We start from the raw sequence: 57,671 nt of genomic DNA, 5'->3' as shown, positions 1-57,671 counted from the left end.
CTGGGATTATCTGGACCTGGAAGATCAGGATCTCCCTATTGCGGCTGCTTTCGATCTGATCAAGAATTCTAATCCCGAATCGGAGAATCCTCCGAGAGTCTTGTTTACTACCCTGACCCCTAATCTCACTTTGGGGAAAGAGGGTTCGGTACGAATTATCTCCAATCCCGCCCCGGTAGTGGCTATGGCCCGGGAAGGGAAATCCGGGTCTTTAATAGCCAATTATAATCCTACCATGATCCAAACTGCAATTTATAGTGAGGAATTAGCTCGCCAGGGATTGAGTGATGTTCTGGACATTACGCTGCGAACTCCCAGAATTAAACATACCGTTTTTTTGGCTGTCGTTGATGGCCGGGCTGACGAACTGCTTAAAACGAAGGTAACGGAAGATGTTGATAATACGGGGATGTACCTGCTTTACCTGTTAAAGACTGGTGCAAAAAGGGGGTTCATTGTCACAACTACCTTGCATCAGTTTGCAGTCAACTATATTACGGATGGTAAAAATCCTATCTTGCCAGTAATAAAGGTCAGCCAAGATAATATAGCGATTACCGGCACCGCCATATTTAACAAGACAAAAATGATAGCCAAGATCGGCAAACCGGAAACCCGCAGCCTCATCCTCCTGCGGGGCGTGAAATCAGGTGGGTATATTCCGTTTAATATACAGCTGGGTGAATATACCGAGCAGGGAACCGTGTACGTAAAAAACCAGCGTTCAATAAAAGTAGAACGGGAAGGAGCTAACTATTCTTTTCTGATTGTCATCAAGCTTAACGGTACTGTGGTAGAGAAAACTGGCAGCCGTTCATTTATTGATGATAAAAAAGGACTAGAAACCGTAGAGAAAACAATTGCTGCTATGGTGGAAAAGGATTGTCAACGTTTTATTGATAAAATGCAGAACGAATATCAGGTGGATTGTATAGATATCAGCAAATATGCGTTGGCCAAATGGCGCGGTGAACTCCATGGCATAACCGATCAACATCTTATTAGCAACTCTTCCATCCGGGTTAAGGTGCAGGTTAATCTGGAGAATTTCGGGGAACGCACATAGGGGGGCTTAATGAGTCAGAAGGTGCGCTTTTTCCCCGAGATGTTTTTGAACGATTAAGGAAAGAAGCCGAGGATATGTGGAAAAACGGGAAACCGAAGAAGTGGGGGTTGTCTCTGCACCAGAAAAGGTCCCCAACAGGCTGACAGTCTTTCTATTGGCTTTTTTAGTGGATTTAAATATAATGATAAACAAGCCTAATTTTGGTTCCACAAGAGACAAATTAAGGGCCAGGTCAAAGTGGCGTTTATTATTACGCCCCTCTATTGGCTATGATGATTCCAGATCATAAGGGGAGCAGCAATATAATGCCGAAGAAGTATTATAAGAATCAGTTCACCCCCTCCGGTAAGAGACTTGAGGTAGTAGAAAATTACGGGCATCCGGGAACCACCGCTTATAAGATACAATTCTTCCGAACCATGGGACGAGGCATTTTACGCAGGCATCGCGTTGTTTTCAAACATCCACGCTATGGCCGTGACGTTAAATTTAAGTTATATAAACAATCTCAACGCAAGTGGTACAAGCTGTTCCAAGTACCCGATGACGTTATAGTACCGTTTACGTATTTTGACTACTCTCGTGCCCTGGGGTTTATGAAGGTCATATCCGGATTAGGAGTTAACTTCACAAATATTTTGCATTTGAAAAGTGAAATGTGGTTTTACAAACCCCTGGTTGCCGGAGAAAGATATGTCATCGATTATGTTTTTGAAGATGTAGTCAAAGTCAAAAGAGACAAAGCCGCTATTGTAAGTTACTCAGCGATTAACCGTAATGGCGAGTTGTATCAGGAGGTTAGGGATCATTTCATTATTAAGAACGTTGAGGAAAAATATCTGTCCCGGCTGCACACCGACGAGATGAACCAGTTCAAAGGTATTACCCGTTTACCGGCAGAGCCGATAGAAGATGTCAAAATTAAGGAGATATATATTCCTTTAGATTTGCCGGTCAAGTACACGTCGACCTCCGGCGACTACAGCTTTATTCATATTACACCCCGAGCCGCCAGATTTTTTGGTTTTGGCAAACCGTTCCTGCAGGGGCTTTGTACGGCTAACCTGTTGTTAAAGGAACTGGTTATGGCCGGTATAAAACTGGAATATTTTTCAATTGTTTTTTGCCTGCCGGTGTATCTTGATAATACCGTTTATCTGCATTACAACGATCGCGAATACAGGCTTCAGGATGCTGAAGGCCGTGTCCTGGCGTTTGGATTATTGCATAATGACCACAAGCCCAGATTAAACAGTTCATTTTAAATATTTTATTGCAAATATTCGGAATTAAACGGCTGATTAAGGCTTTTACCCATTGAAAAAACCAAAACAGAGTTGAAATTAAATTAAAAAATTGCCTGACAAAAAGTGGCCCATATATAAAACAGATTACCTGGGCAAACTATGAATGGATTTCAATGGGAGGTGGTGATTTTCGGTGAAAAGTGATAAATTCAAGAACAGAATGATGCCGGATGCGAGTGTGCTGGATGGCATCCCTGCTCATAATCCTCATGAGGAATTCATGAAAATGGATACCGAATTCAAAAGGAGCAGAGGAGCCCAAAGATAGTCGGTTTAACGGGGGCAGTAAAGCCCTCGTTGCTGTTTGCGTCTGGGCAGAAGTGTCCCTATTAAAAATGGGTAAGAGCGTTAATTAAAACAAACCCAGCCGCTATACATATTTAAATTAACGGCCCCCTAAAATGCTTAGGGGGTCATATTTATATTTAGAATGCTGTATTAATCTCATGTGAGATCTGTTTAATTTTCTGACAATTAACTATAATAAGTTTTGAAACGGAGGTTGTAATGATGATAGTCACACCAGAGCAATTAATTAAGCAGTATTTTCCCGAACCGATTGCGACGACCAGAGAGCTTTATAAACATTTAAACCTGGAACAATACGGATATTCCTACTTAGACTGGTTAAAAGGGGCGGAAGAACACTGCCTATCCCAATTTGTAAATGAATTAGATTACAAACTGCTGCCTGAAGCCGATAAAAATTATTGGATTAGTGAAAAGGTATTTTTTACGCTTATACAGGCTAGTCCTTCCAAAATATGCGATGAGATCAGGGCCGGGTTATTAGAAATAACCAATAAAATTGCCACAGACCGGGATTTCGCCAGGCGATACCGGGATCAACTTGACCAGGAGTACGGTATCGCCAAAGTAACTCCCAAAGTATCCAAGAAATTAAAAGCAAAGTTCAATGAATTGGGGCGGGATGCCTTTGAATTCTCAGTGCAAGCAGACACCAGGTTATATTTGGACATAATTACCAACTATAATTTCAAACCGGGACAAAAGCTCAAGAATGTATTTATCTTTTTCAAACTCGAAATAGATGAGGGTGTTCCTTATCATATAATTGATATTACATTATCTCTAACCAATGATGATATTCTTAAATACCGGACTATTTGGTGCTGCAGCCAGGAACGGCTGCGCTACGGCGCCATACTGGGCAATAAAGTTATCAGGATTAATCTCTTTGAAGAAAATAGGAAACTGGTAGATAGTTATGAATATTCGTTGGGCCCGTCAGATATAAAAACCCTGGTAAGTGAAATGGAAAAGGTAATAGGAATGATTACAGATTTAGATTTAAGCAATATTGACCTTGACCGGCTAGGACAAAAAATACTGCATCGTTATACTCTTAACGAAGAATTATATACCAGGGCTGTTAAGGCAATCATTTTCACAATAACCGCGTATACAGATAGTACCGAATCAATGGAGACTGCCTTTCTTAACGCTGTAGATAAGTATTGGGAATATTACGTTTTGCAGCCTGACCCTACAAAGAATTATGCAGATGACGTGGAACAGATGATTAATGAACGTATACCCAGGGTTACACTGGGGTTAATAGCTGGAAACATGCTGGGTAATGAAGAGCTATGTGATAAATACTTTAAACGTCGTTACAGCAAAAAACAGAGGCAGGCGCTTCTGAATGATGGCAATGTAGGGTTGATATATGCTTTGTCGGCTGCAGATTTTGACCCTGATGCTGTTTCTGACCAGCGCACGACAGATATATGTGTTTGCATTACCAACTATCTTGATTTGATGAAAAACGTATTTATTGAACTGGGTCAATGGCCTGCCACGCAGTGTTAAAAGTGTACAAAATGGAACGCCGCAGCATTATTGGCTCTAATTGCCAGATTAAATTCTTTGTCCCTGATAATGCTAAACATATATAACAATATTATCAGGAGGTGAAGTCTGTGGCTGAAAATAAAGATATGAACCATAAGAAACAAGAAGTATCGCCAACGTGGGGTGTGCCCAGCGAAGAATGGGCTGAAAAAGGCGGGAAAAACGACATGAAAGTTTCCGCTGTTGATAAAAAAAAGAAGAAAAAATAAGATGGCTTGAAAACATTCTTTTAAGGAAACTATTAGAACCCCCTGATTTTAAGGGGGTTCTAATTTTACCTATCATTTTCAACTATCTTGATTTTGATTGATTTTGAAAGATAAAATAAATGGCTGATATGGCTGATGGGATGGGACCCTTGTCTCTATATAAATAAATGATATATTCTAGTTTTGAGAGAAATTGATGCTGGGATTTATTAATTGACCAATAAAAAAAATCGTGGTAAATTAAAACTAACAACCGGTTGTTAGTTTTTTCCGCGGAAAGAGGCAACAACAACTATGAAATTAAACACCAAAGAAAGGATCAGAGAGGCCGCCCTTTCTATCTTTGCAAACAAAGGTTACGAAGGGGCCACCATGCAGGAAATAGCTGAAGCAGTCGGAATCAATAAAGCATCTATCTACAACCATTATAAGGGGAAGGAGGATCTGTTTTTTGCCGTTTATCAGGATGTGGCCGATGATTATGTAAAGCTTATGGAACGGGTCATTGGTGATTCAAAGGACATGAAGCTGGCTGAAAGGCTGTTTTATATCTTTGAAGAAGAAATCCTGTATTTCTACAGAAATCCTGAGAGCCAGGCGTTTTGGAACCAGATTACCCTCTTTACTCCCGATGTGTTACGCGAAGAGTTCTGGAAAGACCTTGCTCAACGTGAACTTTTTTTCAGAACCCAGATGGAAGCGTTATTTTTTCAGGGCATGGAAGAGGGAATCATCCGCAGGGATGATCCTGCCAAACTGATGTTTACCTTTCGAGCCATGAAAGAAGGACTTTTAAACTGGATGATTGCCACCCCCAAATCCGAAGAGGAATGGATTCGAGCAGTTTGGAAAGATTTTTGGCTCGGATTTAGGGCCAGATCAGACTTTGAGGAAAACGATGAATGGCTGAATAGGAAAACAAAACCCAGATCTTCAAAGTCTAGCCCCTATCAGGAAGGGCTGGATGAATATAAAGCTGAATGCCTGATCTGCAAAAAGGATTTCCAAATCCCCTTTACAGATTTCCGTTACAAAGACATAAAATACAACCGCGGAGCTTTTCACGTCTGCGATGATTGCGGTAAAACGATTCAAGATGAAGCTCAACTGATCACCGGACTTACCCCAGAACTGATCGACATTTGGGAGAGACTGTTCCCAGGACAAAAGACGGCTCAAAGTAAAAAACTAACTAAAAAGAAATAACGCGGGTTCAACTTTACAGATAGGGATAAACCCAGGGTAATTGCGGCAGGCCACGGAGGAGCGGTTTGCAACGCACAGATATTTTGCGCCCTAAATTCCTGGAATAAAATAACAAAAACGCCAGTAAGGGGTGAACTAAAAGCCCGTAAACGTTGGGAGTGATGAGCATATACACAACCATATGTTCAATCTGCAAAAAGCAATTCGGGATTCCATTTTCCGATTTCCGTTACAAAGACATTAAATACAATCGTTGTGCAAATCATGTCTGTGATAAGTGTAGCAAAATGGTACAGGATGAATGCCAAAAGGTTACCGGGCTAACCCCGGAAGCAATTGACTTCTTTGATAAGATTCTCAGTGCCAGGAGCAGGTAGATTGTATTTTGAGGAATTTAAAATATGGGAACGAGGAGTGTTTTTCTGATGAAGATAACCAAAGAATTTAAACTGGTGGAGTGCTGTGGCACCGCCTATGAAATCGGATTGCAATGGGGCGAAGGCTGCCGGGAGAGTTTTTATCAGACTACCGCAAACAATTTTAATAATATGGAGTTAATGTACCAGGTTAAAAAAGAACAAGTTATGGCTATGGCAACGAAGTTCCTGCCATTAATCCAGCAATTTGACCCTTATTTGGTCGACATCATGAAAGGCCAGGCGGATGCAACTGGGTTAAGTTTTGCGGAAATCTTGACTAATCGCTGTATTTTTGAACTGCTTTTTTATTACCAGGCCATCATTAGCTTGTGTACTGGTTTTGCAGCTGCCGGAAACGCCACGGTTGGCGGTAGGACCATCCTAGGCCAGAATATCGACTGGGCACCTAGTGCAACGATTGACTTCTTAAAAGTCCACCATGAAGGTGGTCCAGATCAGTATATTCTCAGCTTCGCAAATTCTTCCGAGTATATCATTTCTTCTGCTGGTTACGGCATTTGCGCCATGGCTACTTTGGGTAAAAATTATGCCTTTAATCTTCCTTTGGCCTGTTATATGCCCCGGGTGATGCGGCAACAAAATATTCATGATGCTATGAAACTTCTAAGTCAAGTGGCCCGCGGCCTGGGCTATTATCATCTGGCTGATTCTAATGGTGTTATTATCGGTATTGAAAGCACCTATAATGATTATGAAATCATTTATCCGGATAACGACCTTATACTGCACTCCAACCATTATCTGACCGAACGTTTTAAAGATGACGATATGATGGCATATCTGGCGGAGATGGGATACATGCCCCCGATAATGGCCACGGAGAGCTTTGACCGTTACAAAAATATCAGCAGACTGATGCATAATGACTACGGCCGGATTACCCCTCAAACTGCCATGGAGATACTGGCAAACCACGAAAACTTTCCGCTTTCCATCTGCCGTCATGATGATTCCAGCACTACCCCGTCAGTGACCCTGGCATCATTTGTTATGGTTCCCGAGGAAGGAGCTATATATGTCACCTGCGGCCATCCCTGCGAGAATGAATATATCCGCTATAGCTTTTAGGTATGCGAATAAAATAAAACGCAGATGACAAGTGTGACGATAAAAAGAAAGAGTAATCTGTTTTGAAGGGAAACAGCGACAAGACATGCGTTGGCCTGGCAATTGCAAGGCTCTTCTTTTTTTAAATATAAATATCACGTTTTTGATAAGTGATATAGGTTAACACTGTGCAAGCAGTTATTATTGCTGCAGTTAAAAATATGAAGATGAAGCTGAAGGAACCTTTCATAACCTCGATAACTGGAAAGTATTTGAAAGGGGTTAGATATTTCAGAAAATCAATTTTATTATAGAGATCAATGGCCGCTGATAGAAAAAAGGTGGTTAAAAATAAGGCTGTGGACAAAGAGGCCGCTCTCTTAGCGTTATTCGCCAGGCCCGATATAGTCAGGCCAATGGATGCATAAATAAATTGCTGCATGAATAAGGAAATCATCAGGTAGCCTATCTGATTGTTAATAGGTTCGCCCCGGTTATATTTAGCCGCGAAGAACAACGACGCCAAATAGGTTACTAAATTAAATACCGCCAAATTTATAATAACCGCAGCTAACTTGGCGGTAATAATTTTACTGCGGGTAACAGGTTTTACAAATAAAAAATCGGCGCTTTTGTCCCGTTCCTCTTTGGAAATGATGTCCGCTCCCAGCATAACGGCATGCGTGCCGCCCAGCAGTGAGAAATACAGAAAAAAGATTCCGTAAAAACCGGATATAGAAGTTAAATCCAAATAATTAATGCCTAAAATACCTTTTATAACCGGCGGCAGCTGATTCAGGAATTCGTGGGCGCTTTGCCCTGCCGCTTCAAGGCCTGCAAATTTGACCATACCAATAGCAATCAGAATAATCATGGCCAAACACCATATAACCAGCGATGTTAAGTTGGAGCGCAGCTCTCTTAATACTATATTCATGGTGTACCTGCTTTCAGGTTTTTTTTAGTAAACTATAACGATGGAATATCCTTATGCTGGTAGATGATGAATGTTAGCAAAATAAAAAATACAGATAAAACTGCATCACTTAATACATAAGCAGTTTCATAGGCCTTGGCGTGATAATCCTGGCAATATCGAAATAGGCAAAGGGCGTGAAATATGCCAGCACCGGATCAGTCAGGGATTGATTCAACATTTGTAAAACGGCAAAACCGAAAACTATACCCAGCGCAAGCGGCAGTACGTTCTTAATCTTTCTAATCACGACTGAAAGAAAGAGTCCCAAGCCGGCAAAAAAAAGTCCTACCAGGAATAGACTAAGATTTATCAATACAAAGACAGATTTATTAAAAGGTTGAGCAGCTATTACCTGCACAATAATTAGTGCGCCAAAAAAATATAGGACGGTTTGCAGCCCTAAAAGCGTTAATACACTCAACCCTTTGGCAGTTACTATGGCATTGCGAGAAACGGGCTTGGATAATAAAAAATCGGCGGTTTTGACGCGGATTTCCTCTGATAAGGCTGACATGCCGGACTTCAGAGCGTAGACCGAAGAGACCAGCAGGATAAACATGAATATATAACCGTAAAAACCAATACGGTAGTCAAGTCCAGGGTGGTCAATCCCATGGCCCGTACTACCTCGGGCGGAAATTGGCTGGCGATTTTACTGATTAAAGCAGCGTCTTGTGATACGGCGGAAAACATCATCATGAAGAACCACAATCCCAGGATCATTCCCAGGGTCCAATAGAGCATGGAACGTATTGACATCTTCAGCTCGTGACAGTAAATATTCATAAGATTAGGCTTCCTTTTCATAATAGTGCATGAATATCTCCTCCAATGAAGGTTCTTCTACAATAAGGTTGTTTATTTTTCTCGTATATAGTTTGGCAATGATTTTATTGATATCACCGTTATAAAGGAAGCTTACCGTCTTTTCATGCACAGATAAACTTTCAATTCCCGCCAGATCAAAATAATCCGCCATAACCGGTTCCGCCATTTCAACCTTGAATCGCTTGTAATTTTTTTGTCCCAGTTCATTAATATCTTCGATTTTAACCATGGATCCTTCTTTAATTATGCCTACCCGTGTACATATTTTCTGTACCTCGCTCAAAATATGCGATGAGAAAAGAACGGTAACTCCGTTTTGGTTTTCTTCACGAATCAGTTCAAAGAACCTGTGTTGCATGAGGGGGTCCAGCCCCCCGGTCGGTTCGTCCAAAATGATGAGTTTGGGGCGGTGCAGCAGGCCTTGTACTATTCCGACTTTCTTTTTACTGCCATAGGAGAGATCGTCAATCTTTTTGTTTACATCCAAATCCATTATTTTAGCTAATTCATAAATACGTTTGCTGTTTGTATGGGGATAAAAACTGGCGGAATACTTTAACAGGTCGATAACCTTCATATTGTCATAATAGTACACCTCGGAAGGTAGATAGCCTATTTGCCGTCTGATTTCCGGTCCTTCTTTGATGCAATCCCTGCCGAATATTTTTGCTGATCCGCTGGTTGGATATATTAGTCCCAGAAGGGTTCTGATGGTAGTGGATTTACCAGCCCCGTTGGGCCCGATGAACCCGAATATTTCTCCTTCCTGCACCTCAAAGCTGACCTCAATAATCCCCCGGGCCTGTCCATAATATTTGGTCAGTTTGTTAGTTTCTATCACATGCATGCTGTATTCTCCGCGTCTATTATAAACCTGTTTTTATCTTAACCGGCCTGGGCGGGAAATATGCCGCGGACGCTGGCCTTCAAATATGTGTGGTTTCGGACAGGCTTCTAGCGTTTTAACGTGATAAACAAGGAAATAGTAAATATTAAAAGAATATTTGCCAGCGATGAATCGTAAATTACCTGCTCCCTCCCTGAGAAATCAACAAGTATACAACTCAAATTGACAAATCCTATGTTAAAATGCGATATAACAATGTTACTTTGGAGGTAAATCATGAAGAAGATATTCGTTGAATTAGATCAATTAAGGGATATTGTCAAAGAGTATCCCACTCCGTTTCATCTTTATGATGAGAAGGGCATTAGGGAAAATGCGCGCCGTTTGTACGAGGCCTTTTCTTGGAATCCCGGTTTCAAGGAGTTTTTTGCGGTCAAAGCCACGCCTAATCCCACCCTGCTTAAGATATTGAAAGAAGAGGGATGCGGGGTAGATTGTTCATCTTATACGGAACTTATGTTAAGTGACGCTTGTGGTTTTGAAGGAAGCGACATCATGTTTTCATCAAATGTTACGCCTCGCGAAGATTTCATACTGGCCCGGCGGCTGAACGCTACTATCAACCTGGATGACATTACCCACATAGACTTTTTGGAGAAGGTTGCGGGGATACCGGAAACCATTAGTTGCCGTTACAATCCCGGCGGTGATTTTGTTATAAACAATCAGATTATGGATACGCCCGGTGAGGCCAAATACGGTTTTACACGCCGGCAGCTGACTGACGGGTTCAAAATTCTGCAGGGCAAAGGTGTCAAGCATTTTGGCCTGCATGCATTCCTGGCCAGCAACAATACTGATAATAACTACTACCCGACATTGGCTCGCATATTGTTCCAAACGGCGGTAGAACTGAAACGGGAAACAGGGGCGCATATAGCCTTTATAAATTTCTCAGGGGGTATTGGCATACCTTATCGTCCGGAACAGGAGGCTGCCGATATTTTTGCAATCGCCGACGGGGTGCGTCAGGTTTATGAGGAAATCCTGGTTCCTGCGGGTATGGAGGACATTGCTATCTATACTGAATTGGGACGTTATATGACTGGTCCCTATGGCTGCCTCGTAACTACGGCCATTCATCATAAGAACATCCATAAAAATTACGTGGGTCTGGACGCCTGCGCCGCCAACCTCATGAGACCGGCCATGTATAAGGCCTATCACCATATAACTGTTATGGGTAAGGAAGACCTGCCTGCTGATCATATGTACGATGTTACTGGCGGACTATGCGAAAACAATGATAAATTCGCTATTGACCGTATGCTGCCTAAAGTTGATATTGGAGATCTGGTCGTAATTCATGATACCGGCGCGCACGGCTATGCAATGGGATACAATTATAATGGGAAGTTACGCTCAGCTGAAGTGCTGCTGAGAGAGGACGGAACGGCGCAACTTATAAGGCGCGCCGAGACTCCGGCCGACTATTTTGCGACTTTTGATTTTGATGAGTCGGTTAACGCCAAGCTAATCGGAAAAAGATTTCGCTAAACACAAATCATATGGCAGTTTTTCGATTAAATATGGAATAAAGCGGGACAAGGTTGTCAGTATTGGCTTTAGTCAAGCATGCACACAGAACAAACGTTTGCCTCATCGCTGTAATAATGCTATACTAAAGTAATCTATACAGCTTTGAGGTGAGTTTTGTGGATACAATGACGAAGCTTTCGGTTTTAACCGGAGCGGCTAAATATGATGTGTCCTGCGCCTCCAGCGGGATTTCGCGGGGTAATGCGGGAGGAATGGGCAGCACCGTATCATGCGGGATATGCCATGCCTGGTCAGAGGATGGACGCTGCATATCGTTGCTCAAGGTACTATTGAGCAACGATTGTATTTATGATTGCCGCTATTGCGTCAACCGGCGTTCTAATGACGTACCCCGCGCGAGTTTTACCGCCCGGGAGATTGCTGATCTGACTATGCAATTCTACCGGCGTAATTATATCGAAGGATTGTTTCTTAGTTCCGCTGTGGAAAAATCTCCTAACTACACCATGGAGAAGGTCATTCAGGTTCTGACCGAGCTTCGCCAAAGATATGAGTTTTTCGGATATATACATATTAAAATCATCCCGGGCGCTGACCCGAATTTGGTTTATCAGGCCGGGCTGCTGGCCGATAGGATGAGTGTAAACATTGAACAGCCCAGTGAAGAGAGCCTGCGCTTAATGGCGCCGCAGAAATCCCTCCCTATGGTTTATTCACCTATGAAACAGGTGAAAGAACAGATTATCATAAATAGGGAAGACCGCAGACATTTCCGCCATACTCCCAAATTTGCACCTGCCGGCCAGTCCACCCAGATGATCATCGGAGCCAGCCAGGATTCAGATTTGACCATCCTGCAGACCACCCAGAACCTGTACCAGAATTATAAATTGAAACGTGTTTATTATTCGGCCTATGTTCCGGTTAATGAAGATTCTAATCTTCCGTCACTTGCTACCGCTCCGCCTCTTTTACGGGAGCATCGTTTATACCAATCTGACTGGCTCCTGCGTTACTACCATTTTACAGTAGATGAAATAGTCGACCCATCTCATGCCTACCTGGAAACAGATGTTGATCCCAAGATGTCATGGGCTTTGCGTCATCCGGAGTATTTCCCGCTGGAGATTAACCGGGCCAGTTATGAAGAGCTGCTAAGGGTTCCGGGGATCGGGGTAAAATCAGCCCGGCGCATTATGTCCCAGCGCCGGCTGGCCTATATCTCTGCTGATGATTTAAAAAAGCTGGGGGTAGCTTATAAAAGAGCCCAGTATTTTATCACCTGCAAAGGCGTTTATTCCGGAAATAAACCCTTTGACCCCTTGACGGTGCGCAGGATTTTAGCCCCGCCGCAGCCTCAAGCGGTGCAGCTGTCTTTGTTCTGAGGTGTAAGGTGTTGTCTGACTAATGTGTTGGTGATAATCAGGAAAGGAAAAACATGGATTATTTATACGATGGCAGCTTTGACGGGCTATTAACCTGTGTTTACTATAATTATTACCGGGAAAAAGCCAACGGCATCTATTACCGGGAAGGCTACCAGCCTTCGCTGGCAGATAGCAGTTGTGATGTGGTCACCAACCCCGATTATGCTCATAGGGTATATAAGGCCATCGAGGAAAAACTGTCCGGCAATTCACTGCATAACATCTATCATACTTTTTTATCGTCATGTCCGGACAAAGAGAACCTTATTTTAAACTATCTGCGTTTGGGATTTCGCCTTGGCGCGAAACTTGATTCATACCATACTCACCCTGATGTTCAGCCTTTGCACAAAACTGCCCGCAAGGTGACTCTAGAGGTGCATCGCCTTTTGGGGTTGCTGCGCTTTAGCGATAACGGCAAATTCTTACATGCAAAAATTACACCCGATCACAATATTCTGCCTTTATTAGCCGATCATTTTGCCGAGCGTCTTAAGAATGAACGCTGGCTGATTGAAGACTGTAAAAGATACCTGGCCGTCATTTATGATGGACAGAACAAAAACAACCGTCCCAACACCCAGCGGCCCTGGTACCTGCTTAACCTGGAGCAACCTCTGGACAGTGCCATACTTGAACAAGACCCTTATGAGGAACTATGGAAGCTTTATTTTTATAAAATTTGTATAGATTCAAGACGCAATCCGCGCCTGCAAGCGCAATTTGTTCCATATCGTTACCGTAAACATCTGGTCGAATTCCAGCCTTATTTTAATGATAACGATTCATAAGGAGACGCCTTTGAATTACGCGGCAGCTAAAAAGCAAGCGGCAGAAAATAGAATCTCTGATAGCGGCAGAGCAGGAAAGGCTTATTAAAATAGATATCGCCATCTGGGATATGGCGGAAGCATTTGCTCAGGGCGAAGGGTGCTTTTTTTGACTTAAATTAGGTATGGATTGGATACTGTTATCTCTCTATGGTTGTGATAGAATATATATTGGTGCTCCGGCAGGAGTATAAATTATATTTATATAATATTCTAATTTAATCAGAGGTGTTAAATTTGAGTGGATTCTTTGGAGTTGTTTCAAAGGGTGACTGTGTTACTGATGTTTTTTTCGGTACCGATTATCATTCCCACCTGGGGACAAGCCGGGGGGGTATAGCTGTTTGGGATGGAAACAATTTTAATAATTCCATACACAACATAGAAAATACGCAGTTTAGAAGCAAATTTGAATCCGAACTGCCCAAAATGAAAGGCAATATGGGAATAGGATGTATTAGTGACATAGAACCACAGCCTTTGATAGTACGTTCACACCATGGTCAATATGCCATCAGTACAGTAGGAAGAATAAATAATTTAGATGAAATATCCAGCCGGGTTTTTACCAAAAACATGCATTTTCTGGAAACAAACAAAGGCACAATTAATCCAACTGAACTGGTATCTGTGATAATTGATCAGGAAAGTTCCTTTAAAGACGGGTTGTTAAGAGCCCAGGAATTAATCGAAGGATCATGTTCAATTTTGCTGTTAACCCCTGAAGGGTTATTTGCGTCCAGGGATAGATTGGGCAGAACTCCTATAATTGTGGGCAGGAAAGAAGGTTCATACTGCGTTTCATTTGAATCCTGCGCTTTCCCCAACCTGGGATACATGTTTTATTATGAATTGGGTCCGGGAGAAATTGTATTTCTAAACCCGGATGGGATTGAGAAAGTATCTCCTTCTCGGGATAAAATGAAAATTTGCGCTTTCTTGTGGGTTTATTATGGCTACCCGTCTTCAACCTATGAAGGTATGAACGTAGAGGTAATGCGGTATAGAAACGGCGCCCTTTTGGCGAGAAACGACAATGTGGAAATAGATATGGTGGCCGGCATACCTGATTCCGGGGTTGGCCATGCTATAGGTTACTCTAACGAATCCAAAGTTCCATTTGGACGCCCGTTTATTAAATATACCCCTACATGGTCCCGCAGTTTTATGCCACAAGATCAGGATATCAGAAACCTGGTGGCCAAAATGAAACTGATGCCGGTTCCGGAACTTGTATATAATAAAAGTTTGCTTTTTTGCGATGATTCCATTGTTCGCGGCACACAGCTGCGGGAAACTGTAGATTTACTCTATAAGTGCAAAGCCCGTGAAGTGCATATCAGACCGGCCTGCCCGCCGCTGGTATTTGGCTGCAAATACTTGAACTTTTCAACTTCTCGATCGGAAATGGATTTGGCGGCCCGACAGGCCATTATAGAACTGGAGGGAAAAGAGCCCGAGTCACTGGATAATTATTGTGATCCGGCCAATGAAAAATACCATTGCATGGTGGACTGCATATGCAAAAGACTCGATTTTTCTTCATTAAAGTACCAAAACCTGCACGATATGATCGAAGCCATCGGTATAGAACCGGATAAAATATGCACCTATTGCTGGAACGGCAAGGAATAAAATAAGGTTTTGAAAAACCAACGAAAGACCTCCGTTGAAATACGGAGGTCTTTTTTATTATAAGACGCATCGTGAAACAGCTAATAGTAAAAACTAATATAGCCAGCGCATCATAAATGGATTATAAAGGAGAAAGACATATGGCAGACAAGCAGGCAAATGAAGAAAAGCACCTGAATATTCTTCTATTCAGTGCGGATTATGATAAATGTTTGGCGGCTTTCATCCTGGCCAACGGGGCCAGGGATATGGGGATGCAGGTAACCATATTTTGCGCCTTCTGGGGGTTGCTGATACTAAGAGAAGAACATAAGGTCAGCCCTAAAAACAAGGATCTTTATAAAAAAATATTTGCGGCTATGACCCCTGCCAATGTCGAAGATTTGCCGTTATCCAAAATGAATTTTGCCGGTGTAGGCAAGTCTATGCTGGTCAGCATGATGGATAATCAGGATGCCCCGCATCTTTCTGATTTTCTTAGAGGCGCCAGAAATAAAGGCGTTCGCTTTTGTGCTTGTAAACTGTCTATGGAAATCATGGGTTTTACCGAAGAAGAACTGATATCCGATATAGAAGTCGCTGATGTGAAAATATACCTGGAAGATGCTGCCAAGGCCGATATCAGCTTATTTATTTAAAATTTAAACCAACTTGGCCTGAAATGGTTTGCTGTTTGATCTCATTAAATCCAGGCAGTTCATCATTGCTGTTCAGGGCTTATCTGAACAACATCAATTCGGATCGTGATTGGGCTTAAACATTCAAAAAGAGACGCGATATAAACATTATTTATTTCCAGAAGGCTTATCGATATGATGCTTTTAATAGTCTGATTTCTTCAGCATAGCCGGATATTTCATTCGGGGTTTCCAAGTAGAATGGTAAATGACGCAAGAGGGGATGATTGATAGTATTTATAATGGCTTCCACACCTATTATACCTTCCCCGATGCGGGCATGGCGATCCTTCAAGCTGCCAAAAGGCTGCAGGCTGTCATTAAGGTGAACAGCCTGCAGCCTTTTTAAACCAATTATCTTATCAAATTGTTCTAACACTCCATCCAGGTCGTTGACAATGTCGTAACCCGCACAATAAATATGGCAGGTGTCCAGACAGACTCCCAGCTTATTATCTAATTCTACTCGGTCCAGGATCTGTTTGATTTCCTCAAAACTTTTACCTATTTCACTCCCTTTTCCGGCCATTGTTTCAATCAGCACGGTTGTGGCCTGTTCTGCGAACATAACGCTATTAAGAAGGTTAGCAACAAGCTCAATTGCGGTTTCAACTTTTTGCTGCATACGGTTTCCCGGGTGAAAAGCATATAAATTATTCGGTAGATATTCCATCCTGCCAGATCATCGGCCATTACAATATGTGCAAACTCTAGTACTCTCGCATCAGGGGAGCAGGGATTTAACGTATATGGGGCATGAGCCAGAATCGGCGCAAAATTATGTTCCTTTGCCAATACCATCAGCATAGCAGCATCGTTTGCATCCATTGGTTTGGCCTGGCTTCCGCGAGGATTGCGGGTAAAAAACTGAAATGTATTAGCGCCTATACTCAGCGCTTCTTCTCCCATATGTTTGAAGCCCTTGGAGGCAGATAGATGACAGCCGATATTTAACATATAGCTTTGAACCCCCTGATTCAATAATAAAAATAGCAGATATCAGATATGATGAAAGGACTGGTCAATGATATAACCAGCCCTCTTCAGTATTATACCAGCTTGTTTATTGATTTATAATGTCCGCGTGGTATTCCTGCAAAGATTTTAACCTGGTGAGTGAATGATCATCTTGGTTATAAGCGGCAATACCCTTGGCACTGGCCAAGGCTGCAGCCATAGTCGTCAGATAAGGTACTTTTGATTTAATGGCCGCTTTACGTATATATGAATCATCCTGTTTGCTGCGTTTTCCGGAAGGGGTATTGATGACCAGATTAATCTCTCCGTTAGTAATAGCGTCTACAATATTGGGACGACCTTCATAAAGCTTTTTGATTTCTTCGCAGTCTATGCCATTTTCCTGCAGGAACTTGCAGGTTCCTGCGGTGGCTTTTATTTTAAAGCCCATCTTGGCGAATTCGCGAGCCGTCTCCAGAGCTGCCGGTTTATCCTGATCATTTATACTAATCAAAACTGTCCCCGATAAGGGCAGTAAAGATTGGGTGGCTTCCTGAGCTTTATAATATGCCAGTCCAAACGAATCGGCGATGCCTAATACTTCTCCGGTAGACCGCATTTCCGGGCCCAGTATGGGGTCGACCTCCTGGAACATATTGAAGGGGAATACTGCTTCTTTGACTCCATAATGGGGAATGTTTCTAGATTTAAGGTTATTGACGGAGTATTTTTTACCGGAATGAGCGGCCATCATTATTTCAGTAGCTATCCTTGCCATAGAAATATTACAGACCTTAGATACCAGGGGAACAGTCCGCGAAGCTCTGGGATTGGCCTCTAGAACATAAACCCGGTCATCAGCTATAGCATATTGCATATTCATCAGGCCGATTACATTGAGTTCTTTGGCAATCTTTCTGGTATACTCCTCAATGGTAGCAACATGCTGCGCCGGGATGCTGATGGGCGGAATTACACAGGCAGAGTCTCCAGAGTGGATGCCGGCCAGTTCTATGTGCTCCATTACAGTTGGCACAAAAGCATCGTTTCCATCGGCAATGGCGTCAGCTTCAGCTTCTATAGCATTGCTGAGGAACCGGTCTATCAGAATCGGCCTCTCCGGTGTTACCCCGACAGCCGCAGAAACGTACTGGCGGAGCATTTCTTCATCGTGAACAACTTCCATACCTCGCCCACCCAAAACATAGGAAGGCCGCACCATCAAAGGATAGCCGATGCGTTTGGCGATGGCCAGGGCTTCCTCAATATTGACCGCCATGCCTGACTCGGGCATGGGAATATTCAGCTTATCCATGATCTTGCGGAAACGGTCACGGTCTTCGGCCAGGTCTATTGTTTCCGGGGTAGTACCCAGAATGGTTACACCTGCTTTAGCCAGTTCTGCGGCAATGTTCAAGGGGGTCTGACCGCCAAATTGAACGATTACCCCCAGGGGTTTTTCTTTTTCATAGATGCTGAGAACATCTTCCACAGTGAGCGGTTCAAAATACAATTTATCCGAAGTATCATAGTCGGTTGATACCGTTTCTGGATTGCAGTTGACGATAACCGTTTCATAACCCAGATCCCGCAGGGCAAAGGCGGTATGCACGCAGCAGTAGTCAAATTCAATACCCTGACCTATCCGGTTGGGGCCTCCGCCCAAAATCATAACCTTTTCGCGATTGCTGGACGTGGTTTTATCCGGAGCATTATAGGTAGAAAAATAATATGATGCGTTTTCCACGCCGCTTACCGGGACCGCTTCCCATCCTTCCACGACACCCAAAGCGGTTCTGCGTTCACGAATTTCGGTTTCGGACTTATCTAACAAGAAGGCTAAGTAGCGATCAGCAAAACCGTCCTTTTTAGCCTGAATAAGCAATTCGTCCGGCAGCTGCCGCTCTCTATATTTTAATATTTCTTCTTCAAGCTCAACCAGTTCTTTCATTTGCTGTATAAACCACGATTTTATATGGGTCAGGTGATAAAGATGTTCAACATCAGCGCCTTTGCGCAAGGCTTCATACATAATAAACTGGCGTTCACTGGACGGTTCTGCCAGCATTGAAAGCAGTTCATCTAGTGAACGTTGGTTAAAGTCTTTGGCGAAGCCTAAACCATATCGACCGATTTCCAGGGAGCGAATAGCTTTTTGAAAGGCTTCCTTATAGTTTTTGCCGATGCTCATTACTTCGCCGACAGCCCGCATCTGGGTTCCCAGCTTGTCGATGGAACCCGGAAATTTTTCAAAGGCCCAGCGGGCGAATTTAATTACTACATAATCGCCTGAAGGCGTGTATTTATCGAGGCTGCCATCCCTCCAATAAGGAATCTCATCCAGTGTCATACCTGCTGCGAGCATGGTGGAGACCATGGCAATGGGAAAGCCGGTAGCTTTGGAAGCCAATGCGGAGGAACGTGATGTGCGGGGATTAATTTCGATAATCACTACCCGCCCGGTTTTGGGGTCGTGGGCGAACTGAATGTTAGTTCCGCCAACGACTTCTATAGCATCCACAACATCGTAGGAATACTTTTGTAATCGCTGCTGGAGTTCAGGGCTGATGGTCAGCATAGGGGCCGCGCAAAAAGAGTCTCCGGTATGCACACCCATGGCATCGATATTTTCGATAAAACAGACTGTAATCTTCTGGTTCTTGGCGTCACGAACCACTTCCAGTTCGAGTTCTTCCCAGCCCAGAACCGATTCCTCGACCAGGATTTGCCCTACCAGACTGGCCGCTATTCCTCGGCTGGCCACGGTTCTTAATTCTTCAATATTATAAACCAGACCGCCGCCGGTACCCCCCATGGTATAGGCAGGACGAATAACCACGGGATACCCCAGTTCGCCGGCTATTTGTTCTGCTTCCTCAACACTGTAGGCTGGTTTGCTGAGAGGCATTTCTATACCCAATCGAGTCATGGTTTCTTTGAAGGCGATGCGGTCTTCACCCCGTTCGATAGCATCAACCTGCACGCCGATTACTTTGACCCCATATTGTTCCAAAACACCGGTTTTGTATAGTTCAGAACTCAAGTTTAAGGCTGATTGGCCCCCTAGATTAGGCAGCAAGGCATCAGGACGTTCTTTGGCAATTATGTCGGTGAGACTTCTAAGATTGAGCGGTTCAATATAAGTGGTATCCGCAATTCCCGGATCGGTCATAATAGTGGCAGGATTTGAATTGACTAATACAATCTCATAACCAAGTTTGCGCAGTGCTTTACAGGCCTGAGTACCCGAATAGTCAAATTCACAGGCCTGTCCAATCACAATCGGACCTGATCCAATAATCAATATCTTGTTAATGTCGTTTCGTTTCGGCATAGTATACCTCCTGTCTAACGATATTAAGCGGCTTTTAACCAGACATTATCAGTGTATTTCAAATCAAACTTACTAATTTTATCACAAAAATCAAATATGTCAAATGCGTTAGCAGCCTAAAACGGCGTGTATACTAGTATTCTTTTTCAAGAGAGAAGTGAATTGAGTGGGATTATCTGGCAGGTGTTTGCGCAATCATCGCCGCTGCTATTGCGGTACCGATACTGGAGCCGTCTTTACAAAGCCGCAGTGATATTTGGCCTGACGGAACATTAAGGATTTGGTAAAGGTTTTTTTGCAAGTTTTCGGCAAAACCGGGCATGTTTTCATATACTGAACCGTCAATGGCAATGGTATGTTCGTGCTGCAGAGCCGGATCAATGTAAACGAGGATACCGGCAAAGGAAGCAGCTATTAATTGAGCGGAACGGTTTACTACCAATTCACCAACATCTTTAATCAACCTTAGATCGTCATAACCTGGAGTGGTTATACCCCAGTTTTCCCTGAGAACCCCGGCTGTTTTTTCGAGTTCATAACTATTGTCATGCAAAATAGATGCTAAGTGGCGGGATTCTAATGAATAAGGTGTTTCCCATGAAGCTGTCTTAGTTATTTTTAACCAGAGACCTTTTTTGTATAAGTCTAAACAAATAACCCTGACCAGTTCACCCAGGTACTGGCCGGAAACCATTTTCTCATAAAGCTGTTCTCCAGGACCCTGGCTGTTAAGGTCTATTTGCTTATCCCAGCGGGTGCTCTTTATACCAGTGTAGTTTCCGCATTCCAGGTTAATTATTTTTCCTTTTCCATCCGGTAGTTTTTGCACGCAGCAGCTGTTATGACCTGTGGCAATAATGGAGCCAATATCGGTATTGGGATCTGAATAGGCTGATGTCAGCAAAGTAGCAACAGTATCGTTGATCGTGACCACCAGATTGATTTTATCTGCCAGTCCATTGCGTTGCAAAGCCAGATTTAGCAGCTTGACTACATCCTGACCTTCGACACCGGGAGTTTTTATTTCCTTGGCCCATTTCAATAATTGACAGTGGTTAAGATTATTTTGTTTACAGGGAAACGAAAAAGTATAGCCTAGATTTACGACATAATTACAGTTTTCTATAACTTCAGCAATGAGGTTGGCCTGAAAATCAAAGAGGTCAGCAGCCGATAATGTATAATCCCTTTGCGGATCACGAAAACCATATGTAACCTGTGACAGGATTTTATAACGACCCTGACCCTGAAGTTCAATAAGTGAAGCCCGGGCTCTGGTTCCGCCAATATCCAATACACAGAATAAACCGGTTTCTTCGCCATTTGGCAGATTTAAGGCATAAGAAACTATAGGCAGACTGGAAGGCTTTCCGCTGAGTGCGGTGTCAATTTCCTGTTTAAATCCCCGGGATATCTCCACAAGTTCCTGTATGCTCAATATAAATTCATTTTGCAGCTCCTGCAGGCAGTTTTTCATAAATATGCGGCAAGAAGTATAAACGCTCCCACCATATCCTCCTCAGTTGATTGATAGGGTTAGTATGGCAGAATTATATTTATAATTTCAAAATTATGTACGTCTATTTTTAAATAAATAATATTTGATTATACTTAGTATAACTGATATTATCCATATAAAGGTTCGGATAGGAGGTTTATTTGTGAAAGTAAAAATTGAAATACTTAATGGAACGAATGCCTCGGGGGGAGGGTGCAGCTGCTGCCCATCGGCTGGAAGCTGCGGGACCAATCCCTACGAAGAGTACGAGGCAGTAGTGGAAAAGGTATCTGAGGATTTGAAAGAAAAATTCGGTGAACAGGTGACGATACAGTATATCAATGCTGATCAGGAAGGATTGGGTAATTACCCGCTGGTAAGCAAGGTTCTGCAGATGGGTTATCCCTATCCAATTACAGTCATCGATGGAGAACCCAAATTTGCCGGAGGAATCATGGTGCCCGAATTAGTAAGCAGTATCGAGGGAATTCTGAAACAACAATAATTACAGCAATATTAGGAAAAACGAAGACGGTTCCAACCTTAATACAGGCTGGCGGGAACCGTCTTTTTATGTATAAAAATAGCTATATTATTGCATATCCTTAGGTTATAGATTGTTTCGGCTATGTCCGGTAAACACAGGCTTTGAGGAGGATGTGTTCAGAGGGAAGTGTTTGCAAATGCCGATAAAACCGTATTTTTCTCGCGGTTTTAGGTTAGAATATCATTGATTCTCCCTATTATAGCTGTTATTATCCATGTAACCGGGGAAATTATTTATATTGTTTTTAAGGAGGCATAGACATGTCAAATGAAACCATACTTGTGGAGATCCTAAACGGTACTAATATGTCCGGCGGCGGGTGAAGCTCATGCGGCTCAGCGGGAAGCTGCGGCACAAATCCTTATGAAGAATACCAGGGCATAGTGGAAAAAGTATCGGAAGACCTGAAAGAAAGCTTCGGCGATCAGGTTAGCCTGAAGTATATTGATGCGGATAAGGAAGGATTGGTTAATTACCCCTTGGTAAATAAGGTTTTACAAATGGGTTATCCATTCCCCATAACCGTGATAAACGGTGAGCCAAAATTTGCGGGCGGAATAATGGTTCCAGAATTAAAGAGCAGTATTGAAGAGCTTTTAAAACAATAAGTACAGTAATAAAATAAAAATGTTTTACGTGAAGCGGATTATATATCCGCTTTTCGTTTGTATTAGACAGTATATATTTAGTAAGCTATAAAATAAGTGATTGGATTTGGTATTTCCATATGAGAATGGAGCATGTCATATAATGAATATTAAAAACCCTGCGAATATTGGCCAAGGGAAGAAATATTACATTCTAACCTATGGCTGTCAGATGAATGTAAGGGATTCGGAAACCATGGCCGGATTATTGGATGCTATGGGTTATACGGAGAGTCCATCTCTTGAAGAATCTGATCTCATCGTTTTTAATACCTGCAGTGTGAGGCATTCGGCTGAAAATAAGGTATATGGGAAACTGGGAGAAGTAGCAGGTTTAAAAAGGCGCAAACCGGATTTGTTAGTAGCTTGGGGGGTTGCATGGCTCAGCTGCCGGAAGTAAGACAAAAGCTTCGTAAAAGCGGGGTTGACATCGTTTTCGGCACGCATAATTTACATGAATTGCCCTGGTTGATAGACGAAGCTGTGGAAAGCGGCGGCCCCGTTTATAGAATAACCGAGGACATGAGAGAGATTGTTGAAGGGCAGCCTGTGCGCCGCCATCAGGGGATCAGCGCCTTCGTTAATATAATGTATGGCTGCGATAATTTTTGCAGTTATTGCATAGTTCCATATACCAGGGGACGCGAGAGAAGCCGGGAACCAGCGGATATTATCACTGAACTGCGCCAAATTGCGTCTCAAGGGTACAAAGAAGTAACCCTTCTGGGTCAGAATGTTAATTCATATGGCCAAGGCCTGGAACATAATGTGGATTTTGCGGATCTTTTAAATCTCGCCAGTGAAGTTGAAGGCATTGACCGCATCCGTTTTACTACCTCTCATCCCAAGGATGTGAGTGACAAACTAATTCAGTGTATAGCTGCTAACCGTAAGGTATGCGAACATATACACATGCCGTTGCAGGCCGGGAGTAACGAGGTCCTGCGCCGCATGAACCGTAAATACTCTCGTGAACACTATCTCGAACTGGCAGGAAAGGTCAGGAGCGAGATACCCGGAGCAGCTATAACCAGCGATTTGATAGTGGGTTTCCCGGGTGAAACCTCCCGGGACTTTGAAGACACGATTGATATGGTGGAAAAGGTGCGGTTTGAAGCGGCGTTTACCTTTATGTACTCAATACGCTCCGGCACCAGGGCGGCGAATTTGCCCGACCAGGTTCCTTTAGAGGAGAAAAGGCGCCGATTGAAACACCTTAATGACGTGCAATATGCTATCGCCGACCAGATTAACCATGCTATGGAAGGGATGGCATATGAAGTGCTGGTGGAGGGGCATAGTAAAACTAATCTTGCCAAACTTACCGGGCGCACACGCAGCAATCACATCGTAATCTTTTCTGGTCCAGAATATTTAATTGGGCGGCAGATTAATGTTAAAATAACGAAAGCAACTACATTTTCATTATTCGGAGAATTAGTTGAGGAATAAGGAATGATTTCACGCGGATTGAGAAAGGTTTTTGCAGATTGGTTACAGTGTTATATATCCTATTAATCGGAACATCATTTTCAGCGTAAGTCATAGAAAGTCTGCGTCTAATTAGTATTTAAAGGAGGAGAAGCATTTGCACATAGAAGAGATTATTCGCATGGCGACAGAATTGGGTAATGCCATCGCCGAGTCCGAGCCTGCAGAGGAATTAAGGGATGTCCAGGCGCGGCTGCTCCAAGACGTTGAATCCTATCAACTCATAATTAAATATGAGGATATGAAAACCAAGATTGAACACAAAATAGAAGACGGTCTGCCCGTAAGCCGGGATGAAGAGGACCAATTAGAGGATTTTGAAAACCTGTTAAATATGAATCCGCTTATCAATGAATTAATTCAAGTGCAAGAACAGTTTAATGACCTCTTGCGGGCTGTTTTTCATGCTGTTAATCATGCCTTGTCTGGCGGCTGCGGGGACGATTGCGATTGTGACGGCATGTGTATGTAATTAAAAGACAGATTGAAACGAGATAGGCTTGCCGTCAGGACAAGTCTTTCTTTTTGGAGGATCAGGGATGAGCGGGTATACCCCGATGATTGAACAATACCTGCAGATAAAAAACCAGTACCAGGATGCCATTCTTTTTTTTCGCCTGGGCGATTTTTACGAAATGTTCTTTGAGGATGCAATAAAGGCTTCAAGAGAACTGGAGATAGTACTCACCTCACGTGATGGCGGACAGGAAAAGGTTCCTATGTGCGGTGTTCCATATCACGCTGTGGAGAACTACCTGGCTAAACTGGTGTCCAAGGGGCATAAGGTAGCAATATGTGAACAGGTGGAAGATCCGCGTGAAGCCCGAGGAGTAGTAAAACGGGAGGTTATACGGATTGTAACCCCGGGCAGCATCCTGGAAGACATAATGCTGGATGAAAAACGCAACAACTACCTGGCTGCGGTTATAGAAAGCCACATATGCGCTTTAGCCTGGGCGGATATCTCTACTGGTGAATTTCGCGTGGCAGAGTTCAGCGGTAAAGACGGCTGGCCCAAACTGCTTAGTGAGCTGCAGCGCCTTGCGCCCGCGGAATGTTTGGTTCCCGAATGGAGTTCCCTGACGCCATCAGGGGGCGATGATCAAAATTGGCTTGATGATATAACCATAACCATAGATCACGAACCCATATCCACTGATAATGCCCGGCGCTTGTTACTGCAGCACTTTGGCGTAAACTCTCTGGAAGGCTTTGGCTTAAAGGATTATTCCTCCGGTATTCAGGCTGCAGCCGTCATTATCCGATTTCTGCAGGACAAATGTAAAACCAGGATTGACCACCTGCGCAGTATCAGTACATACAGTAAAGGCGATTACCTGGAAATGGACTTCAGCACGCGCCGTAACCTGGAACTTACGGTAAGCCTACGTGAGAACCGCCGCGAAGGTTCACTGTTAGCCATTTTGGATGGCTGTCTCAGTGCTCCCGGCAAACGCACCCTGCGCCGTTGGATTGAACAGCCTTTGCTGGACCTGGAAGAAATAAGATTGCGCCAGGATGGAGTAGAAGAAATATTAACAGATATAGAACTGCGTGAAAGACTGAAAAAGCTTCTGGCGTCAGTAAATGACCTGGAGAGAATAGCCGCGCGCATAGCGCCGAAATGGCCAGTCCCCGCGATCTGGTAGCCATGAAAAATACGATTCAGGCTGTACAGAATCTGGCCGACCTTCTAACTGAAAGCCATAGCAGCATTCTTCAGCACATATCTGCTTTAGACCGCCTGGATGACATTTATAATCTTTTAGAACGGGCCATCATGATGATGCATCCATTAATATCCGGGAAGGCAATATCATCAAGACCGGCTACCATGAAGAAATTGACGAGCTGCGCCGCTATTCCCAGCAGGGTTCACAGTGGCTGCTGGAATTCGAAAACCGGGAAAAACAACGAACCGGCATCAAGTACTTGAAGGTAGGCTTTAACCGGGTATTCGGCTACTATATTGAAATAAGCAAATCCAACCTGAATATGGTTCCGGACAATTACCACCGCAAACAAACCCTGGCTAACACCGAACGCTTTATTTGTGAAGAACTTAAGGAATATGAGGAAAAAGCCCTGGGAGCGCGAGACCGGCTTTTTGCCCTGGAATACCAGGAATTTGTCAAGCTGCGTAATGAACTCATTAAGGATCTGACGCGCATCCAGGACAGCGCACACAGGATCGCCGTCCTGGATGTGCTTTACGCACTGGCTGACAGAGCCTATATGTATAATTATAACCGCCCGGTGCTGAATAACAGCCAGGGTATAGTCATAAAAAACGGACGTCACCCTGTGGTCGAACAGAGCCTGTCTGATGCGGGCTTTGTTCCCAATGATATCTGTATGGATACTGAGGAAAGGCAATTTGCCATTATTACCGGTCCCAATATGGGAGGCAAGAGCACTTTTATGCGCCAGGTAGCCTTGCTGGTAATCATGGCGCAGATGGGATCGTTCGTACCGGCAGAATCTGTGCAAATGGGGATAGTTGATCAGATATTTACGCGAGTCGGAGCAGCTGACGACCTCAGTGCCGGGCAGAGTACCTTTATGGTGGAAATGCTGGAAGTAGCCAATATACTGCATAATGCCGGCAGAAAAAGCCTTATAATATTGGATGAGATCGGCAGAGGCACCAGCACCTATGATGGCTTGAGCATCGCTCAGGCGGTGGCCGAGTATATTCATGACAAAATTAAAGCCAAAACGTTGTTTGCTACCCATTATCACGAATTAACCTCCTGGCGCAAAGCCATACGGGAATATACAACCTTACTGTAAGCGTCAGAGAAAGTGGTGAAAGGGTGGTATTTTTAAAGAAGGTTTTGCCAGGGAAGGCTGACAAGAGTTATGGACTGCACGTAGCGGCCCTGGCTGGAGTCCCCGATGAGGTAGTCAAACGCGGACAGGACATATTGCAGGAATTAGAGAAAAACCAACCCCCAAAAGGCGTTCCCGCTCTAATTCAGCCCATGCTGTTTGGTCATGATGACAATATAATACTGGAACTGCGGGAACTGGATGCTGATAAACTCAGCCCCCGCGAGGCCCTGAACCTGATATATCGTTGGAAAGAAAGCTTATGAACGTGGAAAGTAAGGTTTAAGGAGCATAACAACGGAGTGGCGCAAGTAAGACTGAATATTTACTGGAGGTGAAAGCGTTGTTAATCGGCATTGATGTAGGAGGTACTTATACCGATGGAGTGTTGTTCTCTGCGGGAAAAATAGCTGCCACCAGTAAACGGCCCACCAGCGAAGAGGATATCAGAGCTTGTGTGCTAGAGGTTCTGGATGATTTGCTTGATAAAGCCGGACCGGGAGAAATTGAGCGAATAGTATTGAGCACCACTCTGGTTACAAATATTCTGGCCACAGGACAGGGAGAGGATACCGCCCTGATTTTATTGCCCGGTTACGGACTGCCGCATGATGCCTACCAGATTTCCCCGGCTACTTATTACTTAAAGGGGGCCATAGATTTTCGCGGGCGCGAAATTGAGCCTCTGGAACCGGGAGAATTAAAAGCCGTATGCCGAGAAATTGCTGATTCCGGGGTCAAACGGGCGGCGGTGGCGGCCAAGTTTGCTAACCGTAACGACAGCCTGGAAAAACAGGTGCGTGATTATATTAACCGGCAATATCCAGACATTATCGTTTCCATAAGTTCGGAAGTATCAGCTAAGCTGAATTTCCCGCGTCGGGCGGCCAGTACTTACTATACAGCAATGACTATAAAAGAATGGAACCGTTTTGTGGATGATATAGAAAAAGCTCTGGCAGACAGAAAGTTATTCTGTGAGGCGCATGTTCTAAAAGCAGACGGAGGCACGGTTCCTCTGAATGTTGCGCGCAGGATGCCTTGTGAAACGGTTTTCTCGGGACCTGCTGCCAGCACCATGGGTGCTCTGGCTCTGAGCCGGGATGAATATAACTCGGTGGTCCTTGATATAGGAGGAACCACCACAGATATTGCCCTGATTATCGGCGGGGAACCCCTTTATGCATCAAAAGGAGCGCGCATCGAGGAACATTATACCCAGATCAATGCCTTTGCGGTTCGCTCCATTCCTCTGGGCGGGGACAGCGCGTTAACCGCGGGAGAGCAGGGGGTAAAACTTGAAAGTTTCCGGCGGGGACCGGCGGTTTGCTTTGGCGGTCAGACCCCCACCGTGACTGATGTATTTAATGTTTACAACCAACTTGCTATTGGGGATGAAGAACATTCCCGAAAAGCCTTGCAGGAACTAGCCGCAGCCAGTGGTCAGGATATGGAAGCGCTTTGCCGGGATGTTATTAATCAGGTCAAGGAAAGAGTATTGAAGTCTATACGGGAAATGTTTGAGGAATGGGAAAATGAACCGGCTTATAAGGTATGGGAGGTTATACACCGCCGCAGATTTGAACTGCAGCGTATGATTGGCATCGGGGCTGCAGCCCGGGCCATAGTCCCGTTGCTGGCAGATGAAATGAATGTACCCTGCTTTTTGCACCAGTACGCGGATGTGGCCAATGCGCTCGGAGCCAGTGTGGTCCGCCCCACTTTAAGCGTACAACTGCATATCGATACGCAGACTGATTCTTGTGCTATTGACCCAGGTGGAATTAAGACCGGTTTAAAACTGAACCGCAATTTTCAGCTGCAGGACGCCAAGGAAATGGCCCGGCAGCAGCTGGAGGAAATTGGCCGCGCCAGGGGGATGCAGGATTATACCTCGCAGTACAAGTTCTTTATGGAAGAACAGTTTAATATGATCCGGGGTTACAACAGTTCAGGCAAGCTTTTTGAAGTTGGCATCCAGGTTACACCTGGTTTTATTGAGGAATTTAAGGGGGTTGAAATATGAAGCCGACCGGTATTCTATTTTTTCCGGCTTTTGACTGGGCTATTACCCCGACTCATCCTGAAAGGGAAGAACGTCTATTATATACCAGAGACCAGATATTTGAGGAAGGCATCATGGATTTGCCGCAAATCAGGGAATATGAACCGGGAATTGCCAGTCATAAAGATATTGCCCGGGTTCATTTCTGCGTTCCTGATGTAGACGCGCAGATAACTGAGGCTCACCTGATATCGGCGGGCTCTGCTTTGCGCATCGCTGATGCCGTGATGCGGGGAGAAGTTCGCAATGGTTTTGCTATAGTGCGTCCCCCGGGACACCATTCCATGACCGTAAGCCATGGCAACCGCGGCTTTTGCAATATCAACAACGAAGCCATAATGGTCGAGTACCTGCGCCAAAAATACGGATTGAAAAAGATTGCCATTGTTGATACCGATGTTCACCATGGTGATGGTACGCAGGAAATATTCTGGGATGATCCCGATGTGCTGTTTATATCTTTCCACCAGGATGGACGTACCCTCTATCCCGGCAGCGGTTTCATAGATGAACTGGGAGGACCGTTGGCCTTCGGAACCACCATTAATATGCCCCTCAAGCCGCGCACTACCGATACTGGTATCCTCTATGCCCTGGATCAGCTGATTATGCCGCTCCTGGAAGAATTCAAACCTGATATAATAGTCAATTCAGCCGGCCAGGATAATCACTACAGCGACCCTTTAGCTGATATGGCCTTCAGCGCTCAGGGTTATGCGAAGCTGAATGCCAGGCTGGCACCCGATATAGCAGTTTTAGAGGGGGGCTATTCGGTGGAAACGGCCTTGCCCTATGTGAACATGGGCTTGATTATGGCTATGGCTGGGCTTGATTTCAGCCGTCTGCGGGAACCGGATTATAAACCGGAACGTTTTAAAGAGTCCTCTTCCAATCTGGAATATATCCAGAAGATAGCGGACCGGCAGCTAGAAATTTTCCGCCGCCGGGAGGATTTTATCGCCGCCAACCGGCAAAAGGGAGGAGAGTTCTTCCAAAATCACCGCAGCATTTTCTATGATACCGATTATATCCATGAGGAACAAAAGGTACAAATAAGGAATTGCAGCGACTGTGGAGGCTTCAGATGATAGAATCTTCAGCGCAGCATCATAATGGTCACTATTACAGGGTTCATTGCATTTCCATACCAATCAACAGCTGCACCCGCTGCCAGACTGAAGCCCGGTCCATATATAAAGAAAAATCAGGCTATGGCAAATTTGATTTGATTTACCTGCAAGACCGGGCCGCAGATGTTTATCGCTGCCTGGATGTGAAAACAGATAATGAAATGGTGCTCTAAATATGACTATTCAGCTGCTAAGCGACAGTTTAATAAACAAAATCGCCGCCGGTGAAGTTATAGAAAAACCTGCTTCGGTAATTAAAGAATTGGTGGAAAATTCACTTGATGCCGGTGCGACTGCCGTTAAGGTCAGCATTAAGAACGGCGGGCTTGACCTGATTGAAGTGGAAGATGACGGCCAGGGTATGAGCTTTGAAGAAATCCCGCTGGCTTTTTTGCGCCATGCCACCAGCAAGATTAATAAAGAAGAAGATTTATATAATATACATACCATGGGTTTTCGCGGTGAAGCTCTGCCCAGCATTGCATCGGTTTCCCGCGTGGAACTTTATACCAAAACTGTTAATCATGATGGAGTACACGCCCGGCTGGAAGGGGGGCGAATGGATGAACACGAATACCATGCTTGTCCAGAGGGGACCAGGTTGATTGTCCGTGAGCTGTTTTTTAATACCCCGGCCCGTAAGAAATTTATAAAATCGCCGGTTAGTGAGGGCAACCAGGTTTATGATCTCATCACCCGTTACGCTCTGGCCAGACCGGAAGTGTGCTTTAGTTTCAACAATGAGAAAAGGACTTATTTCAAAACCCCGGGCAATGGCAGTCTGCGTGACACGGTTATCTCTATTTATGGCAGTGATTTCGCATCTCATCTGCTGGACATAAGCTATATCAGCCCTTCGGCCAGCCTTACCGGGCTTATTGGCAGACCTGAACTGGTGCGGGCCAACCGCAGGCAGGAGATGCTCTTCGTAAACCAACGTCCGGTGCGCAGCGCCTTGCTGTACCGCGCGGTGGAGGCGGCTTATGCGGGGTTTCTTTTGGCCAGGGAGTTCCCGGTGGTTATTTTGACCCTGCAGCTCCCGCCTGATAGTGTGGATGTAAATGTTCACCCGCAAAAAAGTGAAGTGCGTTTTCAAGATGAGAAAGCTGTATTTCAAATCGTGCAGGGCGTTTTGAAAGATGCCCTGGTCAGTGCGGACAGCAGGCCAGGCGAATATATATTCAAGCAGCCGATTTCATATAATTATATGCCGTCCCCCCCATCAGCAGCCCCGCTGTTCAGGGAGCAAAATGTGTTTCAAAATTCGTCAGGCTTTGAACAGTCAAGGCCAACGGCTTTTAACAGTATAGATTATATTGGTTTGCCGCACAATGAAGCATTGGAGGTATTACCTGGGGATGAACTTAAAATAATCGGCCAGGTACTTAACAGCTACATTGTTATCGAACACCAGGATGCGCTGTGGCTGGTGGACCAGCATGCTGCTCATGAACGGATACTATATTCATATTTAATCGGTTCAGCCTCGGCTGGTGAGGAAGCGGCGCAGATACTGGCCATTCCCTTGAGCATTGAATTGTCCAGCCGTGAAATGGAAACGGTTGAACAGCATAGGGAAGTTTTTGCTGCGATGGGATTTCATCTGGAGTCACTGGGACCTAACACTCTGGTGATACGTTCGGTACCAACCGTGGTGGCAGGCAATGAAGAAGAGATTCTGCGTGAAGTCCTGGAAATGCTTACAACGAAACGTGATCCCGATATAAAACAGCGCGCTGTGACTATGATGGCCTGTAAAAAAGCCATTAAGGCCGGCGAGGTTTTACGTCATTATGAAATGGAAAAACTGCTTATAGATTTGTTAAGAGTCCCGGATTACAAGAACTGCCCGCATGGGCGGCCTACAATGGTGAAACTGGATCATCATGACTTAGACCGTATGTTTAAGAGGTAAAGATGCGTATTATAGCGACAGGAACCCGTTCCAGCCAGGAAATAGATCAGAAATTCCGAGATTTTTTAGCTGAGACCCACATCCCTTATTGTCCGCGCGAAAATAAATCCCTCGAATTAATAGCCCGGGAAAATGAGGCACAAGCGGTATTGGTGTGGGAATCAGGACGGCCGGTGCTGAATATGGGGGCGCAAAAACTCTTTTATCACCCCAGTATGGCCAAAAACCGACTGTCTGCTCTGCGTCACCAGCGGGGAACCGAACCGTTTCTGGAGGCCTGTGGTCTGAATAAGACGGATGAGTTTTTGGATTGCACCCTGGGAATGGGGGCTGATGCTGTAGTTGCTTCCTACATCTGCTCGGAGGGCCGAGTAGTAGGATTGGAATCGGTAAGGCTAATTGCCGGGCTTATAAAATGGGGAATGCAGGCTTATGAAAGCTCCATGCCCTGGCTGGATATGGCTATACATAGGTAGAAGTGATAAACAGCGACCATTATTATTACCTTTGCCATGTTCCCAGCAATTCCTTCGATGTGGTCTATTTTGACCCCATGTTTCGTCATCCTCAGCATCACAGCACAGCTATCAAACCTTTACGGCAGTTAGCCGATCATCGTCCGCTTGATGAACAGAGCATAACAGAAGCCTGCCGGGTAGCCCGCAAAAAAGTAGTAATAAAAGAAACCCGCTCCAGCAAAGAATTAGAACGATTAGGTGTGCAGTTCATAGTAGGCAGTCACCACAACCCCATTGCATATGGGGTTATAGAGCCATAGTGTCAAGAGAACCGTCCCTTTGACTCAAAACTTATTTCATCCTATTTTCTTTGGTTTTCTGTAATACCTCTTCAATGTCAATGCGGAAGCTCTTCATGACTTCGGGTTGGGAGAAATATATGCAGTTGTCTTTATAGACATGCTGCCAGATGGCCCAGCGGGCATTCCAATCAGCCGGATCAGCCCAATCAGGTACTTCGCGCACCGCACAATTCAAGGCTGCGGTGATCGAGTATTCCGCCAGTTCACCTACGTGCATGCAGCCGTTTTTCCCCATAACCCTTTGCCTAATAGTACGCAGAAATCCGCTGCCGGCTTTAATACCAACCAGTTCTTTTATGGCTTGAATACCCTGATGGCAGATTTCAAAGGGGACGGATATACCTTCGGCTTCTGCTTCAACTACTTCATAAGTTTGGTAATTGAATACAATACGGGTGCGTATATCATGAATATCGTCTTTCCACTGGCCCCGCACTTCATAGCCGACATTGGGAACAATATTTACTTCATATTTTTCTGTTTTTTCGTACAAAGCCCATCCTCCTGCAGTGAAAATTTCTCCGCTAATTATAGAATTGGTACAAAAATAAAATCAAGATAGACAATAAAAAGCGACAATATAATATATTGTGTCTTAATTAATAGTTTTAAAAAACATTTCAACCATAACTTGAGAGGGAATGGTTTAACGGATTTTGACTTTGGCTTATGTTATAATGCACTTATCCTGGACAGGAGTGTTGATAATAATGGATATAATTACTTCGCATAACGCTCTGGATTTTGACGGACTAGCCGCGATGGTGGCTGCAGGGAAATTATACCCGGCGGCGGTAAAAGTATTCTCCGGAACCCTATCACGCAATGTAAAAAAATTTATGGCGTTATATAAAGATCTTCTGGCTGTTAAAAGCCCCCGGGAAATCGAATTTAGCACGGTATCACGCATGATAGTTGTGGACACTGCCAGCGCTAATCGCCTGGGACAATTAAAAGAACTGGCTATGCGGCCTAATTTAGATTTTTACGTTTATGATCACCATCCTCCTGCTCCTGATGACCTTTCGGGAAGCATTTACCACGTAGAAGGAACGGGTGCCGCCACCACCATTCTGGTTGAGGAGATTATAGCTCGCAACCTGCCGGTTACGGCCTTTGATGCCACTATTTTTGCCCTGGGCATATACGAAGACACCGGGAGTTTGCTTTTTACCTCCACCACTCCGCGTGACGTGTCAGCAGTGGCCTTTTTACTTGCCAAGGGAGCTAACCTGGCGGTAGTCGCTAATTTTATGGAGACTCCTTTTTCAGGCGAACAGCGACAGCTTCTCCAGAGCTTGCTCAATTCCGCTCGCCATTATCAAATTAAGAACCTGGATGTGACCATAGCCGTTTGTGATAATGAACAGTTCATTCCCGGGCTGGATGCGGTTACATACAGCCTGTTTGAGATAGAAAACAGTGATGTGGTATTTGTTCTGGCGGTGATGCAAGGCAAAGTTAACATCGTTGGCCGCAGCCGCAGCAATAATATCAAGGTTAATGAAGTATTGCGTCCCCTGGGGGGCAAGGGGCACGATAAAGCCGCGTCTGCAGTTGCCAAAGGAAAAAATATTGAAGAGAGCATAGCCATTATTTTAGAGAATTTGGGTGAAAACATTAATCCGGGTTTATGTGCCGGAGATATTATGTCAACGCCGGTAAAAAGCATTCCTATGTTTATAAGCATGGAGGAAGCCGGGCGCATAATGCTGCGCTACGGGCATACGGGTATGCCGGTGGTTGACGGCGATACTATGGTGGGGGTTATTTCCCGCCGCGATGTGGACAAGGCCCGCATGCATGAATTGGGACATGCTCCGGTAAAGGGCTTTATGACCAGCAATGTTTTATCTATCGATACTAATACCCCGGTGACCGAAATACAACGAATTATGGTAGAACATGATATCGGTCGTCTGCCGGTGGTTGATGCTGATGGCCGCCTGGCAGGCATAGTATCACGTACCGATATTATCAGAACTCTGCACGGGGAAGACTACCCTGAGGATCATGCTGTTTTGTATCGGTCCGGCAGTGAAGAACAGAACTGCCTGGATCTGATGGAGGAGCGCCTGCCATCCAGAATTATGGCTAATTTGAGACTGGCAGGGCAAATCGCGGCCAGCTTGGGCAGCATGGTTTACTGTGTAGGGGGGTTCGTGAGAGACCTTTTTCTGCGGGTTCCCGATTTTGATGTGGATCTGGTGGTAGAAGGCAGCGGGGAGGAACTGGCCCAGAAACTGGCTGAAAGATTAGGGGGGAAAGTACGGATTCATGATCGCTTTCGTACCGCAGTAATTCAGCTTCCTGACGGCAGTAAAATCGATGTAGCCACAGCCCGGACCGAGTATTATGAATTTCCGGCGGCTCTGCCTAAAGTAGAGAAGTCTACCATAAAAGAGGACCTCTACCGCCGCGATTTTACCATTAACACCCTGGCGATTTGTTTGAATCCGGAACGTTTCGGAGATTTGATAGATCATTTCGGAGGACGCAGGGATTTGGAACAGGGTATCATTCGCATACTCTACAACCTTAGTTTTGTAGAAGATCCCACTCGTATATTACGGGCTATACGTTTTGAACAAAGATACAGTTTTACCATTGAAGAAGATACCTTACGGTTCGCCTGCGATGCCATTGAACGCAGACTTCTAGGTAAATTATCCTATAAGCGTATTTTGAGCGAACTCATCCTGATTCTTAACGAAAAAGACCCTGGACCCTCCTTAGACCGTATGAAGGAAATAGGGGTTTGGAATTATATATTACCTGAAGTGAAACTCGAACACCTGAACCGGGTAACCTTAAAAAGGATTCCTATCATGGCTGCCTGGCTGGAAGAGAGGTATTACCCTGTAAATATTAAAAGCTGGCTGGTCTATATTATCGTATTGTTGGCTCGTCTGGAACAGCAGGAAGTGGACAGTATTCTGGAACGATATCCTTTTGAAAATTATGCCGCGCAAACTATACAGGGCTCCCGCAAGGTACCGCAGATTGCGGAAGCTCTTATGGCTGATCCCAAACTTCCCGCACCTGAGATCGATCATATGGTAGCAGACCTGAGCCGGGAAAACATCGTATACTTGCTGCTTTTAGTCAGGGACGAAACCGCCTGGGAAAACCTGGTGCACTATCTGGATCTTAAAGAAACGGTCGAGGTGGAAATTGACGGCAATGATTTACAGGATCTAGGTTTGATTCCGGGACCAATTTTCCGTTTGATTTTGGATGAATTGTATGTTTTAAAACTGGCGGAGAAAATTAATACCCGGGAAGATGAAATCAATACTGTAAAGAGATGGATAGAGGAGGAAAGGTTTAAAGATGCAGTGGTTGATTAATACCTTGATCTGGCTGCCTGCCATAATTATCGGACTGACCTTTCATGAATACGCCCATGGCAGAGTGGCTTACTGGTTAGGGGATGACACGCCCTATTACCAGGGACGGCTGACCCTGAACCCCCTGCCCCATATCGATTGGGTAGGTTTTTTTATGCTGCTGTTTTTTAAGTTTGGCTGGGCCAAACCGGTCGAGGTTAATCCTTATAATTTCAGGAACAGCGGCGTAAAACAAGGTATGATGCTGGTATCTCTGGCTGGGCCGGCTATGAATCTTATGCTGGCTCTGACGGGTATGCTTATTTTAAAATTTTATGGTATAGATCCCGGAGCAGGTTTCAGTCTTTATACCAACAGTACAGTGTTGTTGCTGGTAGGACCGCTGGTCTACATTAATCTTATCCTGGCGGTGTTTAATCTTATTCCCTTGCCGCCTTTGGATGGGTCAAAGATTCTGGCCGGGCTCCTGCCTGATTCCGGAGCCCAGTTCATGTATTCGATTGAACAGTATGGGCCGTTGATATTGCTGCTTTTTATTATTACCGGGGCCTTTGGCAAAATACTTAATCCCTTGGTGAATATCATGTATAGCTTATTATATACAGCTGTATTCTAAAACTGGCAGGGGGTGTGATAGTGCCCTACGTGGTTGATTTGGAGGCCTTTCACGGACCGCTGGACCTATTATTATACCTGGTGGAAAAAAGCGAAATAGATATTTATGACATACCTATAGCGGCTATCGCGGAACAATACCTCGAATACCTGCGGAATACCGGTCATATTGATTTGGAGCAGCTGGGGGACTTTCTGCTTATGGCATCATATTTGTTAAATTTAAAATCTCGTTTAATACTGCCGAATCGAGTGACGGGCGATAATGCTGAGGACGGTGACGAAGCCGTCGATCCCAGAACAGAATTAGTGCAAAAGCTGCTGGATTATAAAAAGTTTAAAGCGGTATCTGATCATCTGGCTGCGTTATATGAAGGCGAATTGCCTCGCATTTATTACCGTAACAGTGAATCCGGAGATTTAATATACGAAGAACTGTCGGCAGATCTAAAAGCGTTGGTTAAGGCTTATCAGAACATGGTCCAGCAAATACCAGTTAAAAGCACTGACTTTAATCTGGCTTTGGAAGATATCAAGGTAGAAGATAAAATGGATGACATTGTGCGCATGCTCAAAAAAAGTCATAGAGTCATGGTTTTCCAAGAAATGTTTAGAGATATTAAAAGCCGGCGTGAAGCGTTGGCTTTATTTCTGGCACTTTTGGAGCTTTTGCGTTTACAACGGGTTAGAGCCGTACAGGAACAGGGATTTGGACAGATAGTAATCCAACTGAAAGGGGCGAAAAAGTCCAGTGTTAATTCGGGATGAGATTAAGGCTGCATTGGAGGCCATTCTCTTTATCAGGGCTGAACCGCTGGTTATAGAAGAACTGGTGGAAATACTAGACTTGCCGCTCATTGATCTTAAGAGCGTGTTGGACGAGTTGATTCTGGAGTATAATGAAAAACAGAGAGGTATACAAATTGTACGTATTGACAATTCGTACCTTATGTGTACTCATCCCCGCTGCGCGGATATAATTAACCGCCTGGAAAAACCGGTGCGGCGCAGGCTTTCCCAGGCTGCCCTGGAAACACTGGCGATAATCGCTTATCGTCAACCGGTGACAAAAGCGGAAATTGAAAATATACGCGGGGTGAAATCGGAAAAAATAGTTACGAATCTCTTGGAAAGAGGACTTATTGAGGAAGCGGGACATAAAGCTGTCCTGGGTAAACCGGTGTTATACAAAACCAGCCCTGAATTTTTGAAGGTTTTTGGCCTGGGCAGCCTCAAGGAATTGCCGGTTTTAGAGGAGGCTTAAAATCAAGTGGCGGATAAATCTATCGAGGAACAGGTAATAATTAAACTGCAGGAAGCCAGGAAACTGGCGCGCTATATGAGCAGCACTGAGGATTTGGTGGAGGAACAGATAAACAAAGCCCGAGAACGGGGCGATTTCGATAATTTAGAGGGTGCAGGCAAACCGCTGAGCTTTGAGGAAAATCCCTTTGAACCTCCTGAATTACGTATGGTGCTAAAAATCCTTAAAGATAACGATTTCGTTCCCTACTGGATAGACCTGGGCAAGGAAGTTGATGCCGACCTTAAGAAATTTTGGGATGAAGTGGAGTATTTTAAAAAATACACTCGATTGTTTTACCGGGAAAAACACGGTAAGATGGCCCTGGAAAGATTCAATAAGAAAAAGGCGCATTTTTATTATGAACAGCGTTTATTAATGGAGAATATCAACAGAAAGATAACCGATTTTAATCTGCACTGTCCTACATTTCGCCTGGGCCGGGCCAATATTAAGGTTGATGATGAGATGTACAAGGTGATTTCACAGGTGGAACAGATTATTGAGGAAGCTTTGCAGGGTAAAAAAACCGAATAAATGTTAAGACCTGCGGGACAATATGGAAAAAACAGGAGAATCCTATAATGAAGGCTGGAATTATCATCGCCTTGCTGGTAATGGTATTGTTGTTAATTAATGCAATCTATCTGAGACTTCGGTTAAGATTTGAACTGGTGTTAAACCAGCAGGCCAAATCGGTAAAGATTGACGTTTTACCTGTATGGAAACGGTTTGAATGGCATAAACACATGGAACTGCCAATTGGCTGGGCGCAGATAATTAATGATTTGATTGAAAAAAGAAAACATAAAGCCCTGCATCCCACATCTAAAAAACGTAACACTCCAATCAATCCCTTTAAGGATATCCATGCAGTATTAAACTTGGGACGACTATTTTTTAAATATATGGCAGTGGAAAAACTAGACTGGAGGACACGTTTGGGCCTTGATGATATTATGTATACCGCCGTGGCCTGTGGAGGAATCTGGACAGCGAAAGGCACTATTACAGGTATGATTGGCAGTTTTAGCCGTTTACATGACCTCAACCTGGAGGTTGAGCCTGATTACCTTCATAAAGAAATATCCAGCAGCTTGTTTTGTATATTAAAAATGCGTATCGTATATATTATGTTTATAATATGCTATATATTGTTTTTGTACGTAAGGGGGTACTGGCATGGATTCACAACAAGAAAAACAGAGCCATCCTATTGAGGGACTGATGAAAACCGCAATGCAAGCCATCAAGGAGATGGTAGATGTCAATACTGTAGTAGGTGATGCGGTCGAAACCAATGATGGAACAGTGATAATTCCGGTTTCCCAGGTAGCCTGTGGTTTTGCTGCCGGAGGCGGGGAATACGAGATGTTTAATAACCAGCGCGCACAGGAACTGCCTTTTGCAGGAGGCAGCGGCGCCGGTGTTTCTGTAAAACCGGTGGGCTTTTTAGTGGTTAGAATGAATGATGTACGCCTTATATCTGTAACCGGTAACCAGTTGGCTGAACGTATCGTGGATACTGTTCCTCAAGTAATGGATAAGGTTGATCATATTATTGATAAAAGACGCAAAAGAAATGGCGAAGGCAAAGACGATATAGAGTTTTAAAAAGAATACGCACACAGCGAATCTAAAGAGTCATTGCATGCGCAGCGAAGCAATCAATAAATCGTTTGGTCTAAAAACAAGGAACCGTTCAGTAGATTACGAACGGTTCTATTTTTTTTGCCTATACATACCCTTCAAAAAGGGTTTAAAAAGGGGACTGTTGCGGTATGTTGAACGTGGTCTGGCTGGTTCTATTAGGCTCTGGGATAATTGTGGCAGGTCTGACGGGCAATATTGAAACAGTGACAGAAGCTGCTCTGGGATCGGCGCGGGGCGCGGTTCAGGTTTGCATTGATTTGATTGGCATCATGCCTTATGGCTGGGAATCATGAGAATTGCGGAAAAGGCAGGTATGATACAGGGGCTGGCTCGTTTACTCAGACCGCTGATGATTCGTCTGTTTCCTTCAGTTCCACCCACCATCCGGCCATGGGAGCCATTATTCTAAATCTCAGCGCCAATATGTTAGGTCTGGGAAATGCCGCTACCCCCTTTGGCATGAAAGCCATGCGCGAGTTGCAGAATCTCAATCAAGGCTCAGATAATCCTTCCGAGGCCATGTGCACATTTTTGGCTCTGAATACTTCCTGTATTACATTACTGCCGGCCACCATTATTGGGGTGCGTTTATCATATCATTCGGCACATCCTGCGGAAATTGTCGGCCCTTGTATATTTGCTACTGCTATAGCCATGTGCATTGGCATTACTTTAGATTACTGGTTTCGTACATTTAGTCCCTGGAGGGACAGGTAGATGCTGTTATCTGTACTGACACTGGTTTCAAAATGGACTATTCCTTTCTTATTACTGGTTATTCCCGTCTATGGTTATTATAAAAAAGTACCGGTTTACGAAAGCTTTGTGGAAGGAGCGGAAGAAGGATTCACCACCGCTTTGAAACTCATTCCTTTTTTAGTGGGAATGATGGTGGCAATTTCGGTTTTTCGCGCTTCCGGGGCAATGGAGTATTTAGGCCGGGCGTTGAGTCCGTTCACCAATTTGATGAACATACCCTCAGAGATACTGCCCCTGGCCATTATGCGTCCGTTATCGGGCAGCGCCGTCCTGGGCATGGCTACTGAACTTATGAAAGTTCATGGGCCTGATTCTTTTATTGGTCGTTTGGCTTCTACCATGCAAGGAACTACAGATACAACCTTTTTTGTACTCACTATATATTTCGGTTCGGTAGGAATAAAGAGATTCCGTTATGCCATTGTAACCGGACTCACCGCTGACCTCACCGGATTTCTCGCCTCGGTCTACATTTGCCATTTGTTATTTAAGTAGTTAACTCAATTTTTGCACTTGACTTAGGGTAAACATAACGCTTTGTCCAAGCCATAAAGGCAAGGCGGTAAAAGAAATCTTCCTGGTTAGAAATGTGAAAAGTATCGTTATTATGTTAAGGATGAAATAACAAGGCCTTAACATATTTCTAACAGTACCTGTGGTAAAATAAGACTGTAAAATCGCCTATGCAAATAATTATTAAACGAATCAATGAAAATTGTTAGTCAACGGCTAATTATAAAACAGGGGGTCAAAGGATGAAAAGCGACATTGAAATAGCCCAGTCAGCTAAAATGCTGCCCATTGGAGAAATTGCCGCCAAAATTGGTTTGAGTGAAGACGATATCGAGTATTACGGTAGATACAAGGCCAAGCTTTCCATGGATTTGTGGCCCCGGCTGCAGGACAAACCTTCAGGAAAGCTGATTCTTGTGACCGCTATTAATCCCACACCGGCAGGGGAAGGGAAAACCACTACCACGGTAGGGTTGGGACAGGCGTTAAACATGATTGGCAAGAAGGCGGTTATCGCACTGCGCGAACCTTCATTGGGACCGAGTTTTGGAATCAAAGGCGGGGCTGCCGGCGGGGGTTACTCTCAAGTGCTCCCTATGGACGATATTAACCTGCATTTTACTGGCGATATCCATGCAGTTACTGCCGCTCATAATTTGCTGGCCGCCATGTTGGACAATCATCTCCATCACGGTAACGAACTGGGGATAGATCCCCGGCAGGTTGTTTGGAGACGAGCTATGGATCTGAATGAAAGGGCTTTAAGAAATGTTATTATCGGGCTGGGCGGGAAGATTAATGGGGTACCAAGAGAATCAGGTTTTGATATCAGCGTAGCCTCTGAAGTAATGGCTTCGCTTTGTTTAGCCACTGATTTGATGGATTTGAAGGAAAGATGCCGTCGCATGGTGGTTGCATATACATTTGACGGCAACCCTGTTACTGCAGGACAGTTAAAGGCTCATGGCTCCATGGCTTTACTCCTGAAAGACGCTATTAAACCCAATTTGGTGCAAACTACGGAGAACACCCCGGCTTTTGTGCATGGGGGGCCGTTTGCCAATATTGCTCATGGGGCTAACAGTATTGTGGCTACCCGCCTTGGTTTGAAACTGGCTGATTATATGGTAACCGAAGCCGGATTCGGCGCCGATCTGGGTGCGGAAAAATTCTTTGATATCGTATGTCGTTATGGGGGCTTTAAACCGGATGCAGTTGTACTGGTAGCTACTGTAAGGGCATTGAAGCATCATGGCGGAGTTGATAAGGATAGATATGCAGAACCCGATCTAAATGCCTTGCAAAAAGGTCTGGAGAACCTGGAAAAACAGGTTGAAAATATAGGGAAATACGGGCTTCCAGTCGTAGTGGCCGTGAATAGATTCCCGTCTGATTCAGATGAGGAGATCAATATGGTTATTAATAGATGTGAAAGCATAGGCGCTGATGCCGCACTTTCCAGGGTGTTTACCGACGGAGGCGCCGGGGGCAGGGAACTAGCAATTAAGGTTGTCGCCGCCACTGAAAAAAACAGTAAATTTAATTTCTTATATGAGTTGGAACAGCCCATCAAAGATAAGATTGAGGTTATTTGCCGTGAAATTTACGGAGCTGACGGTGTTGAATATACCAGTGAGGCTGAAAAGATGATGCAGCGTTTGGAAAGCATGGGTTATGGGGATCTGCCCATCTGTATCGCTAAAACGCAGTATTCTCTATCTGATAATGCTGAAAAAAGAGGGCGGCCTAGAGGCTTTAAAATTACAGCCCGCGAAGTTAAGCTGTGTGCCGGGGCAGGATTTATCGTAGTTTTAGCCGGTAATATAATGACTATGCCGGGTCTTAGCAAAAGACCTGCAGCCGAAAAAATAGATATTTTACCTGATGGCGAAATAGTAGGGTTATTTTAATTACGAGTTATTAACTCAATTTAGCTTCGCTTTCTATACTTTATAAAAAATAATAGAAGCCAGACGGCAGAGGATATCCTGTGCTGCCTGGCTTCTTATTTTTTTGATATCACTATAATTCGTTGGGTTATATTTTGACGCTTGTCGAAAGAAAATGTTCCCTATTTATGAAGAAAATTTTGCAGAAAAGAAGGAATTCCAATTTTACTGGAGAAATAACTAAAGGTCTGATTACAAAATTGTTTGAATACTTGCAAATTTATCTATAAGTCTTGGGATTGACGACAAAAACAAAACTTTGAAAGGCGGATTATATGAGGAGATACTTAAGCGCTTTGATATTGAGTCTGTTATTGGTCGTACTTATTGCTCCGCTGGCTTTAGCTGATACATATCATACTGCTCGAGAAGGGGACAACCTATGGACCATAGCCCGCAAATATAATACAACAGTCGATAAGATCAAACAACTCAATAATATGAGCGGCGATTTTTTAAGCCTGGGTAAAAAACTGCTGGTCGTCAGGTCTGGATCTGCACCAGTCGCAACCAGGTCAGTTCAAAGTCCAACAAGCTATGTTCAGGCTACGCCATCGCGTTCTTCAACAGGGCCTGTTTCCGGTCAGAGTATTATTGAGTTTGGATCGCGTTTTTTAGGCACTCCGTATCGTTATGGCGGATCAGGTCCGGGCGGGTTTGATTGTTCTGGCTTTGTCAGTTATTGCTTTAAACAGTTCGGCTATAACCTGCCACGCACTGCGGCTGGAATGGCTGGGATCGGTACGCATGTAGATAAGAGCAATCTGCAAATAGGTGATCTGGTGTTCTTCCAGGGGCCCGGAGCATGGAGCATTAATCATGTCGGTATATATGTAGGTTCTAATCAATTTATTCACTCCAGTTCAGGCAGCTACAGAGGGATTGTTTATTCACGATTATCGGATGCTTATTATTCATCTTATTATGCAGGTGCTCGGAGGATACTAGATTCAAGTACAGAAACCATAAATCAACAACCCCAACCCCAGGAGAGCCAGGAGGCTGAGGTTGATAACGTTAATGCAGGGCCTGAGGACGGAGCTTCTTTAAACGATAAGCAAGCTGAATAATATAATATAGCCACAGATTTATACAGATTTTCACGATTAATATTAGGTAAAAACCGGGTAGTGTATTGTTGCCCGGTTTTTATGCGTATATATTAAAACCAGTTTATATATGACGCGCCGCAAAGGGGAACGATAGACGCAGGTTCGTTGTCAGTTGATTAAAGGTTGATTTTTTACAGAGGTGTGGTAATTGTTGAAGATAAAATATCTCAGCCTGGTTATCTTGATTGTAATGTTGGGTGTATATATACCCAGTAAAAACAACTTGGAATTAAACCATGAATTTTGCCAGGCGTCCGAAGCAGATAACAATCATCCTGAAAGCATGAATTATATTGACTGGCAGCTAGGTAAGTACCAACCCGATTGGTTAAACCACAGCCCGGAATCCAGGCAAATGATAGATAGTGCACTGCAACAGGGTCTAATTAGAGGTTATAAAAAGGGCGAACTGTTTTATTTGAACCTGAGCCGCAATATGAGCAGATTGGAAATGGCGGTCCTGTTAAGCCGGGTTTTGCTGCTTGATAAGAATAATGAAGATAATGCAGACAGCTCCTGGTACATACCTTACATTAAATCACTCCATAAAGCCGGAATTGCTCTGGAGACAATGAACTGGTCATCGTCAGACTGGAAAAGGCCAGTAAGCCGGGGAGAAGCAGCACGATGGGCCGGGCAGGCACTTATTCGGGCCGGTAAGTATATTTCTAATCCGGTAAATAAACAAAAAAGTGATAATGAAATAGATGGTGCTGTGGCCTGCGGTATTATTAACCCCAGTTCTGCAAAACAATATGCCTTCGATCGCCGGGCCGAGTTTGTCGAGGGAGTCTTGCTAGCCATGAGGCTGCAAAAAATCCTGCAACTTCCGCCTCGGCAACCTCAAAAACCAGATTGGAGCGGATATCTTCCCCAAAATACGGGAAGGGAAATTACCATAAGCGCGGTGGGTGATTGTACCATGGGTTATGATACCGTATTTCCTGCTGCGGGAAGCTTTGATGATGTGTTCCAAAAAAACGGAAACGATTACAGCTGTTTTTTTGCTGGGGTGCGTCAGATATTGGAAAATGATGATCTGAGTATTGCCAATATGGAAGGGACTCTAACTGATATAAATAATAGGGCCTATAAAGGTGAAAAAGGTCCATTTTACTATTTCAGAGGCCAGCCGGGATACAACAAGATTCTGCAGGAAGGCAGCATTGAAGCGGTCAATATGGCTAATAATCATACCTATGATTTTGGGGTGCAAGGATACAACGATACATTACGTAATTTGCAAAAAGTCGGCGTTACTTCATTTGGCAATGGAAAAGCCGGGTATATGCGTATAAAAGGAATTGATATCGGTCTGCTGGGCTACAATGTGATGAGTCTAATGGATGAAAAAACAGTATTGCCTGGATGAAAAAACAGGTCGGACAGGATATTAAAAATCTGAAAAACGAAGTTGATTTAGTGATTGTGAGTTTTCACTGGGGTATTGAAGGGGAGAACCAGCCCTGTTCCAAACAGGTCGAACTAGGCCATTATGCTGTTGATTCTGGTGCGGATTTGGTTTTGGGACACCACCCTCATGTTATTCAGAAGGTTGAAAAATATCAAAATAAATACATAGTATACAGCCTGGCAAATTTCTGCTTTGGAGGCAGTTCAAATCCTCGTGATAAAGACAGCTTCATCTTTCAGCAAAGCTTCATTTTTGATGAAAAGGACAGTCTGGTTGATTCTTCGCGTGTGCAGATAATTCCCTGTTCAATATCTTCAAGGCAGGATCGTAACGACTATCGTCCCACAGTTGTAACCGGCGAAAACGCCAGGCGAATAAATCTGCGGGTTGGTTTATAGACCCCTCATTTTCCATGAATAAGAGAGAACAGCTCAGCCCGGGTCTGACTTCTGGTTTCAAAAAGGCCTCGAACAGCCGAGGTTACTGTTAAGGATCCGGGTTTTCTTACTCCCCGCATAGTCATGCACATGTGTTCAGCTTCAATTACTACCGCCACACCGAAGGGATTAAGAGTATCGTTAATGCAATCCGCAATTTGTGAAGTAAGTCTCTCCTGCAGCTGCGGACGATGGGCATAGGCTTCCGTTACCCGGGCCAGTTTGCTGATACCGATAACCTTTCCTCCGCGGGGGATATAAGCTACATGAGCCTTCCCGTAAAACGGAAGCAAGTGATGTTCACACATTGAATACAGAGGAATATCCTTTACTAACACCAGTTCATCATGGTATTCAGTAAAAGAAACCTGCAGTAAATCACGGGGTTCTATATCCAAACCGGAAAAAACCTCTTCATACATATCGGCTACGCGGCGGGGGGTCTCAAGCAAACCCTCCCGTTCAGGATCTTCACCGATGGCTTCTAATATCATTTTTACAGCTGTTTGTACTTTTTCCCGGTCTATCGATTTCTTGTCCACCAGGATTCCTCCACTTACTATTAATATTATATAAAACAAGTTTGGCGGTTGAACGTGACCAACCGTTTGCTGCGTATAACCAGTCATGTGAAAGTTTAGTCATTTATATAATACCAGAAAAAAGCTGTACACTTGCAGGTTTAATTTTCTATAATCCGGTTAATGTATAGATTTAGTTCTTTCTCGGGGTGTGAAAATTTTAACTAAAAGGATTAAAGATTGAACATGTAGAAATATAGCCATAATAGAAAAATAGTACCTCTATTTTAAATGTCTTTTGAAGGAAATAAAGTGAGATTATCTAAGTATATAGCTGGAGCGGGAGTTGCTTCGCGCAGGCAAGCCGAGGAAATAATTGCCCAGGGCAGGGTAAAGGTTAACGGAGCGTTGATAATTGAACCTGCTTACCAAGTCCAGCCTGGAATTGATGAGGTTGAGTGCGATGAAACCAAATTGGTTTTTGAATCTCCCGTTTATTTATTGCTGTATAAACCAGTGGGCTATTTAAGCAGTGTGGGTGACGCCAGGGGAAGGCCTACGGTTATGGATTTGGTGGCAGACATTTCAGCCAGGGTATACCCGGTAGGCAGGTTGGATCTGGATACTGAGGGACTTCTGCTTATGAGCAATGACGGAGAATTCGCCAACCTGATGATGCATCCTCGCTACGAAATGAGTAAGCGATACGAGGCTTTGGTAAAAGGAAAAGTCAAAAAGCAGGCTTTATACAAGTTAGAAAGAGGTTTGGAGCTGGAAGACGGAATTACCGCTCCTGCCCGGGTCAGAATTCTGGCTGCTTCACAAGATAATACCTTGCTGGAACTGGAAATACATGAAGGACGTAAGCGACAGGTAAAAAGAATGTGTGCGGCCGTAGGGCATCCAGTGATTAAATTAAAACGCACCTCATTGGCTTTTTTAACCCTGGATGGAGTGGAATGTGGAAAATATCGCTTGCTAAATGGTGAGGAAGTTGAAAAATTAAAAGCCCTGGCACGCAGAAAGTCTGGTGAATCATTAAGATGAGTGCTAGCCAGGGGCTGGGACGTCTGCAGGATTTGCATCGTTTTTTACAGGAGCGAAATTGCGCAGCTCGCAACTACAGCCTGGTTTTATTTGCCGCTGATCATGGCGTGAGCAAAGAGAATACTAGTATCTATTATGCCATGCAGAGCCATGCTATAGTTGAAGAGCATTTGCGCGGTGAATCAGCGGTAACGCGTTTACTGCACAGGCTTAACAGCCGGGAATACATTATTAATATAGGTCTGGCACAGGAACCAGATTTTACAGGTTTGGCTGATTTTAAAAAAGAATGTGTCTATGGGACGGAAGTGAAAGCTCAAACCACCACCAGCTGCTATTTTTCTGTGCCTGTAAGTAAGGGCAGCAGGAATTTTTTATACGGGGATGCCCTCACCAAAGACGAAGTGAACCGAGCTGCAGATACAGGCAAACAGTTTTGTGATTGTCTTTGTCGAGGTGATGTTGATATTTTTGCCATTGGGGAAATCGGCATTGCCAACACATTGTGCGCAGCCGCTTTAGCTGCCGCTATAACTGGCTTAGATCCTTTATTACTCACCGGAAGGGGTTCAGCGGACAATCAAGTAATATCCCGAAAGCTCGATATAATTGGTAGAGCTATGGTACTGCGTAAACCATGCGCTGGTGACCCGGTTGATATATTGGCGCGATTTGGAGGACTGGAAATAGCCGCTCTAACAGGATTTATACTGCGTGCTGCAGAAATAGGTATACCTGTGATGCTGGATGGTTATGTTACAACCATAGCTGCGTTAACAGCCAGCCTGTATAAACCACAAATAATCGCAAATGTTTTTGCACCTAGTTTGTCAGATCAGACCGGGCATGAACTCATTCTTAATCAACTAGGACTGAAACCGCTTTTTGACCTGGATATAAACTATGGTGAGGGTTTAGCTGCGGTAATAGGCCTTTTTATGGCTGAAATAACCGAAATATTTTATAATTAATACATGTGAAAGCTGAAAGCAGCGTCTTGAAGGAGTGTAATCTTTGGCTAAATTGCGACTTAAAGTACGGTTTGATTATGTTGGCCGTGCTAAAAATGGGAAAATGCTGATTGGAGGCAAAAGCAGCGAACAGGTGGCCGAATCGCTCCGACAGCACAAAATAGCCATGATCAGGAATGTGCCCATTCAAGGAATTATCATTGAAGATATTGATATGAGTCAGGAAGTATATTCTGTTTATGATGAAATTAGCGGTAAAGAAATAGCGTATGCTCCAGTAGTGGTTTCATTTTCAGCAGATTCTTTGGAAGATGCGGTGCGTTTCAGCATGAAAGAGGAATTCAGGACTATACAGGTTATTGAACCGGAAGATATACAGCTTAACAAAATAGATATTGAACGATTGTTGATGCGTATAAGCAGCGAGTTGTTGGATTACAAACGTTATCTTGAGAGAAAAATAAATAACTGGAAATAAACGGGGGGCTTTCAGGTGGGTATACTCACTTTAGATTCAATAGTGGCAGCAGTAAATGATTTACCAGCTTTACCTGCGGTGGTGTCAAGGGTAATGCAGCTGACTGACGATCCGAATGCTACAGCCCAGGATGTAAGCAGTGTATTAAATCAGGATCAGGCTATAACAGCCCGTGTATTACGTTTGGCCAATTCAGCCTACTATGGTTATACCCGCAGAATTAATACCGTAGCTGACGCTATAATATTTCTCGGTTTTAAGACTATTCGCAGTATTGTTCTGGCAGCTTCGGTAAGTGATATACTGAATCAGGAGATTGAAGCTATGCTCTGGAATATGGAGAACTGTGGAGACATTCGCAAGCCTGTGCCATGGCCGCCCGCTTGATTGCGCGTAAAGTTCGTTTCAGCAATCTGGATGTGGCCTATACAGCCGGTCTGCTGCATGATATCGGCAAGGTAATACTGAACCGTTCTATGAAAGATACATATCATGAAGTTGTTGAAAGGGTCAGTGTTGGAGATATGCCTTTTAACCAGGTAGAACTGGAAATACTGGGCTTTGATCATGCAATTGTAGGTTCAAGAGTAGCCAGTAAGTGGCATCTTCCCGAACAACTGGTTGAAGCCATAGCCTGGCATCATGATCCGCGCCAGGCTCAAACCAACCCGCAGCTAACAGCCATAGTACATATAGCAGATGCTGTTTGTATGGCCATGGGGATTGGTATCGGCGTGGATGGCATGCTTTATGCTATTTCCGATGGGGCCATGGAATTGCTGGGATTGGATGAGATGGTCATTGAGAAAAGCATTTCCGAATTAACTGACGTTTTTTGTGATCAGCAGGTTTTTAATCTGGGATGATTCCTACATAGGGTGTTATATTAGAAATAATTGTAAAGCGGATTTTTATTGTAAAAATATGAACCGGTTGGATTGCTCTGTTATATCCTCTCAATCATTTCTTTACCGCGTCAAACCCGGCCAGATACAAAAACAAACCTATATTTTCACAATCCCCTTATTTTCGTGTAATAGTATAAATTAACAAACAAATAAGGTTAATATTTCGTGAAAAATGGTTGATTTTCGCGGCTTACTGGTATACTCTACTGATTAAGTAAAAATGCGAGGGGCAAAGTATTTGAGACATCTAGCGATCTTTTCAGGCGGATTTGGCAGTGGGAAGACGGAAATAGCTGTAAACTTTGCCTTGCAGGGCATGAAAAATAACGAATCACCCATATTAATCGACCTGGATTTTGTAAACCCATTTTTTGCATCCCGGGACGTTAAGGGCATGCTTGCAGAATCCGGGGTTAGATTGGTAGCGCCCAGCGGCGAGCTGGCTTTTGGGGATGTACCGCAAGTTCCTCCAGAAGTATTGGGCTTGCTGCAGCAGGATAATTCCATTTATCTTGATCTGGCCGGGGATGAGGTCGGAGCGACTGTTTTAGGTTATCTGAGCCGCTTCATTCAAGACAGACCTTGTGATTTTTATCTGGTTTTAAATCCTTACAGACCTTTTGCCGGAACCTCATCAGAGCTTCAGAACCTGCGAGAGCTTTTACAAAAAGCTGGCCGCAGGCGTTTTACTGCCATAATTAGCAATCCTAATTTGGTAGAAGATACGAATCTGGAGGTAATCATGGAAGGGCACCGCAGGGTGCTGGAACTGGCAGATGCATTACAACTGCCTGTCAGCTGCCTGACTGTTGAGGAGAGGTTTTATAATGAACTGCCACCGGAATATCAGAAGATCACCAGGACTATAAAATTATACCTGCGTCCGGAATGGTTACAGGAAAGTTGAGGAGGATTGTCATAAATGGCCAAAGGCAGGCTCGGTTTTTATCATGACCGCTGCAAGGCCTGTGGGCTTTGTATAGAATTTTGCCCGCGCGGCTTGCTGGGTTTTGATGTGGAAACTATAAATATTTTGGGGTATCACCCGGTTGTGCTCTTAGATAGCGAAGGATGTACGGGTTGTGGGATTTGTGCCTTAATGTGCCCTGACCTGGTAATTGAGGTGGAAAGGGAGTGAAGGCATGCGCGTTTTAATGAAAGGCAACGAAGCTCTGGCAGAAGGAGCCATTATAGCTGGATGTCGTGGTTATTTCGGTTATCCTATTACTCCTTCCAGCGAAATAGCCGAATATATGGCCAGAAAAATGCCACAGATAGGCGGAGTATTCGTACAGGCCGAGAGTGAGTTCGCGGCTATCAATATGGTTTATGGAGGATCGTCTACCGGAGCCCGGGTTATGACCGCATCATCAGGTCCGGGCTTGAGTTTGAAACAAGAAGGCATATCGTTCCTGGCGGAAGGAGAACTGCCAGCGCTCATAATAAATATTTCCCGCGGCGGTCCGGGTTTGGGAGGCATACAGCTTCCCAGGCCGATTATTACCAGGCCACCCGCGGGGGAGGCCACGGTGATTACCGGGTCATTGTCTTAGCCCCTTCCAGGGTTCAAGAGATGATGGATTTTGCTATTTTGGGTTTTGACCTGGCTGATAAATACCGTACCCCGGTTTTGATTCTGGGTGAAGGAACCTGGGCAATCTTATGGAGCCGATTACGCTGCGTGAGCCTGTCAACTATCAGCCGGATAAACCCTGGGCAACCACCGGGTGCAAAGGCCGAAAACCCAATATAGTTAATACATTGCATTTGGACAGCGATTTTCTGGAAACAAGAAACCGGCACCTGGATGCCAAGTATGAATTAATAAAAAAGAATGAACAACGCGCTGAAACCTTTATGACAGAAGATGCGGATATTATTTTGATGGCCTATGGGATAATGGCTCGCGTTTCAAAGAAATCGGTATTAGAGGCACGCAAGCAAGGGGTTAAGGCTGGCTTAATCAGGCCGATTACCCTTTGGCCATTTCCGGAAAATATCGTAAAAGAAGCCGCCCAGACCGCAAAACGTTTCCTGTCAATAGAAATCAGTATGGGGCAGATGATTGAAGATATTCGGTTAGTTGTAGCCGGACAGGTACCGGTAGATCTTTACGGCCGCATCGGAATTACTCCCAATCCTGAAGAGATTACCAAACAGATTATTGCCTTAGCGGATAGGGAGGGACTGAGATGAAAACGGTATTTAAAAAACCTGAGAGTTTAACCGGTGCTAAATATCATTATTGCCCGGGCTGTACACACGATCGTGCATCGTTTAATAGCCGAATGTATGGATGAAATGCAGATACGGGAAAAAACTATCGGAATTTGCCCCGTGGGCTGCTCTGTTCTGGCTTATGATTATTTTAACTGTGATATGCTGGAAGCCGCTCATGGCAGGGCGCCGGCTATAGGCACAGCTATCAAAAGGCTTTTGCCTGACCGCATGGTATTTACGTATCAAGGTGATGGTGACCTGGCTTCAATAGGTATGGGCGAGATCGTGCATGCCTCTCTGCGGGGAGAAAAAATTACTACTATTTTTATTAATAACGCTATATATGGTATGACCGGAGGCCAAATGGCGCCTACCACTCTGCTGGGTCAGGTTACTACCACATCTCCTTACGGCAGGAGCATTGAGGTAGAAGGGTATCCTGCGCGGATGGCGGAATTATTATCAGTAAACTATGGCTCAGCCTATATTTGTCGTACGGCTGTCAACAACCCTGCCAATGTTACTAAAACCAAAAAGGCTATTAAAAAAGCCTTTGAAATCCAGCAAAAAGGACTGGGCTTTACTATGGTGGAAGTCCTGTCAACATGCCCTACTAATTGGGGTCTGAGCCCGGTCGAAGCCATGAAATGGGTGGAAGAAAAAATGATTCCCTACTACCCGTTGGGCGAATTTAAGGTGCCCGAATAACCAGGAGGGGGATTTACTGTGCAAGAAGAAAAACAAATACTCTTTGCCGGATTTGGCGGTCAGGGAGTTTTGGCTATGGGACAATTTATAACCCACGCCGCCATGGGAATAGGAAAAGAAGTAACCTGGGTACCTTCGTACGGGGCTGAGATGCGAGGAGGAACAGCAAACTGCCTGGTTACTATTTCTGATGAGGAGATAAACTCACCCTTGACGGAGAACCCACATACAGCTATTATCATGAACCGGCCTTCGCTGGATAAGTTCGAACCGCGCGTTAAACCAAATGGCACTCTGGTAATAAATTCGTCACTGGTGGACAGAATGCCGCACCGTCAGGATTTAACGGTTTGGCAGGTGCCTGTTAACGCTATAGCTGATGAAATGGGGAATCCTAGAGGAGCTAATATGATAATGCTCGGCGCCTACTTGCAGGTCAGCAGAGTGGTGACAGTAGAACAAGCCTGGAACAGTTCGATTCCGTTTTCAAAGGTAAAAAACCCGCTGTAATCGAGAAAAATAAAGAGGCCTTTATTGTAGGAGTTGAATGGGCTAAAAAGAACCTGTAAGTCTACTCATGGATAATCTCTCCCCGGCAGGCATAAGATAGAAAAAATACCTGCCCGGGGAGGATAATAAGTGATAAGTCGCGTAGAAAAGTTTTTAATTAGATTTATTGTTACCGGTTTGGTTATGGTGGTTGTGGTCCAAGCCATTATGACCAAAGAGCCTTACCGGCTGTATTTAAGCTGGGGGGAACGCTTGGAGGGCCAAAACATATCTTATCCAGTAAATACGCCTGCAAACAGCCATTCCCAAGCACCCGCAACGAGCATTCGGTCTCCGGAGGCCTCATGACAATAAGCATTGACAAGTTTTCGTCTTTACCGCTGGCCAAGGTTCTGGTTAATGACAAAGAGGTAAAAACCTTTAAGCAAAAAGAGGTTCAGGTGAAACTTATGGCGGGAGATAAAATCGAAATTGATTCCAGCGCCTATAATTTCCCCATAGAGTATCGGATTAAAGATGTTTCTCCCAATTTGGCCTATCCCCAAAAAGACGCTTATTTTACAGTTGATCAGGGCATAGTAATGCTGGGCAAAGTTATAGTAAAATAGTAAAAGTAGACCAGCCACATATTTACTCAGATTTGCCAGAACGATTTTTATTAATTCCAAATAATTCAGAATGATCCTTTTGGGAGTTTAGTTGATGAATTAATATATGTTTACGAACAATAAGGTGGGATTAGAATGGTAGGCAGCAAGCTGGTGGCAACCGCAGCCATTAAAATAGCCCTGACTTCATCCCGTGAAGAGGAGAACCGCCTGAAACAGGAACTGTTTGAGCAATACGGCATTAAAGCGGTGGCGGTTGATTATGGGGGAGAATTCATCAGCTCGGTGGGCAAGATTGTAGAACGCGCGGTAGTTTCAGCCAAACGAGAAAAGGTTATAAAAGATACTCATGCTGATGAAGGAGCAGTCGCGGGAGCTGCCCGGGAAGCTATTGCCCAGATAATGCCCAAAGCTCTGGGGCTGAATGTAGGCGGGAAAATAGGAATTGCCCGTCACCAGGATCACGTTAGTGTAGCTATTTTTATGGGTATAGGTTTACTGCATTTGGATGAAGTCGCGATTGGCCTGGGCCACCGTGCAGTGGCTTAAGATTAAATGCGTAATATGGCAGGATGGTAGGTGCGAATATGTTGGTGAGAGGAATAAGAGGAGCAATTACGGTTAGTGATGACAATGTAGATGAAATACTAAACGCCACACGAGAACTGCTGCAGGTTATGCAAAATGAAAACGGGTTTTCCATTGATGATATTGCCAGTGCCTTGTTTACCCTTACTTCTGACCTTCGTTCAGTATTCCCGGCCGCAGCGGCCCGCTCCATAGGTTGGGACAAAGTTCCCTTGATGTGTTTTCAAGAGATAGAAGTGCCAGGTTCGCTCCCAAAGTGCATCAGGGTAATGCTGCATGTTAATACCGACAAAAGCCAAAATGAGATCAAGCACATATACTTAAAAGAAGCGCAAAGTCTGAGAACAGATTTGAACCGGTAAGGTTTTTATTGCACATCATCTGATTCACCGAGAAGATTCTCTTCATATTCCGATAGAAACCATTGGCTGGTTGCATCCGCGCCTATTGTGGAACGGACAATAAGCTCAATTTTACGGTCCATTTGCTGGTTGAGAGCGCGTTCAATTAGTTTGACTCTATCAGGACGTAGAGTATATGGTGTCCTTACTATGGCCAGTGCCTGAATGGTATCTCCGTTTTCCCGATAGCGATATTCCAGCAACTGACTGGCGGGCTCAACTTGCTTTAACGAGATTTTGATGGAACCTTCCAGTTTTTGATGAAAAGCTAATGCTTCCCCAGTCAAAGCTTCTGAAGCGGAAGGTTTGGCGAATAAATACCGTTGGGCATCGGCATCACGGGTTAATACCGAACGGATCGTTAAACGCAAACTTTGGTCCATTACCAGAGCCAGGTTATTTTCTATCCGGGCGACCTCTTCTGGTGTTATAACAGAAGGCGTACGTACAACCGCAATAATTTGTTCCTGTCCATTTTCAGTACTTTTCTGCAAATCGTCCAGAGTGGTTCCCGGAATAGCAGCAAGTTCCTGGTTGAGTAAACGTGAAACCTGACTGAGATAGGAATTCTCTTGTGATAGGCGAGCTTGGCGGAGTTTTTCATCTTCAGGAATAAAAACCTGGCCGCTGTTATCAGCATCACGGGATATCAGGGAGCGAATTATCAAATGGATATTCGGATTTATGGTTGCTTGCAGCTGTTTTTCGATCTTGGCTACCTGTGCTGCTTCTATTTCATGTGGAGTAAGGAATACTGCAATCACATCAATTGCAGTTGAATGCTTTTCATAGCGTAGTTCGGATAGACGAGCACCGCTGGTACCTGCTACTTGTTGAGATATGACGGTCCTAAGGTTATCAGCCAAAGCTTTTTCTGTTATGATGCCATAAAGGCTTTTAGTCATGATCACCGCCATTAAAATTATGATGGCCAGACTGAAACCGAAACGGCGTAATAGATAGGTTTTTGAAGGGGCGTCTTTTCGCTTCAGGTCAACCAGACCGGAGAGAACAAATACTAGAGCAGCCGCAAATTCTATAGCCAGCAGGTTAATGAGGAATAACATAAAAGCGCCACCTGCCAGATCCCAGTCAGCAATAGAGATACAGAGACCGCATGCAGATAAAGGAGGAACCAGAGCGGTAGCAATAGCTACCCCGGGTAGAGCTGCTCCGATTCTCTTGTCAACCATGCTGAAAGCTCCTGCCAGGCCTGAGACCAGCGCTATTATGACATCATATATTGTGGGCTGGGTACGGGATAAAATTTCACTTTCAAATCCGGGCCTCAAAGGGACAAGCCCGATGATTGTTGCCAGCAAAACTGCAATGAGGATACCTAGTAATTCTGAAACTAAAGAATAGCGCAATAGACGATTGTCGCCATTGGACAGACCAAGAGCTATACCAAATATCGGGCCCATCAATGGTGCGACCAGCATTGCGCCGATAACTACTGCGGTGCTGTTGGCCAATAAACCGTAGGTAGCAATGACAGTGGAAAGACATACCATAAGATAAAAAGATGGTGTGGGGCGAGAGAGGCTGCAAATATGACGATATATTTCAGATCGTTCCTCTGACGACATCTGTTTGTTGCGAAGTGAATGGGGTAAAAATAACATTGTTAGACTCCATATGTATTATAACTATTTTATAGATTATTAATTAAAGCGGCTTGGTATCAGGAGCAATTAAACCAGTCTGATGTTGATAGTAATACGATGAAACAAACTTATATTTAGCATTTATTGGGGAAAACCCTTTACAGATAATTAATACTATATTATACTATTATATAATAAAAGAATATAATGCTGAAACGGTCAAAATGAACCGGACGAAAGTCCGGGGAATAGGCAGAGTTTTTCTAAGTCACTGTGGTGATATGAAAAGTTTGTCATGAGAAATGGCTTTACTGGGGTGGGTAGCTATAAGTATAGTTGCCCGCCTTTTTTATTTAGCAAGGTAAAATATTTGCAAATTACCAGTATAGCTGATTAAAACCACATTAAACCATCTAAAACTGAATAACAAGGCAAACGCTGAATCGTTAAGAGCGGGAGACCCAAAATATGGGGTGAATCCAGGTGCTATTACCGGTAGGGTTATACTCTCTCAACCCGAACCCGTCAGCTAATCTCGTAAGCGTGGAGGAGAGGAGACAGACCATTGCGGTCTGTACTGTTGCTATGGCTTTAATGGCTGCAGAGTCTTCTCTGTGGCTATTTTTATTATCCAGGTAAAAATTAACATAATTACATATAAGGAGGGAGACTATGTCCGTACACTACAATAGTATTTCCGTGTGGAGAGGTGTTACTGAAGAAGAATGGAGTGATTGGAAGTGGCAGATAGCCAATCGTATTACTTCTGTTAACGATCTGGAACAGGTAGTTTCTTTGACGGAAAAAGAGAGGCAAGGGATAAACTGTGT

The 57,671-nt window shown here is 44.3% G+C and carries 60 protein-coding genes, 5 pseudogenes and 1 riboswitch (1 of these 66 running past the window's edge); of the genes and pseudogenes, 55 read left to right on the top strand and 10 right to left on the bottom strand.

Going from position 1 to position 57,671, the window contains the following annotated elements; all coding sequences use genetic code 11:
* From JCM14374_RS10575 to JCM14374_RS10550, 8 genes are all read left to right on the top strand, one after another.
* Positions 1-1,066: the 3' portion of a Ger(x)C family spore germination protein gene (locus JCM14374_RS10575; RefSeq protein WP_054697028.1), read on the top strand. It extends 59 nt beyond the left edge of the window; 1,066 of the gene's 1,125 nt are visible here — the last part of the coding sequence; its start codon lies beyond the left edge, outside the window; its stop codon occupies positions 1,064-1,066.
* Between the two features lie 305 nt (positions 1,067-1,371).
* Positions 1,372-2,331, top strand: a complete 960-nt coding sequence (locus JCM14374_RS10565; protein WP_054697023.1) for a MaoC/PaaZ C-terminal domain-containing protein — start codon at positions 1,372-1,374, stop codon at positions 2,329-2,331.
* Between the two features lie 175 nt (positions 2,332-2,506).
* Complete coding sequence (locus JCM14374_RS15390; protein ID WP_278279276.1) at positions 2,507-2,641, top strand: hypothetical protein; 135 nt, start codon at positions 2,507-2,509, stop codon at positions 2,639-2,641.
* A 242-nt stretch (positions 2,642-2,883) separates the two neighbouring features.
* Entirely contained in the window at positions 2,884-4,206 is a 1,323-nt protein-coding gene (locus JCM14374_RS10560) for a hypothetical protein (RefSeq protein ID WP_054697021.1), read from the top strand.
* A gap of 110 nt (positions 4,207-4,316) precedes the next feature.
* The gene (locus tag JCM14374_RS13620) at positions 4,317-4,457 is read left to right on the top strand and encodes a hypothetical protein (protein ID WP_157049083.1); all 141 of its coding nucleotides are present in this window, start codon (positions 4,317-4,319) and stop codon (positions 4,455-4,457) included.
* Between the two features lie 294 nt (positions 4,458-4,751).
* Positions 4,752-5,663: a TetR/AcrR family transcriptional regulator gene (locus JCM14374_RS10555; protein WP_054697019.1), complete on the top strand. Its 912-nt coding sequence runs from the start codon at positions 4,752-4,754 to the stop codon at positions 5,661-5,663.
* Between the two features lie 158 nt (positions 5,664-5,821).
* Complete coding sequence (locus JCM14374_RS13615; protein ID WP_172674209.1) at positions 5,822-6,040, top strand: hypothetical protein; 219 nt, start codon at positions 5,822-5,824, stop codon at positions 6,038-6,040.
* A gap of 48 nt (positions 6,041-6,088) precedes the next feature.
* Entirely contained in the window at positions 6,089-7,171 is a 1,083-nt protein-coding gene (locus JCM14374_RS10550) for a C45 family autoproteolytic acyltransferase/hydrolase (RefSeq protein ID WP_054697017.1), read from the top strand.
* Between the two features lie 121 nt (positions 7,172-7,292).
* Here the strand turns inward: JCM14374_RS10550 and JCM14374_RS10545 are convergent, their stop codons facing one another.
* The 4 genes from JCM14374_RS10545 to JCM14374_RS10535 form a co-directional block, all read right to left on the bottom strand.
* On the bottom strand, positions 7,293-8,087 hold the full coding sequence (locus tag JCM14374_RS10545; RefSeq protein WP_054697015.1) for an ABC transporter permease subunit: 795 nt from the start codon (positions 8,085-8,087) through the stop codon (positions 7,293-7,295).
* A 109-nt stretch (positions 8,088-8,196) separates the two neighbouring features.
* The gene (locus JCM14374_RS10540) at positions 8,197-8,688 is read right to left on the bottom strand and encodes an ABC transporter permease subunit (protein ID WP_054697012.1); all 492 of its coding nucleotides are present in this window, start codon (positions 8,686-8,688) and stop codon (positions 8,197-8,199) included.
* Positions 8,652-8,915, bottom strand: a complete 264-nt coding sequence (locus JCM14374_RS13610) for a hypothetical protein (RefSeq protein WP_157049081.1) — start codon at positions 8,913-8,915, stop codon at positions 8,652-8,654. Before JCM14374_RS13610 ends, JCM14374_RS10540 begins: the two co-directional genes overlap by 37 nt.
* 4 nt (positions 8,916-8,919) lie before the next feature.
* Positions 8,920-9,804 (bottom strand): ABC transporter ATP-binding protein, encoded by an 885-nt coding sequence (locus JCM14374_RS10535; protein ID WP_054697009.1) that lies wholly within the window; start codon positions 9,802-9,804, stop codon positions 8,920-8,922.
* 276 nt (positions 9,805-10,080) lie between these two features.
* On the opposite strand from JCM14374_RS10535, the gene JCM14374_RS10530 reads away from it, so the two are divergent.
* The 5 genes from JCM14374_RS10530 (at position 10,081) to JCM14374_RS10510 (ending at position 15,894) form a co-directional block, all read left to right on the top strand.
* A complete protein-coding gene (locus JCM14374_RS10530; protein WP_054697006.1) occupies positions 10,081-11,361 on the top strand; it encodes a diaminopimelate decarboxylase in 1,281 nt (426 codons plus the stop codon).
* A gap of 167 nt (positions 11,362-11,528) precedes the next feature.
* Positions 11,529-12,749 carry a putative DNA modification/repair radical SAM protein gene (locus JCM14374_RS10525; protein ID WP_054697054.1) on the top strand — a complete coding sequence of 407 codons (1,221 nt, stop codon included), beginning with the start codon at positions 11,529-11,531 and terminating at the stop codon, positions 12,747-12,749.
* Positions 12,750-12,802: 53 nt separating this feature from the next.
* Entirely contained in the window at positions 12,803-13,582 is a 780-nt protein-coding gene (locus JCM14374_RS10520; RefSeq protein WP_054696996.1) for a TIGR03915 family putative DNA repair protein, read from the top strand.
* 276 nt (positions 13,583-13,858) lie between these two features.
* Positions 13,859-15,256 carry an amidophosphoribosyltransferase gene (locus tag JCM14374_RS10515; RefSeq protein ID WP_054696995.1) on the top strand — a complete coding sequence of 466 codons (1,398 nt, stop codon included), beginning with the start codon at positions 13,859-13,861 and terminating at the stop codon, positions 15,254-15,256.
* Between the two features lie 140 nt (positions 15,257-15,396).
* Entirely contained in the window at positions 15,397-15,894 is a 498-nt protein-coding gene (locus JCM14374_RS10510) for a DsrE/DsrF/DrsH-like family protein (RefSeq protein ID WP_054696994.1), read from the top strand.
* A 166-nt stretch (positions 15,895-16,060) separates the two neighbouring features.
* Here the strand turns inward: JCM14374_RS10510 and JCM14374_RS10505 are convergent.
* From JCM14374_RS10505 to JCM14374_RS10495, 3 genes and pseudogenes are all read right to left on the bottom strand, one after another.
* Positions 16,061-16,890 (bottom strand): annotated as a pseudogene (locus JCM14374_RS10505) (deoxyribonuclease IV).
* A 106-nt stretch (positions 16,891-16,996) separates the two neighbouring features.
* Positions 16,997-20,224 (bottom strand): carbamoyl-phosphate synthase large subunit, encoded by a 3,228-nt coding sequence (gene carB, locus JCM14374_RS10500; RefSeq protein WP_054696993.1) that lies wholly within the window; start codon positions 20,222-20,224, stop codon positions 16,997-16,999.
* A gap of 172 nt (positions 20,225-20,396) precedes the next feature.
* A complete protein-coding gene (locus JCM14374_RS10495) occupies positions 20,397-21,701 on the bottom strand; it encodes a hexokinase family protein (protein WP_054696992.1) in 1,305 nt (434 codons plus the stop codon).
* Positions 21,702-21,885: 184 nt separating this feature from the next.
* Here JCM14374_RS10495 and JCM14374_RS10490 point away from each other — a divergent pair, with 184 nt between their 5' ends.
* From JCM14374_RS10490 to JCM14374_RS10445, 15 genes and pseudogenes are all read left to right on the top strand, one after another.
* Positions 21,886-22,227 (top strand): hypothetical protein, encoded by a 342-nt coding sequence (locus JCM14374_RS10490; RefSeq protein WP_054696989.1) that lies wholly within the window; start codon positions 21,886-21,888, stop codon positions 22,225-22,227.
* Positions 22,228-22,652: 425 nt separating this feature from the next.
* A complete protein-coding gene (locus JCM14374_RS10485) occupies positions 22,653-22,877 on the top strand; it encodes a hypothetical protein (protein WP_054696986.1) in 225 nt (74 codons plus the stop codon).
* A gap of 211 nt (positions 22,878-23,088) precedes the next feature.
* Positions 23,089-23,316, top strand: coding sequence for a hypothetical protein (locus tag JCM14374_RS15835; RefSeq protein ID WP_369397359.1), 228 nt, complete (start codon positions 23,089-23,091; stop codon positions 23,314-23,316).
* Complete coding sequence (gene miaB / locus JCM14374_RS10480; RefSeq protein WP_369397358.1) at positions 23,283-24,368, top strand: tRNA (N6-isopentenyl adenosine(37)-C2)-methylthiotransferase MiaB; 1,086 nt, start codon at positions 23,283-23,285, stop codon at positions 24,366-24,368. Before JCM14374_RS15835 ends, miaB begins: the two co-directional genes overlap by 34 nt.
* A 136-nt stretch (positions 24,369-24,504) precedes the next feature.
* A complete protein-coding gene (locus JCM14374_RS10475; protein ID WP_054696983.1) occupies positions 24,505-24,879 on the top strand; it encodes a YlbF/YmcA family competence regulator in 375 nt (124 codons plus the stop codon).
* Between the two features lie 67 nt (positions 24,880-24,946).
* Positions 24,947-26,056 (top strand): MutS N-terminal domain-containing protein, encoded by a 1,110-nt coding sequence (locus JCM14374_RS14880; RefSeq protein ID WP_242848965.1) that lies wholly within the window; start codon positions 24,947-24,949, stop codon positions 26,054-26,056.
* Positions 26,032-26,343, top strand: coding sequence for a hypothetical protein (locus tag JCM14374_RS14875; protein WP_242848964.1), 312 nt, complete (start codon positions 26,032-26,034; stop codon positions 26,341-26,343). Before JCM14374_RS14880 ends, JCM14374_RS14875 begins: the two co-directional genes overlap by 25 nt.
* Positions 26,226-27,289: pseudogene (gene mutS, locus JCM14374_RS14870) on the top strand (DNA mismatch repair protein MutS); the annotation flags it as partial. The gene JCM14374_RS14875 and the pseudogene mutS, both read left to right, overlap by 118 nt.
* A 102-nt stretch (positions 27,290-27,391) precedes the next feature.
* Positions 27,392-27,505 (top strand): hypothetical protein, encoded by a 114-nt coding sequence (locus JCM14374_RS16090; RefSeq protein WP_500797396.1) that lies wholly within the window; start codon positions 27,392-27,394, stop codon positions 27,503-27,505.
* 77 nt (positions 27,506-27,582) lie between these two features.
* Positions 27,583-29,265 (top strand): hydantoinase/oxoprolinase family protein, encoded by a 1,683-nt coding sequence (locus JCM14374_RS10465; protein WP_054696980.1) that lies wholly within the window; start codon positions 27,583-27,585, stop codon positions 29,263-29,265.
* On the top strand, positions 29,262-30,392 hold the full coding sequence (locus JCM14374_RS10460; protein WP_369397357.1) for a histone deacetylase family protein: 1,131 nt from the start codon (positions 29,262-29,264) through the stop codon (positions 30,390-30,392). The genes JCM14374_RS10465 and JCM14374_RS10460 overlap by 4 nt, the downstream gene beginning before the upstream one ends.
* Positions 30,389-30,607: a hypothetical protein gene (locus JCM14374_RS15830; RefSeq protein ID WP_369397355.1), complete on the top strand. Its 219-nt coding sequence runs from the start codon at positions 30,389-30,391 to the stop codon at positions 30,605-30,607. The genes JCM14374_RS10460 and JCM14374_RS15830 overlap by 4 nt, the downstream gene beginning before the upstream one ends.
* Positions 30,608-30,609: 2 nt before the next feature.
* Positions 30,610-32,349: a DNA mismatch repair endonuclease MutL gene (gene mutL / locus JCM14374_RS10455; protein WP_054696977.1), complete on the top strand. Its 1,740-nt coding sequence runs from the start codon at positions 30,610-30,612 to the stop codon at positions 32,347-32,349.
* Between the two features lie 2 nt (positions 32,350-32,351).
* Positions 32,352-32,825, top strand: coding sequence for a hypothetical protein (locus tag JCM14374_RS10450; RefSeq protein ID WP_054696974.1), 474 nt, complete (start codon positions 32,352-32,354; stop codon positions 32,823-32,825).
* Between the two features lie 2 nt (positions 32,826-32,827).
* Positions 32,828-33,127: a class I SAM-dependent methyltransferase gene (locus tag JCM14374_RS10445; protein WP_054696971.1), complete on the top strand. Its 300-nt coding sequence runs from the start codon at positions 32,828-32,830 to the stop codon at positions 33,125-33,127.
* Positions 33,128-33,158: 31 nt separating this feature from the next.
* Here the strand turns inward: JCM14374_RS10445 and JCM14374_RS10440 are convergent, their stop codons facing one another.
* Positions 33,159-33,662, bottom strand: a complete 504-nt coding sequence (locus JCM14374_RS10440) for a DUF2889 domain-containing protein (protein WP_054696968.1) — start codon at positions 33,660-33,662, stop codon at positions 33,159-33,161.
* A gap of 217 nt (positions 33,663-33,879) precedes the next feature.
* On the opposite strand from JCM14374_RS10440, the gene JCM14374_RS10435 reads away from it, so the two are divergent.
* From JCM14374_RS10435 to JCM14374_RS15380, 13 genes and pseudogenes are all read left to right on the top strand, one after another.
* Entirely contained in the window at positions 33,880-36,519 is a 2,640-nt protein-coding gene (locus JCM14374_RS10435) for a CBS domain-containing protein (RefSeq protein ID WP_054696965.1), read from the top strand.
* Positions 36,503-37,135 carry a site-2 protease family protein gene (locus JCM14374_RS10430; RefSeq protein ID WP_054696962.1) on the top strand — a complete coding sequence of 211 codons (633 nt, stop codon included), beginning with the start codon at positions 36,503-36,505 and terminating at the stop codon, positions 37,133-37,135. Before JCM14374_RS10435 ends, JCM14374_RS10430 begins: the two co-directional genes overlap by 17 nt.
* Positions 37,136-37,155: 20 nt before the next feature.
* Entirely contained in the window at positions 37,156-37,902 is a 747-nt protein-coding gene (locus JCM14374_RS10425) for a segregation and condensation protein A (protein WP_054696960.1), read from the top strand.
* Entirely contained in the window at positions 37,886-38,398 is a 513-nt protein-coding gene (scpB, locus tag JCM14374_RS10420) for an SMC-Scp complex subunit ScpB (RefSeq protein WP_054696957.1), read from the top strand. The genes JCM14374_RS10425 and scpB overlap by 17 nt, the downstream gene beginning before the upstream one ends.
* A gap of 6 nt (positions 38,399-38,404) precedes the next feature.
* Positions 38,405-38,974, top strand: a complete 570-nt coding sequence (locus JCM14374_RS10415) for a DnaJ family domain-containing protein (protein ID WP_054696953.1) — start codon at positions 38,405-38,407, stop codon at positions 38,972-38,974.
* 47 nt (positions 38,975-39,021) lie between these two features.
* Positions 39,022-39,657, top strand: coding sequence for a DUF2953 domain-containing protein (locus JCM14374_RS10410; protein ID WP_054696951.1), 636 nt, complete (start codon positions 39,022-39,024; stop codon positions 39,655-39,657).
* Positions 39,620-40,051, top strand: a complete 432-nt coding sequence (gene ytfJ / locus JCM14374_RS10405; protein WP_054696947.1) for a GerW family sporulation protein — start codon at positions 39,620-39,622, stop codon at positions 40,049-40,051. The genes JCM14374_RS10410 and ytfJ overlap by 38 nt, the downstream gene beginning before the upstream one ends.
* A 167-nt stretch (positions 40,052-40,218) precedes the next feature.
* Positions 40,219-40,807, top strand: a pseudogene (locus tag JCM14374_RS10400) (nucleoside recognition domain-containing protein).
* Positions 40,808-41,344 carry a spore maturation protein gene (locus tag JCM14374_RS10395; RefSeq protein WP_054696934.1) on the top strand — a complete coding sequence of 179 codons (537 nt, stop codon included), beginning with the start codon at positions 40,808-40,810 and terminating at the stop codon, positions 41,342-41,344.
* A 260-nt stretch (positions 41,345-41,604) separates the two neighbouring features.
* A complete protein-coding gene (locus JCM14374_RS10390) occupies positions 41,605-43,272 on the top strand; it encodes a formate--tetrahydrofolate ligase (protein ID WP_054696932.1) in 1,668 nt (555 codons plus the stop codon).
* A gap of 314 nt (positions 43,273-43,586) precedes the next feature.
* Complete coding sequence (locus JCM14374_RS10385; RefSeq protein ID WP_083454039.1) at positions 43,587-44,381, top strand: C40 family peptidase; 795 nt, start codon at positions 43,587-43,589, stop codon at positions 44,379-44,381.
* Between the two features lie 190 nt (positions 44,382-44,571).
* On the top strand, positions 44,572-45,795 hold the full coding sequence (locus JCM14374_RS15385) for a CapA family protein (RefSeq protein WP_054696930.1): 1,224 nt from the start codon (positions 44,572-44,574) through the stop codon (positions 45,793-45,795).
* Positions 45,792-46,235: a CapA family protein gene (locus tag JCM14374_RS15380; protein WP_054696929.1), complete on the top strand. Its 444-nt coding sequence runs from the start codon at positions 45,792-45,794 to the stop codon at positions 46,233-46,235. Before JCM14374_RS15385 ends, JCM14374_RS15380 begins: the two co-directional genes overlap by 4 nt.
* Positions 46,236-46,240: 5 nt before the next feature.
* On the opposite strand, the gene folE is transcribed toward JCM14374_RS15380, so the two are convergent.
* Entirely contained in the window at positions 46,241-46,816 is a 576-nt protein-coding gene (gene folE, locus JCM14374_RS10370) for a GTP cyclohydrolase I FolE (protein ID WP_054696928.1), read from the bottom strand.
* 291 nt (positions 46,817-47,107) lie between these two features.
* On the opposite strand from folE, the gene JCM14374_RS10365 reads away from it, so the two are divergent.
* The 14 genes and pseudogenes from JCM14374_RS10365 to aroH all read left to right on the top strand — a co-directional run bounded on the left by JCM14374_RS10365 (position 47,108) and on the right by aroH (position 55,195).
* Complete coding sequence (locus JCM14374_RS10365) at positions 47,108-47,842, top strand: pseudouridine synthase (RefSeq protein WP_278279275.1); 735 nt, start codon at positions 47,108-47,110, stop codon at positions 47,840-47,842.
* The gene (locus tag JCM14374_RS10360) at positions 47,839-48,813 is read left to right on the top strand and encodes a nicotinate-nucleotide--dimethylbenzimidazole phosphoribosyltransferase (protein WP_054696921.1); all 975 of its coding nucleotides are present in this window, start codon (positions 47,839-47,841) and stop codon (positions 48,811-48,813) included. The genes JCM14374_RS10365 and JCM14374_RS10360 overlap by 4 nt, the downstream gene beginning before the upstream one ends.
* Before the next feature lie 43 nt (positions 48,814-48,856).
* Positions 48,857-49,291: a hypothetical protein gene (locus tag JCM14374_RS10355; RefSeq protein WP_054696918.1), complete on the top strand. Its 435-nt coding sequence runs from the start codon at positions 48,857-48,859 to the stop codon at positions 49,289-49,291.
* Positions 49,292-49,306: 15 nt separating this feature from the next.
* Positions 49,307-49,678: an HDOD domain-containing protein gene (locus tag JCM14374_RS15375; protein WP_278279274.1), complete on the top strand. Its 372-nt coding sequence runs from the start codon at positions 49,307-49,309 to the stop codon at positions 49,676-49,678.
* A complete protein-coding gene (locus JCM14374_RS15370; RefSeq protein WP_278279273.1) occupies positions 49,663-50,157 on the top strand; it encodes an HDOD domain-containing protein in 495 nt (164 codons plus the stop codon). Before JCM14374_RS15375 ends, JCM14374_RS15370 begins: the two co-directional genes overlap by 16 nt.
* Positions 50,158-50,437: 280 nt before the next feature.
* On the top strand, positions 50,438-51,106 hold the full coding sequence (locus JCM14374_RS10345) for a hypothetical protein (protein ID WP_054696916.1): 669 nt from the start codon (positions 50,438-50,440) through the stop codon (positions 51,104-51,106).
* A gap of 15 nt (positions 51,107-51,121) precedes the next feature.
* Complete coding sequence (locus JCM14374_RS10340; protein WP_054696915.1) at positions 51,122-51,337, top strand: 4Fe-4S binding protein; 216 nt, start codon at positions 51,122-51,124, stop codon at positions 51,335-51,337.
* A 4-nt stretch (positions 51,338-51,341) separates the two neighbouring features.
* Positions 51,342-52,395: pseudogene (locus tag JCM14374_RS10335) on the top strand (3-methyl-2-oxobutanoate dehydrogenase subunit VorB).
* A pseudogene (locus JCM14374_RS10330) lies at positions 52,392-53,127 on the top strand (thiamine pyrophosphate-dependent enzyme). Before JCM14374_RS10335 ends, JCM14374_RS10330 begins: the two co-directional pseudogenes overlap by 4 nt.
* 18 nt (positions 53,128-53,145) lie before the next feature.
* Positions 53,146-53,637 (top strand): 2-oxoacid:ferredoxin oxidoreductase subunit gamma family protein, encoded by a 492-nt coding sequence (locus JCM14374_RS10325; protein ID WP_242848963.1) that lies wholly within the window; start codon positions 53,146-53,148, stop codon positions 53,635-53,637.
* Between the two features lie 129 nt (positions 53,638-53,766).
* The gene (locus tag JCM14374_RS10320) at positions 53,767-53,985 is read left to right on the top strand and encodes a hypothetical protein (RefSeq protein WP_054696914.1); all 219 of its coding nucleotides are present in this window, start codon (positions 53,767-53,769) and stop codon (positions 53,983-53,985) included.
* Positions 53,982-54,245, top strand: a complete 264-nt coding sequence (locus JCM14374_RS10315; protein WP_054696913.1) for a hypothetical protein — start codon at positions 53,982-53,984, stop codon at positions 54,243-54,245. Before JCM14374_RS10320 ends, JCM14374_RS10315 begins: the two co-directional genes overlap by 4 nt.
* A gap of 135 nt (positions 54,246-54,380) precedes the next feature.
* The gene (locus tag JCM14374_RS10310) at positions 54,381-54,794 is read left to right on the top strand and encodes a HutP family protein (RefSeq protein WP_054696911.1); all 414 of its coding nucleotides are present in this window, start codon (positions 54,381-54,383) and stop codon (positions 54,792-54,794) included.
* A gap of 38 nt (positions 54,795-54,832) precedes the next feature.
* A complete protein-coding gene (gene aroH, locus JCM14374_RS10305) occupies positions 54,833-55,195 on the top strand; it encodes a chorismate mutase (RefSeq protein ID WP_054697050.1) in 363 nt (120 codons plus the stop codon).
* Positions 55,196-55,200: 5 nt separating this feature from the next.
* Here aroH and JCM14374_RS10300 read toward each other — a convergent pair whose 3' ends face one another.
* Positions 55,201-56,859, bottom strand: coding sequence for a TIGR00341 family protein (locus tag JCM14374_RS10300; RefSeq protein ID WP_054696909.1), 1,659 nt, complete (start codon positions 56,857-56,859; stop codon positions 55,201-55,203).
* Positions 56,860-57,267: 408 nt separating this feature from the next.
* Positions 57,268-57,400: riboswitch (cyclic di-AMP (ydaO/yuaA leader) on the top strand.
* Positions 57,401-57,671: the final 271 nt, after the last annotated feature.

The organism is Syntrophomonas palmitatica JCM 14374, assembly GCF_001311885.1.
GTDB classification, from domain to species: domain Bacteria; phylum Bacillota; class Syntrophomonadia; order Syntrophomonadales; family Syntrophomonadaceae; genus Syntrophomonas_A; species Syntrophomonas_A palmitatica.
The sequence above is the reverse complement of the archived record's forward strand: the minus strand, read 5'-3'. Positions and strand labels throughout refer to the sequence as shown.

Coding starts and splice junctions, on each gene's coding strand:
- aroH (WP_054697050.1), top strand. CDS start 54,833: ATGTTGGTGAGAGGAATAAGAGGAGCAATTACGGTTAGTGATGACAAT.
- JCM14374_RS10540 (WP_054697012.1), bottom strand. CDS start 8,688: ATGTTTATCCTGCTGGTCTCTTCGGTCTACGCTCTGAAGTCCGGCATG.
- JCM14374_RS13610 (WP_157049081.1), bottom strand. CDS start 8,915: ATGAATATTTACTGTCACGAGCTGAAGATGTCAATACGTTCCATGCTC.
- JCM14374_RS10460 (WP_369397357.1), top strand. CDS start 29,262: ATGAAGCCGACCGGTATTCTATTTTTTCCGGCTTTTGACTGGGCTATT.
- JCM14374_RS10535 (WP_054697009.1), bottom strand. CDS start 9,804: ATGCATGTGATAGAAACTAACAAACTGACCAAATATTATGGACAGGCC.
- ytfJ (WP_054696947.1), top strand. CDS start 39,620: ATGGATTCACAACAAGAAAAACAGAGCCATCCTATTGAGGGACTGATG.
- JCM14374_RS10390 (WP_054696932.1), top strand. CDS start 41,605: ATGAAAAGCGACATTGAAATAGCCCAGTCAGCTAAAATGCTGCCCATT.
- JCM14374_RS10530 (WP_054697006.1), top strand. CDS start 10,081: ATGAAGAAGATATTCGTTGAATTAGATCAATTAAGGGATATTGTCAAA.
- JCM14374_RS15380 (WP_054696929.1), top strand. CDS start 45,792: ATGAAAAAACAGGTCGGACAGGATATTAAAAATCTGAAAAACGAAGTT.
- JCM14374_RS10300 (WP_054696909.1), bottom strand. CDS start 56,859: ATGTTATTTTTACCCCATTCACTTCGCAACAAACAGATGTCGTCAGAG.
- mutL (WP_054696977.1), top strand. CDS start 30,610: ATGACTATTCAGCTGCTAAGCGACAGTTTAATAAACAAAATCGCCGCC.
- JCM14374_RS15835 (WP_369397359.1), top strand. CDS start 23,089: ATGAATGTAAGGGATTCGGAAACCATGGCCGGATTATTGGATGCTATG.
- JCM14374_RS16090 (WP_500797396.1), top strand. CDS start 27,392: ATGCTGTTTGGTCATGATGACAATATAATACTGGAACTGCGGGAACTG.
- JCM14374_RS10450 (WP_054696974.1), top strand. CDS start 32,352: ATGCGTATTATAGCGACAGGAACCCGTTCCAGCCAGGAAATAGATCAG.
- JCM14374_RS10385 (WP_083454039.1), top strand. CDS start 43,587: ATGAGGAGATACTTAAGCGCTTTGATATTGAGTCTGTTATTGGTCGTA.
- JCM14374_RS10555 (WP_054697019.1), top strand. CDS start 4,752: ATGAAATTAAACACCAAAGAAAGGATCAGAGAGGCCGCCCTTTCTATC.
- JCM14374_RS14880 (WP_242848965.1), top strand. CDS start 24,947: ATGAGCGGGTATACCCCGATGATTGAACAATACCTGCAGATAAAAAAC.
- JCM14374_RS10435 (WP_054696965.1), top strand. CDS start 33,880: ATGGATATAATTACTTCGCATAACGCTCTGGATTTTGACGGACTAGCC.
- JCM14374_RS10565 (WP_054697023.1), top strand. CDS start 1,372: ATGCCGAAGAAGTATTATAAGAATCAGTTCACCCCCTCCGGTAAGAGA.
- JCM14374_RS10310 (WP_054696911.1), top strand. CDS start 54,381: ATGGTAGGCAGCAAGCTGGTGGCAACCGCAGCCATTAAAATAGCCCTG.
- JCM14374_RS10315 (WP_054696913.1), top strand. CDS start 53,982: ATGACAATAAGCATTGACAAGTTTTCGTCTTTACCGCTGGCCAAGGTT.
- JCM14374_RS10550 (WP_054697017.1), top strand. CDS start 6,089: ATGAAGATAACCAAAGAATTTAAACTGGTGGAGTGCTGTGGCACCGCC.
- JCM14374_RS10395 (WP_054696934.1), top strand. CDS start 40,808: ATGCTGTTATCTGTACTGACACTGGTTTCAAAATGGACTATTCCTTTC.
- JCM14374_RS10525 (WP_054697054.1), top strand. CDS start 11,529: ATGACGAAGCTTTCGGTTTTAACCGGAGCGGCTAAATATGATGTGTCC.
- JCM14374_RS10545 (WP_054697015.1), bottom strand. CDS start 8,087: ATGAATATAGTATTAAGAGAGCTGCGCTCCAACTTAACATCGCTGGTT.
- JCM14374_RS10410 (WP_054696951.1), top strand. CDS start 39,022: ATGAAGGCTGGAATTATCATCGCCTTGCTGGTAATGGTATTGTTGTTA.
- JCM14374_RS10510 (WP_054696994.1), top strand. CDS start 15,397: ATGGCAGACAAGCAGGCAAATGAAGAAAAGCACCTGAATATTCTTCTA.
- JCM14374_RS10430 (WP_054696962.1), top strand. CDS start 36,503: ATGCAGTGGTTGATTAATACCTTGATCTGGCTGCCTGCCATAATTATC.
- JCM14374_RS15370 (WP_278279273.1), top strand. CDS start 49,663: ATGGCCGCCCGCTTGATTGCGCGTAAAGTTCGTTTCAGCAATCTGGAT.
- JCM14374_RS10340 (WP_054696915.1), top strand. CDS start 51,122: ATGGCCAAAGGCAGGCTCGGTTTTTATCATGACCGCTGCAAGGCCTGT.
- JCM14374_RS10560 (WP_054697021.1), top strand. CDS start 2,884: ATGATAGTCACACCAGAGCAATTAATTAAGCAGTATTTTCCCGAACCG.
- JCM14374_RS10520 (WP_054696996.1), top strand. CDS start 12,803: ATGGATTATTTATACGATGGCAGCTTTGACGGGCTATTAACCTGTGTT.
- carB (WP_054696993.1), bottom strand. CDS start 20,224: ATGCCGAAACGAAACGACATTAACAAGATATTGATTATTGGATCAGGT.
- JCM14374_RS15830 (WP_369397355.1), top strand. CDS start 30,389: ATGATAGAATCTTCAGCGCAGCATCATAATGGTCACTATTACAGGGTT.
- JCM14374_RS10495 (WP_054696992.1), bottom strand. CDS start 21,701: ATGAAAAACTGCCTGCAGGAGCTGCAAAATGAATTTATATTGAGCATA.
- JCM14374_RS14875 (WP_242848964.1), top strand. CDS start 26,032: ATGGCCAGTCCCCGCGATCTGGTAGCCATGAAAAATACGATTCAGGCT.
- JCM14374_RS10360 (WP_054696921.1), top strand. CDS start 47,839: ATGAGTGCTAGCCAGGGGCTGGGACGTCTGCAGGATTTGCATCGTTTT.